At 43.2% G+C, this 57,671-nt stretch carries 55 protein-coding genes and 1 pseudogene (2 of these 56 cut by a window edge); 43 read left to right on the top strand and 13 right to left on the bottom strand.

Annotated elements, in window-relative coordinates; genetic code table 11:
• The 15 genes and pseudogenes from ACN9MT_RS13685 to ACN9MT_RS13615 all read left to right on the top strand — a co-directional run.
• A protein-coding gene (locus ACN9MT_RS13685) for a CpsD/CapB family tyrosine-protein kinase (RefSeq protein ID WP_290756503.1) crosses the window boundary here: on the top strand, positions 1-553 show its 3' portion. It extends 143 nt beyond the left edge of the window; only the last 553 of its 696 coding nucleotides appear in the window; its start codon lies off the left edge, out of view; the stop codon is at positions 551-553.
• Positions 554-564: 11 nt separating this feature from the next.
• On the top strand, positions 565-1,329 hold the full coding sequence (locus tag ACN9MT_RS13680) for a tyrosine-protein phosphatase (protein ID WP_426272416.1): 765 nt from the start codon (positions 565-567) through the stop codon (positions 1,327-1,329).
• 185 nt (positions 1,330-1,514) lie between these two features.
• Positions 1,515-2,405, top strand: coding sequence for a UTP--glucose-1-phosphate uridylyltransferase GalU (galU, locus tag ACN9MT_RS13675; protein WP_426272415.1), 891 nt, complete (start codon positions 1,515-1,517; stop codon positions 2,403-2,405).
• Positions 2,405-3,100, top strand: a complete 696-nt coding sequence (locus ACN9MT_RS13670) for a sugar transferase (RefSeq protein ID WP_426272414.1) — start codon at positions 2,405-2,407, stop codon at positions 3,098-3,100. Before galU ends, ACN9MT_RS13670 begins: the two co-directional genes overlap by 1 nt.
• A gap of 1 nt (position 3,101) precedes the next feature.
• Positions 3,102-4,184 carry a glycosyltransferase family 4 protein gene (locus tag ACN9MT_RS13665; protein WP_426272413.1) on the top strand — a complete coding sequence of 361 codons (1,083 nt, stop codon included), beginning with the start codon at positions 3,102-3,104 and terminating at the stop codon, positions 4,182-4,184.
• A gap of 9 nt (positions 4,185-4,193) precedes the next feature.
• Positions 4,194-4,988, top strand: a complete 795-nt coding sequence (locus tag ACN9MT_RS13660) for a glycosyltransferase family 2 protein (RefSeq protein WP_426272412.1) — start codon at positions 4,194-4,196, stop codon at positions 4,986-4,988.
• A 20-nt stretch (positions 4,989-5,008) separates the two neighbouring features.
• Positions 5,009-6,310, top strand: coding sequence for a lipopolysaccharide biosynthesis protein (locus tag ACN9MT_RS13655; protein ID WP_426272411.1), 1,302 nt, complete (start codon positions 5,009-5,011; stop codon positions 6,308-6,310).
• 49 nt (positions 6,311-6,359) lie between these two features.
• Positions 6,360-7,220 carry a LicD family protein gene (locus ACN9MT_RS13650; protein WP_426272410.1) on the top strand — a complete coding sequence of 287 codons (861 nt, stop codon included), beginning with the start codon at positions 6,360-6,362 and terminating at the stop codon, positions 7,218-7,220.
• Complete coding sequence (locus tag ACN9MT_RS13645; protein WP_426272409.1) at positions 7,221-8,303, top strand: EpsG family protein; 1,083 nt, start codon at positions 7,221-7,223, stop codon at positions 8,301-8,303. It begins immediately after the preceding gene.
• A 532-nt stretch (positions 8,304-8,835) separates the two neighbouring features.
• Entirely contained in the window at positions 8,836-9,843 is a 1,008-nt protein-coding gene (galE, locus tag ACN9MT_RS13640; RefSeq protein ID WP_426272408.1) for a UDP-glucose 4-epimerase GalE, read from the top strand.
• A 482-nt stretch (positions 9,844-10,325) separates the two neighbouring features.
• Positions 10,326-12,290: pseudogene (gene istA, locus ACN9MT_RS13635) on the top strand (IS21 family transposase).
• A 366-nt stretch (positions 12,291-12,656) separates the two neighbouring features.
• Positions 12,657-14,294, top strand: coding sequence for a hypothetical protein (locus ACN9MT_RS13630; protein ID WP_426272407.1), 1,638 nt, complete (start codon positions 12,657-12,659; stop codon positions 14,292-14,294).
• Between the two features lie 38 nt (positions 14,295-14,332).
• Entirely contained in the window at positions 14,333-14,905 is a 573-nt protein-coding gene (locus ACN9MT_RS13625; RefSeq protein ID WP_426272406.1) for a hypothetical protein, read from the top strand.
• 400 nt (positions 14,906-15,305) lie between these two features.
• Positions 15,306-16,328: an exodeoxyribonuclease VII large subunit gene (locus ACN9MT_RS13620; RefSeq protein ID WP_426272405.1), complete on the top strand. Its 1,023-nt coding sequence runs from the start codon at positions 15,306-15,308 to the stop codon at positions 16,326-16,328.
• Positions 16,329-16,738: 410 nt separating this feature from the next.
• Positions 16,739-17,560, top strand: a complete 822-nt coding sequence (locus ACN9MT_RS13615; protein ID WP_426272404.1) for a phospholipase D-like domain-containing protein — start codon at positions 16,739-16,741, stop codon at positions 17,558-17,560.
• Between the two features lie 421 nt (positions 17,561-17,981).
• On the opposite strand, the gene ACN9MT_RS13610 is transcribed toward ACN9MT_RS13615, so the two are convergent.
• Positions 17,982-18,425 carry a hypothetical protein gene (locus ACN9MT_RS13610; protein WP_426272403.1) on the bottom strand — a complete coding sequence of 148 codons (444 nt, stop codon included), beginning with the start codon at positions 18,423-18,425 and terminating at the stop codon, positions 17,982-17,984.
• A 229-nt stretch (positions 18,426-18,654) separates the two neighbouring features.
• Here ACN9MT_RS13610 and ACN9MT_RS13605 point away from each other — a divergent pair, with 229 nt between their 5' ends.
• Positions 18,655-19,473 carry a tyrosine-type recombinase/integrase gene (locus ACN9MT_RS13605; RefSeq protein ID WP_426272402.1) on the top strand — a complete coding sequence of 273 codons (819 nt, stop codon included), beginning with the start codon at positions 18,655-18,657 and terminating at the stop codon, positions 19,471-19,473.
• On the opposite strand, the gene ACN9MT_RS13600 is transcribed toward ACN9MT_RS13605, so the two are convergent.
• Both ACN9MT_RS13600 and ACN9MT_RS13595 read right to left on the bottom strand, forming a co-directional pair.
• On the bottom strand, positions 19,454-20,284 hold the full coding sequence (locus ACN9MT_RS13600; protein WP_426272401.1) for a tyrosine-type recombinase/integrase: 831 nt from the start codon (positions 20,282-20,284) through the stop codon (positions 19,454-19,456). The genes ACN9MT_RS13605 and ACN9MT_RS13600 overlap by 20 nt on opposite strands.
• Positions 20,284-20,718: a sigma factor gene (locus ACN9MT_RS13595; RefSeq protein ID WP_426272400.1), complete on the bottom strand. Its 435-nt coding sequence runs from the start codon at positions 20,716-20,718 to the stop codon at positions 20,284-20,286. The genes ACN9MT_RS13600 and ACN9MT_RS13595 overlap by 1 nt, the downstream gene beginning before the upstream one ends.
• Before the next feature lie 662 nt (positions 20,719-21,380).
• Here ACN9MT_RS13595 and ACN9MT_RS13590 point away from each other — a divergent pair.
• From ACN9MT_RS13590 to ACN9MT_RS13580, 3 genes are read left to right on the top strand one after another with little or no spacing between them, the layout of a single operon-like run.
• Positions 21,381-22,772 carry a TcaA 3rd/4th domain-containing protein gene (locus ACN9MT_RS13590; RefSeq protein WP_426272399.1) on the top strand — a complete coding sequence of 464 codons (1,392 nt, stop codon included), beginning with the start codon at positions 21,381-21,383 and terminating at the stop codon, positions 22,770-22,772.
• A gap of 20 nt (positions 22,773-22,792) precedes the next feature.
• Positions 22,793-23,215 carry a zinc ribbon domain-containing protein gene (locus ACN9MT_RS13585; RefSeq protein ID WP_214807832.1) on the top strand — a complete coding sequence of 141 codons (423 nt, stop codon included), beginning with the start codon at positions 22,793-22,795 and terminating at the stop codon, positions 23,213-23,215.
• On the top strand, positions 23,212-24,942 hold the full coding sequence (locus tag ACN9MT_RS13580) for a zinc ribbon domain-containing protein (RefSeq protein ID WP_426272398.1): 1,731 nt from the start codon (positions 23,212-23,214) through the stop codon (positions 24,940-24,942). The genes ACN9MT_RS13585 and ACN9MT_RS13580 overlap by 4 nt, the downstream gene beginning before the upstream one ends.
• A 46-nt stretch (positions 24,943-24,988) precedes the next feature.
• Here ACN9MT_RS13580 and ACN9MT_RS13575 read toward each other — a convergent pair whose 3' ends face one another.
• Both ACN9MT_RS13575 and ACN9MT_RS13570 read right to left on the bottom strand, forming a co-directional pair.
• Complete coding sequence (locus ACN9MT_RS13575; RefSeq protein WP_426272397.1) at positions 24,989-25,672, bottom strand: hypothetical protein; 684 nt, start codon at positions 25,670-25,672, stop codon at positions 24,989-24,991.
• Positions 25,669-26,424 carry a hypothetical protein gene (locus tag ACN9MT_RS13570; RefSeq protein ID WP_426272396.1) on the bottom strand — a complete coding sequence of 252 codons (756 nt, stop codon included), beginning with the start codon at positions 26,422-26,424 and terminating at the stop codon, positions 25,669-25,671. Before ACN9MT_RS13570 ends, ACN9MT_RS13575 begins: the two co-directional genes overlap by 4 nt.
• Positions 26,425-26,511: 87 nt before the next feature.
• Between ACN9MT_RS13570 and ACN9MT_RS13565 the strand changes: the two genes are divergently transcribed.
• Both ACN9MT_RS13565 and ACN9MT_RS13560 read left to right on the top strand, forming a co-directional pair.
• Positions 26,512-27,735 carry a hypothetical protein gene (locus ACN9MT_RS13565; RefSeq protein ID WP_426272395.1) on the top strand — a complete coding sequence of 408 codons (1,224 nt, stop codon included), beginning with the start codon at positions 26,512-26,514 and terminating at the stop codon, positions 27,733-27,735.
• A gap of 20 nt (positions 27,736-27,755) precedes the next feature.
• On the top strand, positions 27,756-28,661 hold the full coding sequence (locus tag ACN9MT_RS13560; RefSeq protein WP_426272394.1) for a hypothetical protein: 906 nt from the start codon (positions 27,756-27,758) through the stop codon (positions 28,659-28,661).
• Between the two features lie 150 nt (positions 28,662-28,811).
• Here ACN9MT_RS13560 and ACN9MT_RS13555 read toward each other — a convergent pair whose 3' ends face one another.
• Positions 28,812-29,258 carry a hypothetical protein gene (locus ACN9MT_RS13555; protein WP_426272393.1) on the bottom strand — a complete coding sequence of 149 codons (447 nt, stop codon included), beginning with the start codon at positions 29,256-29,258 and terminating at the stop codon, positions 28,812-28,814.
• A gap of 201 nt (positions 29,259-29,459) precedes the next feature.
• On the opposite strand from ACN9MT_RS13555, the gene ACN9MT_RS13550 reads away from it, so the two are divergent.
• The 3 genes from ACN9MT_RS13550 (at position 29,460) to ACN9MT_RS13540 (ending at position 32,909) form a co-directional block, all read left to right on the top strand.
• Positions 29,460-30,986 (top strand): FAD-dependent oxidoreductase, encoded by a 1,527-nt coding sequence (locus ACN9MT_RS13550; RefSeq protein WP_426272392.1) that lies wholly within the window; start codon positions 29,460-29,462, stop codon positions 30,984-30,986.
• A gap of 235 nt (positions 30,987-31,221) precedes the next feature.
• Complete coding sequence (locus tag ACN9MT_RS13545) at positions 31,222-32,241, top strand: fatty acid desaturase (RefSeq protein ID WP_426272391.1); 1,020 nt, start codon at positions 31,222-31,224, stop codon at positions 32,239-32,241.
• Positions 32,242-32,396: 155 nt separating this feature from the next.
• Positions 32,397-32,909: a VanZ family protein gene (locus ACN9MT_RS13540; RefSeq protein ID WP_426272390.1), complete on the top strand. Its 513-nt coding sequence runs from the start codon at positions 32,397-32,399 to the stop codon at positions 32,907-32,909.
• A 52-nt stretch (positions 32,910-32,961) separates the two neighbouring features.
• Here ACN9MT_RS13540 and ACN9MT_RS13535 read toward each other — a convergent pair whose 3' ends face one another.
• Positions 32,962-33,156 (bottom strand): hypothetical protein, encoded by a 195-nt coding sequence (locus ACN9MT_RS13535; RefSeq protein WP_197026233.1) that lies wholly within the window; start codon positions 33,154-33,156, stop codon positions 32,962-32,964.
• Positions 33,157-33,542: 386 nt separating this feature from the next.
• On the opposite strand from ACN9MT_RS13535, the gene ACN9MT_RS13530 reads away from it, so the two are divergent.
• Positions 33,543-34,976, top strand: coding sequence for an ankyrin repeat domain-containing protein (locus ACN9MT_RS13530; protein WP_426272389.1), 1,434 nt, complete (start codon positions 33,543-33,545; stop codon positions 34,974-34,976).
• Between the two features lie 62 nt (positions 34,977-35,038).
• Here ACN9MT_RS13530 and ACN9MT_RS13525 read toward each other — a convergent pair whose 3' ends face one another.
• Complete coding sequence (locus ACN9MT_RS13525; RefSeq protein ID WP_426272388.1) at positions 35,039-37,135, bottom strand: 5'-nucleotidase C-terminal domain-containing protein; 2,097 nt, start codon at positions 37,133-37,135, stop codon at positions 35,039-35,041.
• Positions 37,136-37,506: 371 nt separating this feature from the next.
• Here ACN9MT_RS13525 and ACN9MT_RS13520 point away from each other — a divergent pair, with 371 nt between their 5' ends.
• The 3 genes from ACN9MT_RS13520 to ACN9MT_RS13510 all read left to right on the top strand — a co-directional run bounded on the left by ACN9MT_RS13520 (position 37,507) and on the right by ACN9MT_RS13510 (position 39,731).
• Complete coding sequence (locus ACN9MT_RS13520) at positions 37,507-37,629, top strand: hypothetical protein (protein WP_426272387.1); 123 nt, start codon at positions 37,507-37,509, stop codon at positions 37,627-37,629.
• Positions 37,630-37,952: 323 nt separating this feature from the next.
• Positions 37,953-38,762 (top strand): ABC transporter permease, encoded by an 810-nt coding sequence (locus tag ACN9MT_RS13515; protein WP_035410437.1) that lies wholly within the window; start codon positions 37,953-37,955, stop codon positions 38,760-38,762.
• A 15-nt stretch (positions 38,763-38,777) separates the two neighbouring features.
• On the top strand, positions 38,778-39,731 hold the full coding sequence (locus ACN9MT_RS13510) for an ABC transporter ATP-binding protein (protein WP_035410435.1): 954 nt from the start codon (positions 38,778-38,780) through the stop codon (positions 39,729-39,731).
• 153 nt (positions 39,732-39,884) lie between these two features.
• On the opposite strand, the gene ACN9MT_RS13505 is transcribed toward ACN9MT_RS13510, so the two are convergent.
• Positions 39,885-40,466, bottom strand: a complete 582-nt coding sequence (locus tag ACN9MT_RS13505; RefSeq protein WP_426272386.1) for a TIGR00730 family Rossman fold protein — start codon at positions 40,464-40,466, stop codon at positions 39,885-39,887.
• 78 nt (positions 40,467-40,544) lie between these two features.
• Here ACN9MT_RS13505 and ACN9MT_RS13500 point away from each other — a divergent pair, with 78 nt between their 5' ends.
• Both ACN9MT_RS13500 and ACN9MT_RS13495 read left to right on the top strand, forming a co-directional pair.
• Positions 40,545-40,718, top strand: coding sequence for a hypothetical protein (locus tag ACN9MT_RS13500; protein ID WP_200934380.1), 174 nt, complete (start codon positions 40,545-40,547; stop codon positions 40,716-40,718).
• Positions 40,719-41,010: 292 nt separating this feature from the next.
• On the top strand, positions 41,011-41,286 hold the full coding sequence (locus ACN9MT_RS13495; protein ID WP_426272385.1) for a hypothetical protein: 276 nt from the start codon (positions 41,011-41,013) through the stop codon (positions 41,284-41,286).
• Here ACN9MT_RS13495 and ACN9MT_RS13490 read toward each other — a convergent pair whose 3' ends face one another.
• Positions 41,287-42,159: a helix-turn-helix domain-containing protein gene (locus tag ACN9MT_RS13490; RefSeq protein ID WP_290785799.1), complete on the bottom strand. Its 873-nt coding sequence runs from the start codon at positions 42,157-42,159 to the stop codon at positions 41,287-41,289. It lies immediately after the preceding gene.
• 147 nt (positions 42,160-42,306) lie between these two features.
• Here ACN9MT_RS13490 and ACN9MT_RS13485 point away from each other — a divergent pair, with 147 nt between their 5' ends.
• The 4 genes from ACN9MT_RS13485 to ACN9MT_RS13470 all read left to right on the top strand — a co-directional run bounded on the left by ACN9MT_RS13485 (position 42,307) and on the right by ACN9MT_RS13470 (position 44,918).
• Entirely contained in the window at positions 42,307-42,453 is a 147-nt protein-coding gene (locus tag ACN9MT_RS13485) for a hypothetical protein (protein WP_214858338.1), read from the top strand.
• A 76-nt stretch (positions 42,454-42,529) separates the two neighbouring features.
• Complete coding sequence (locus ACN9MT_RS13480; RefSeq protein WP_426272384.1) at positions 42,530-43,735, top strand: hypothetical protein; 1,206 nt, start codon at positions 42,530-42,532, stop codon at positions 43,733-43,735.
• On the top strand, positions 43,728-44,465 hold the full coding sequence (locus tag ACN9MT_RS13475; protein ID WP_426272383.1) for a hypothetical protein: 738 nt from the start codon (positions 43,728-43,730) through the stop codon (positions 44,463-44,465). The genes ACN9MT_RS13480 and ACN9MT_RS13475 overlap by 8 nt, the downstream gene beginning before the upstream one ends.
• Positions 44,466-44,606: 141 nt before the next feature.
• Positions 44,607-44,918 (top strand): hypothetical protein, encoded by a 312-nt coding sequence (locus tag ACN9MT_RS13470; RefSeq protein ID WP_426272382.1) that lies wholly within the window; start codon positions 44,607-44,609, stop codon positions 44,916-44,918.
• Positions 44,919-44,955: 37 nt separating this feature from the next.
• On the opposite strand, the gene ACN9MT_RS13465 is transcribed toward ACN9MT_RS13470, so the two are convergent.
• Positions 44,956-45,375 (bottom strand): helix-turn-helix domain-containing protein, encoded by a 420-nt coding sequence (locus tag ACN9MT_RS13465; RefSeq protein ID WP_426272381.1) that lies wholly within the window; start codon positions 45,373-45,375, stop codon positions 44,956-44,958.
• 207 nt (positions 45,376-45,582) lie between these two features.
• On the opposite strand from ACN9MT_RS13465, the gene ACN9MT_RS13460 reads away from it, so the two are divergent.
• Entirely contained in the window at positions 45,583-46,107 is a 525-nt protein-coding gene (locus ACN9MT_RS13460) for a VanZ family protein (RefSeq protein WP_312193231.1), read from the top strand.
• A gap of 16 nt (positions 46,108-46,123) precedes the next feature.
• Positions 46,124-47,119: an ATP-grasp domain-containing protein gene (locus ACN9MT_RS13455; protein ID WP_426272380.1), complete on the top strand. Its 996-nt coding sequence runs from the start codon at positions 46,124-46,126 to the stop codon at positions 47,117-47,119.
• 66 nt (positions 47,120-47,185) lie between these two features.
• Here ACN9MT_RS13455 and ACN9MT_RS13450 read toward each other — a convergent pair whose 3' ends face one another.
• Together ACN9MT_RS13450 and ACN9MT_RS13445 are read right to left on the bottom strand one after the other, a co-directional pair.
• Positions 47,186-47,944: a homing endonuclease associated repeat-containing protein gene (locus tag ACN9MT_RS13450; RefSeq protein WP_290774633.1), complete on the bottom strand. Its 759-nt coding sequence runs from the start codon at positions 47,942-47,944 to the stop codon at positions 47,186-47,188.
• A gap of 29 nt (positions 47,945-47,973) precedes the next feature.
• Positions 47,974-49,242 (bottom strand): O-antigen ligase family protein, encoded by a 1,269-nt coding sequence (locus ACN9MT_RS13445; RefSeq protein WP_426272379.1) that lies wholly within the window; start codon positions 49,240-49,242, stop codon positions 47,974-47,976.
• Positions 49,243-49,580: 338 nt separating this feature from the next.
• Between ACN9MT_RS13445 and ACN9MT_RS13440 the strand changes: the two genes are divergently transcribed.
• The 7 genes in view from ACN9MT_RS13440 to ACN9MT_RS13410 are tightly spaced (at most 21 nt apart) and all read left to right on the top strand, a layout consistent with a single transcriptional unit that may run on beyond the window.
• Positions 49,581-50,216, top strand: a complete 636-nt coding sequence (locus tag ACN9MT_RS13440; RefSeq protein ID WP_426272378.1) for a YveK family protein — start codon at positions 49,581-49,583, stop codon at positions 50,214-50,216.
• A gap of 21 nt (positions 50,217-50,237) precedes the next feature.
• Positions 50,238-52,103 carry a polysaccharide biosynthesis protein gene (locus tag ACN9MT_RS13435; RefSeq protein ID WP_426272377.1) on the top strand — a complete coding sequence of 622 codons (1,866 nt, stop codon included), beginning with the start codon at positions 50,238-50,240 and terminating at the stop codon, positions 52,101-52,103.
• Between the two features lie 15 nt (positions 52,104-52,118).
• On the top strand, positions 52,119-53,378 hold the full coding sequence (locus ACN9MT_RS13430; protein WP_056063271.1) for an oligosaccharide flippase family protein: 1,260 nt from the start codon (positions 52,119-52,121) through the stop codon (positions 53,376-53,378).
• Between the two features lie 12 nt (positions 53,379-53,390).
• Positions 53,391-54,677 carry a hypothetical protein gene (locus ACN9MT_RS13425; RefSeq protein ID WP_426272376.1) on the top strand — a complete coding sequence of 429 codons (1,287 nt, stop codon included), beginning with the start codon at positions 53,391-53,393 and terminating at the stop codon, positions 54,675-54,677.
• Positions 54,667-55,701, top strand: a complete 1,035-nt coding sequence (locus tag ACN9MT_RS13420) for an NAD-dependent epimerase (protein ID WP_426272375.1) — start codon at positions 54,667-54,669, stop codon at positions 55,699-55,701. Before ACN9MT_RS13425 ends, ACN9MT_RS13420 begins: the two co-directional genes overlap by 11 nt.
• Positions 55,691-57,040 carry a phenylacetate--CoA ligase family protein gene (locus ACN9MT_RS13415; protein WP_426272374.1) on the top strand — a complete coding sequence of 450 codons (1,350 nt, stop codon included), beginning with the start codon at positions 55,691-55,693 and terminating at the stop codon, positions 57,038-57,040. The genes ACN9MT_RS13420 and ACN9MT_RS13415 overlap by 11 nt, the downstream gene beginning before the upstream one ends.
• 12 nt (positions 57,041-57,052) lie before the next feature.
• Positions 57,053-57,671, top strand: partial view of a nucleotide sugar dehydrogenase gene (locus ACN9MT_RS13410; protein ID WP_426272373.1) — the beginning only. The gene runs 725 nt beyond the window's last position; 619 of the gene's 1,344 nt are visible here — the first part of the coding sequence; the start codon lies at positions 57,053-57,055; the stop codon falls past the right edge of the window.

Raw genomic sequence — 57,671 nt, 5'->3', positions numbered from 1 at the left:
TGTCACGTCAGCAACACAAGGTGAAGGAAAATCAACGACGTCATCGAACTTAGCTGTCGCCTACGCGCAACAAGGTAAAAAAGTCTTGATCATCGATACGGATATGCGCCGTCCGACGGTCCATTATACGTTCCGTGTTGCGAATGGTCTTGGGCTTTCAAGTCTTTTAACTCGCCAAGCGGAAAAAGAGAAGGCAATCTTACCAACGAAAGTCGATAATTTATCAATTTTGACAGCGGGTCCGATTCCACCGAACCCAGCGGAGCTCTTGTCGTCACGTGCGATGGAGCATCTCGTTTCGCAATTACGCGAAGAGTTTGATGTTATTATTTTTGACGCACCACCACTACTACAAGTTGCCGATAGTCGGATTACTTCGAAACTAACAGATGGTGTCGTTCTTGTCGTAGGTTGTACGACATCTGATCGTCAACGTGTTTTAAAAGCAAAAGAACAGCTTGAACTAGCCGAGGCAAAGATCCTCGGTGTCGTCTTGAACCGTCGTGAACTGACAGATGATTCAGCGTATCAATACTACTATTCCTATGAGTGAGGGACATTTATATGGTTGATATCCATTGTCATATCTTGCCGCTCGTCGATGACGGTCCGGCTAGTGTCGAACATGCCCTACAGTTAGCCGAACAAGCCGTCGCCGAAGGGGTGTCACGGATCATCGCGACACCACACCTCTATCATCCACAATTTGAAACAGAAGATGTCGATGTCCAGTTGACCGTCGATGAGTTCAATGTCTTGTTGAAACAACGCAATATCCCACTTATCGTTTATCCGGGCCATGAGGTTCGATTGATTGGTGAGTTGATGGAATCGCTAGAGGCGGGAAAAGCACTGACACTTAATGAGTCACGCTACATTTTGATTGAGTTTCCGTCAAGTGGTATTCCATCTTACGCACGCCAGGTCTTCGCCGAATTGATTTCCGATGGCTATATTCCAATCGTTGCCCACCCAGAAAAGAATAAGGCAATTATCCAAAATCCATCTTTGCTCTTTGAATTGATTTCAAATGGTGCGATTAGTCAGGTGACGTGTGCCAGTTTAATCGGTAAATACGGTAAGGATATACAACGTTTTGCAACTGCATTACTCGAGAATGGTCTAGCCCATCTTATTGCGAGTGATGCGCATCACTTAGAGAAACGCCCTTTTTATTGGAAACAATGTGAACGAATGCTTAAAAAGAAATTAGAAGATTGGTTGATTGATGAAATTTATGAAAATAATGAAGCAGTTTTATTGAATCAACTAATTACGATTAATCCTCCAAACTCTATTAAAAAGAGTTGGAAAGGACAATGGGGATAACATTTTTTGGTTAAAGTAAGGAAAAGAGAGTGAGATTTTGCTCTCTTTTTTTCTATGTTAACGCTTACATTATGAAAATATGGAAAACAATATAGAAAAAACCATCTTTTGTGTGTTATCTTATTTTACATAAAGATTGGAATTACTATAAAAATATAAAATTTAAATATGAATGGAGAATATTTATGAAAAAAGTAAAAAAAGCGGTTATTCCAGCAGCGGGCTTAGGAACTCGTTTTTTACCAGCGACTAAAGCGATGCCGAAAGAAATGTTACCAATCGTTGATAAACCAACGATTCAATACATCATTGAAGAGGCAATTGAATCAGGAATCGAAGATATCTTGATTATAACTGGTAAAGGGAAACGAGCAATTGAAGATCATTTTGATTCCGTACCAGAGCTTGAAGCAAACTTGATTTCAAAGAATAAGTCAGAATTACTGTACTTAGTTGAAGAGACGACAAAAATCAACATTCATTTCATTCGTCAATCGAAACCAAAGGGTCTTGGTGACGCTATTCTCCAAGCGAAAGCTTTCGTTGGCAATGAACCATTCGTCGTCATGCTAGGCGATGATATCGTTCAGGCAGACGTGCCGTGTACACGACAGTTAATCGAACAATATGAAATTACGAATAGCTCGATTATTGGTGTACAACCAGTTCCAGATAAAGATACGCATCGTTACGGCATCGTTGATCCAAGCACGAGCATCTCAGAGCAATTACATAAGGTGAAGTCATTTGTTGAAAAACCAGCACCGGGAACAGCGCCATCGAATTTAGCAATTTTAGGTCGTTATTTATTAACGCCGGAAATCTTTAAGTATCTCGAAACGCAACAAGTCGGATCAGGCGGCGAAATTCAATTAACCGATGCAATTACACGACTCAATGAAATGCAGAGGGTATTTGCATATGAATTTGATGGTAAACGATACGATGTTGGAGAAAAACTTGGTTTTATTCAAACGATACTTGAGTTTGCACTACAACGCTCGGATCTTAAGGAAGATATATTAAAAATTATGAATGAACTAATCGCTGTTAATGAGGGAGTGAAAATTAAATAATGCAAACCACTCAACAAAAATTAGAAACACAAGAAGATAAAAGAGACATCAAAATCGATAATGTTATTTCAATAAACGAAATTACAGTATTAGAACAAAAGAGAAAAGTTAATATAAATTATAGCGATTTAGCTGAAAATATTATTAATGTATTTTTTGCATTGATTTTATTAACAATCACCTTACCTATACTACTTTTTTCTGGAATAATGATAAAAGTAAGTTCTAAAGGTCCGATTTTTTATTCTCAAGTAAGAATTGGAATAAATAATAAAAAATTCAAAATTTATAAACTTAGAACAATGAGAATCGATGCAGAAAAGAATGGTGCGAAATGGGCAACAGTAAATGACCCTAGAATAACTAAAGTAGGAAAATTTTTAAGAAAAACTAGAATTGATGAACTACCACAGTTGATCAACATTATAAAAAGAGATATGAATTTTATTGGACCTAGACCTGAAAGAGAAGTCTTTGCAAATGAATTTATAAAAATTAATAACGATTTTTCATTGAGAACTAAAGTAAGACCGGGGTTAACTGGATTAGCGCAAATTGAAGGTGGTTACGACTTAAATTTCGAAGAAAAATTGCATTATGACTTGAAATATATTGAAAGTAAAAACATTAAAATGGATTTTCATATTGTTATTAGAACTATCAGAGTAATTTTAACTGGAGAAGGTGCAAGGTAAAATGAGGAAAATTTGTTACATAATTACACGATCAGACTGGGGAGGAGCCCAAGTTCACATCAATTCTTTAATAAATGAATTTAAAGAAAATAATGAAATTATATTAATTGTAGGAGAAAAAGGTATACTAACAGAAAAATTATCTGGTCTAAATATTAAGATTTATCACGTAAAAGAATTAAAAAGAAACATTAGTCTGAAAGATTTGATTGCAGTAAAAAAAATAAAAAATATTATAGATTCAGAAACACCTGACTTAGTACATTTACACTCGTCCAAAGCCGGTTTAATCGGAAGAATCTCCACTAAATTGTCAAATAAAAAAATACCGGTTATTTTTACTGTACATGGATGGGCATTTACTCCTGGAGCAAAAAAATTAAATAGAGCAATTGGGTATATTACTGAAAAAATATTAGGGAAATACGTGGATAAATATATTTGTGTATCGAGATATGATGAAGAAATTGCTTTAAAAGCTGGAATTAATTCTAGAAAATTAGCTACTGTATACAATGGTGTGAAAAAGAGAGAAAATATAAAAAGAGTAAATAAAAATGATTCCATAATCAATTTAACAATGATAGCAAGATTTAATGAGCAAAAAAATCAAAAAATGTTAATTGATGCAATTTCTCATTTAGATGACGATAGAATATATTTAAATTTTATTGGAGATGGACCTAATTTAATTGAATGTATTAATTACACCAAATCAAAAAAATTAGAAAAAAAAGTTAAATTTCTCGGTTTTAAAATAGATGCTGTAAACGAATTAAAAGAATCTGATGTATTTGTATTGACTTCTTTTTATGAGGGCTTACCAATAAGTATAATTGAAGCTATGAGTTTAGGATTACCAATAATAGCATCAGATGTTGGTGGTAATAAAGAGTTAGTAATAGAGGGACAAAACGGATATTTGGTTAATAGTGTATCTGATTTAGTAAAATCATTAAAATTAGTTTCAAATAATGTCTTAAGAGAAGCTATGGGTGAAAAAAGTAAGTTATTATATAATGAAAAATTCACTGAAGAAAAGTGTATAAATGCAACAAATAAAATTTACAAAGCATTTATTTAAGGAGAAAATATGATCAGTATCATTATGGGTGTTTATAACGTAGAAAATTATATAGAAGAGTGCATAAATTCTATAATCAATCAGTCATTTTCGGACTGGGAATTAATTATATGTGATGATGGATCTACAGATAATACAATGTCGATAATAAATTTGTTTTCAAAGCATGATAGTAGAATAAAAGTATTTAAAAATAATAAAAATGTTGGATTAGCTAAAACACTAAACAATTGTTTAGAAAAATCTACGAAGAAATACATTGTTAGACATGACGGTGATGATATCATGACAAAAGATCGATTAAAAATTCAGTTGACTTTTATGGAAAAAAATAATGTTGACATTTCTGGCGCAGGTGCTTACTTAATTAATGACGAAGGAAAAGTATGGGGAGAGAGATTCTCAAATAGTAAACCTATGGAACAAGAATGTATGCTAACCTCTTATCCATTTATTCATCCTACAGTAATTATGAAAAGAGAAATTCTAATTAAAGTGAATGGGTATAGTGTAAATAACCAGACTTTTATGAGGTTAGAGGATTATGATTTATGGAGAAAACTTTATAAAATAAATGTGAAAATGGCTAATCTCAATGAAAAATTAATTTATTATAGAGAAGATGAGGATGCTTACAAAAAAAAGAAAAAAAAATATCGTTTACAAGAGTTTAAGGCTAGATTACAAGCTGCCAAAGATCTTAATTTACCTGTGTATAAAAGAGTTTTATGTATCAAACCATTAATAATGATGATTATTCCTAATTTCATTGTTAAAGAAATAAAAAAAATACTTAAAAAATAGGTTAGGAACTAAGTTAAAAAATGCGAAAAAAATTTATCGTTTACTTTATTGGGAATTTCGGTTCAAAATTTTTGAATTTACTCATGATTCCTATATTTACAATTTTTATAAATCCTAAAGAATTTGGATCATTTGATTATTGGTTGACTATTTCAAATCTATTAGTAGTAATTTTAGGACTCAATTTTCATGTAGCGACTTATCTTGATATAATAAAAAGAGAAGACAATGATATAAATTACAAAATACAAAAAATGTTGAAATTTGTTTTGTGGCAAAGCATCTTTATTTCTTTGATGTTCACGATTCATTTTCTAATATTTGGGTTCTCATTATATATATTTTTGATTTATTTAATTATTATATTTAACAATATATATGAATTTTTAAGCCAGGGTATCTTAAGAGGACTAGAAAAAAATAAAAATATGGCTGTTGCAAGTTTTCTTTTTGCTTTTTCTGTTTCTACGATTACATTAATTTTTATATTAAGTCATGAAAAATTGAATCTACAAGTAAATTATTCTTATTTATTATTATTAGCTCAGTTGTTAGGTTTTTTTATCACAAATATATATATTTTTATCTCTTTAAGACTTCAAAAAGTAATAATACGACCAAAATCAAGAGTATATTTAAGTTACAGTGAAATAAAAAAATGGATGACTTTTTCAATACCAATGGTATTAAACGCTTTGTCTTGGTGGGTTATTTATTTATCAGGAAGAGTAATACTAGTAAACTATTTAGGTGTTGAAGAAAATGGAATATATTCAATTGCAAGTAGATTTCCTAGTATAATTTATATGCTTAATATTATTTTTTCTATGGTTTGGCAGGATAGAGCTATTGAATTAAGAAAACAAAGTAATAAATCAGAATTATACACAGCTCAACTAAAGAATTATATCAATATTCAGTTTATAAGTTTAATTTTATTAACGATTATTTTGAGATTTGTTCTACCATTTATACTTAAAAATGAATATATTCAAGGAATGCCCTATATTCCACTTTTAACATATGCAACGGTGTTAGCTGGAGTTGGATCGTTTTATGCTGCATTTTATTACTCAACTGAGAATTCTTCAGGAGCAATTTATAGTTCTTTGATAGGAACAACTATGTTTATACTGATTGCTTTTCTTACTATCGAATACTTTAAAGTATATGCAATTGCTTTATCAATGATGATTGGATATTTTTCAATTATGTTATATAGAGTTATTGAATTCAGAAAAAAAATCAATATATATTTCCCCGTGAAAACGTTTATTATGTATTCGTTAATATTTGTTATTGTTTATAGTTTGTTTTATTAAAAATAGTTTAAGCTGATTCATAAAATATAATCAATGGGGAGATGTTTCTGTGGAAAAGATAGATTCTTCTAATGAAGATTCATTAAAGTTAATTCAAAGTATACAATTAGACATGTTAATAAAATTTCATTTATTTTGTGAGTCCAACAATTTGTCTTATTATTTAACGGGGGGGACGTTGCTAGGTAGTATACGTCACGAAGGGTTTATTCCTTGGGATGATGATATTGATATAGGTATGCCTCGCAAAGATTATGATAAAATGACTCAATTATTAAGTAGTAGTCCATTTGAAGATATGTTTCTTCAAAATTTAGATTCAGATATTTATTTTGGATTACCTATTTCTAAATTGAGAAAAAAAGATACTTTTTTTCCTGAAGAAGTGAACAAAGGAATTCAGGCTCACCAAGGAATATTCATTGATATTTTCCCTTGGGACTTTGTACCTCAAAATAAATTAAAAATGATAGTTCAAAAATTATCTTTAAAGCCACTTAAAAGACTTTTATTAGTTAAGATGAAATACAAAGTCAAAAAATCACATAATCCACTTAAAATTTTTCCGAATTTGTTACTGAGAATATTATCATTAACAATTAATAGGAATGCTATAATATACGCTTTAAATACTATTATTACAGTAGGTAATAAAAATCCATCTGAATATATGATATGTACTGGAGGAGTTTATACTTATGATCAAGAAAAAATAAAGTGCGAATGGATCCATAATGAGAAAAAATCAAAATTTGAAGAACATTTTTTTCCTATAATAGGTAACAGTTCGGAGTACCTTACGCAAATTTATGGTGAATATATGAAGATTCCAAAAAAGCATCAAAGAAAAAGACATATTAGTCAAGAAGAAAATTTGATAGTAAGTCAAGATAATCAGGAGTTACGTTAAATGTTTTATTATTTGATTGTCATAGTATTTTGTATATTATTTTATTATTTTGGGATTTTTAAAAATAAATATAAAATAGATAATAATTACACAATGATTTTTTTTATTATATTTCTTTTCTTTTCTCTCTTCTTATTTTATATGTCTGTGTATAGATCTTTGTCCGTTGGAACAGATACTCAATCATACTATAACTATTTCTGGAACAAATCTTATTTAATATTATTTGAGACTGCGATAATTTCAATATATAAAATTATTGAACATTCGAATGACTTTACTTATTTTTTTATTATTTGTTTTGTTATAGTATATGGTTTCTCATTATTTGCATTAAAAAAAAATATGTACAATTTTTGGATTAGCTATTCTCTATTTATTTTAAGTTTTTTATTCTTTTTAAGTTACAATGCAGTAAGGCAAAGTATGGCAATCAGTATTATTTTTTTTGCAATGCAATTTATTATTGGTAATAAAACATCCAACCAATCATATATAAAATACATCTGCCTAGTTTATATCGCTACATTATTTCATGTAAGCGCATGGATAGCATTAGTGTTTGTATTATTAAACAAAATTAAGATAAATAAAAAAGTTTACTTATATTCTATTTTGTTTATAACTTTCGGTTATTTTACTGAATATCTAAAAGAATTAATTTATCCGATTATTTCTAGTATTGAATTTTATAATGAGAAGTATTCTTACAATCCTGATTTCTTTTTTGAAGTTAATAAAGAAAAAGGATTTATTCAATTTATACCAATACTAATACAATATCTTTTTCTCATTTTGTTTGTTCTAAAAAATTTTGCGGAGAAGCTATCTAAAAAAGAACTTTTTGTGACAAACTATTATTTTATATTTTTATTTCTCTACTCTTTTTCTGGTATCGAATCTATTGATCGTATTCAATTATATTTTATACCTTCGATTATATTTTTCTACGATATGTTGTTGTTCAAACAAAAAAATAATAGTTTATTAGGGATATCAATTATTGTATTCTGGGTCGTTTACTTTACCATAAGAATTTTGCAAGGAACTAACGGAATTTATCCATTTGAATTAAGAGTTTAAATAATTAAAAACTTATAAAAGGGGAATTATTGTTTAGACATTGGGAAAATTTCAATTTATTATGACAGATTGTAGTAAGAGGTTCGATTTTTGTTTAAGAACATGGGACTTTTCTTAAAATTTCGTTTTATTTTGCAGATCTATGTTCTTCTTAGTTAGCTCTTACCAAAAGAAACTAGCTTTAAAATGATTAACTTAACAGCATAGAATCATGTACTTTCTTGACAAAAAAATCATATATCCATATTTTTAGATTAAAAATATGGATATATGATTTTCTCTGAAGCAGTTTTGTGTTTAATCTGACAAATGATCTTGTGTTCCCTTAGGAAGTAATAAAAATTAATTATTCATGTAAGCATAGCAATTACATCTTCAGTTTTAAGAAATTTAAATTAGTTAGTTTTTTTTGAATGTTCTCAATTATTATAACTAGATATATTGTAAAATATAAATTTTTTTAACAAAAAGTATGCTGGTTATTTTTTTGAAAATATCATACTCATAATTGTAACAAAAAAGGAGAATTAAGATGGAAATATTAGTAACTGGTGGTGCCGGGTATATTGGTAGCCATACCTGCTTAGAATTATTACGAGAAGGTTATGATGTTGTTGTAATAGATAACCTTAGTAATAGTCACAAAATTGCATTGGATCGTGTAGAAAAGCTTGCAGAAAAAACAATTACATTTTATGAAGCTGATGTCATGGATAAAGCAGCACTTGAAAATATTTTTACTAACCATCATATTCAAGCTGTTATTCATTTTGCGGGATTAAAAGCAGTGGGAGAATCTGTTGAGAAACCATTGTCTTATTACAAGAATAATTTGATTAGTTCTCTCGTTTTATTTGAAGTCATGCAACAATACGCTGTAAAAAAACTTGTATTTAGTTCATCTGCTACAGTTTATGGCGTTCCAGAAAATACACCAATTACAGAAGAAGCACCACGTGCGACAACAAATCCCTATGGCGCGACGAAATTAATAATTGAACAAATGCTTGAAGATATTGCTGCATCGGATTCATCTTGGCAAATTTCACTTTTACGTTACTTCAATCCAATTGGAGCCGACATTAGTGGTCTCATCGGTGAAGACCCAAACGGTATTCCAAATAATTTAATGCCGTATATTACTCAAGTAGCTGCTGGACGTCTTGAAGAAGTAAATGTATATGGACAAGATTATGAAACGCATGATGGCACTGGAATACGTGACTATATTCACGTAGTAGACTTAGCTAAAGGGCATCTTAAAGCTCTTCAATATTCGTACTATGGAGTTGAGGCATTTAACTTAGGTACAGGTATTGGATCGAGCGTTCTTGATGTAATATCAACTTTTGAAAAAGCTACTGGAACACAAATTAAGCATAAAATTGTTAATAGAAGACCGGGTGACGTTGCAAAATGTTATGCAGACTCTTCTAAAGCGCAAAAATTACTTGGGTGGACTGCTGAAAAAACATTATATAATATGTGCAAAGATTCATGGGAATGGCAGTCAAGAAACCCAAATGGATATTTAAAATAAACTAAATTAGTTCAAACAATTATAAAAAATAACGAAAAAAATTTGAATTTTGAATACTTTTAAAAGCCTTAAGTAATCAAGTTCCAGATTGTAGAAAACCCCTCATTTCGTGATCGAAATGAGGGGTTTTCTACAATCTGGAATGGTCTGCCCCCTTATTTTATAAAGAATTAGATTATTTTCTAAATGATTATTGAAAATATAGTGATATCAGACAACTTTAAAGAAGACTATTAATTTTCTAGATTATCAATCAAATTTCTTTTTCGAAGCGAAGGAACAGCAATTAAAAAAATTATAGAGCTAAAGAAAAATACGATACCATGTACAAGTAACCTTAAGGCGCAATTGTGAACGCTAGAATAAAATTGACAGTTTTTGCTCGTTACGATTTTACACTATTGCCGAAGAATCAGAACAGAACTCCGATAGAGTAGTTGAAGCTATTTTATCTGGAGGGAATGGATTTGGAGGAAAAGTTAGTGTTACACATCAACATTCATCAAATGTATCAGCAAAACATCAAAGTGGCTCAAATCGCCACCGCACTGAAGGTATCAAGACCGACGGTATATAAGTATTTGAAGATGACGTATGAAGACGCCTTACATGAATTTGACGGGAAAGCCTGTTCACGAAAGAAGAAGCTTGATGCTTACCGAGATTGGATTATTGCATGGTTGGAGGAGTATCCGCATTTGAGTAGCGCACAAGTCCATGACTGGTTACTTGAAAGATATCCCGACCTCTCGGTCGGATCCAGCACGGTGAGGACATACGTAAAGGAAATCCGGGAAGTCTATCAGATTTAAAAGAAAAGAATCGTCCGCCATTACGAGGCGATCCCTGAACAACCGATGGGCAAGCAGATACAGGTGGACTGGGGTGAGGCCAGACAACGGACCAAAGACGGGAAAACGATAAAGCTCTATTTCATCGCGTTCGTACTTGCGAACTCTCGGATGAAGTATGTCGAGTGGAGAGACCGACCGTTCAACACCAAGGACACCATTCATTGTCACGAAAATGCGTTCCGCTTCTATGGTGGGCGTCCTTCTGAAATCGTCTACGACCAGGATCACCTCATCGCAATCAACGAGAACGCAGGTGACATCCTCTTGACCAACGAGTTTCAAGCCTACGTGAACGAACGAAAGTTTAGGATCTACTTATGCCGTCGGGCCGATCCGGAGTCGAAAGGTATGATCGAGAACGTCGTGAAGTACATCAAACGGAATTTTGCGGACAGCCGAGCGTACCGGCATATCGAGGATTGGAACGACCGTTCCATGAGTTGGCTGGAGAGGACAGGAAACTATAATGTCCACCAGACAACGAAAAAAAGACCAATTGAAGTGTTCTCCGTCGAAAAACAACACTTACAACCAGTCTCCTCGCTACTTTCTTTCGAAAGCATCCTTATGGAAAGTATAGCAAGGAACGTCGGCAAGGACAATACAGTCCGTTATCGCTCAAACCGTTATACCGTCCCGATCGGGACCTACTCATCGGTCAAGAAAAAGGTGGTATTCGTCGAAGTGACCGATCAGGAGCGATTATTGATCCGTGAGTCTCCCGAGGGAGAAGTGATCGCAGACCACCGGATCAGCAAAGAGAGTGGAAAACTGATTCAAAACCGTGAACACCTTCGGGATCGTTCCAAGGGAATCGAAGAACTGAAGCAACAGGTCCTCGCCTACTTCGAGGACAGAGAGGCTGCGTCCGATTATCTGGATGAGTTCTCAAGGCGTTACCCAAGGTACCGACGTGACCAGTTCAACATCATCAGGAACGTCGCAACCATGTATCCCAGTCACTTGACGACCGCACTGGAAAAGTGTTCGGAAGAGAGTCTGTTCAGCGCCAACGATTTCCGAGACGTGGTCCACTATCTCGCGGAGACGGCCGACGCCCTCCCACAGATTTTGAGAGAGGCCGAAATGGCCTCCTGGACGTATATCGAATTTCTAAGTGCTATCACGAACCATGAACGTGCCAAACGCGACGCGAAGAGTTTGGAGAGGCGGATGAAGTGGGCCCGATTCCCATTCGTCAAATCCCTCTCGGAGTTCAACTTAGAGGAACAGACCGCACTGACCGCCCGACAGCTGAAGCAGTTGAAACAACTCAACTGGCTCGAACAACAGTACAACCTGATTCTCCTGGGCCCTCCGGGCGTCGGAAAGACGTTTTTGGCGGTGGGGCTGGGAATCGAGGCGATCAGCCACGGGTTCAAGGTATACTTCGTCACGATGGGTGAACTCGTCCAACTGTTAAAAAGTGAAGAGTTCTCAAGCAAGTCGAAGATCCAGTTGAAAAGATTGCGAGATTCGGACCTGGTCATCATCGATGACCTGATGTATATGGCCATGGACCAACGAGAAGCCAATCTCTTCTTCCATCTCGTCAATCACCTTTATGAGCGCAGCTCGATCATCCTGACCTAGAACAAAAGCCCCGATCAATGGGGCGGATTGATCGGGGACCAGGGCATCACGACTGCGATATTCTCCACGCTTTTCCATTAAAATCTCTTTGAACGTTGGAACTCTCTTAGATTGTTTCATGTGACGCCTCCTTGTTTACGTACGATTTCAAATAGCGTACCATGATGCGTTGTAATCTGTTTGTCTTACTTATAGGTTATACAATTAAAGGATTTATTTCAATTTATTCCTAAATTTATTTTGATTTAAGTTAGTAAGATATCTGGAATGAAAATTTTATTTCCTTATATTTCAAAATAAATCGTCATTTTCTTCGGTTTTTCTATAGTATGTAGGAGAGCCATTGAAGAATAAGGGGATGAAAAAATGAAAAAAACGATAGTAGGCGCTTTAATGATTTCGATGCTTTACCCTGGATTGTCAGCATCAGCAAGTGTGAGTCTACCAACTGTTGCTCAAATCAATGATGATGATGTGACTAGTAGTAACACCATCATTCGAGGCAATACGATGTATCACTCTGATAACGAGGGAACCAAGCTCTTTGATTTAAAAACAGGTATATTGTTACGGAAAAATCCTACGGGTGACTCATTGCTAGATGTCAGTAAGGATGAGTCGAAATTCGTCGCTAAAGCATTTTGGCACACGTACTTTACGATTTACGATGCATTCGGAGATGAAATCCGTAAGATTGAGAGTCTTGAATACAATGGAGAGACCTATCGATTTTCTAGTGGGATTAAAGTGAATTTTTTGCCGAATTCCTCGAGACTCGTCATCGCATCAAACGATCATATTTTCTTATATGACCTCAATAGCGAAAAAGTCTTAGCAGCTCGCGGGATCGATACATATGGTGCGTTAAAAGTGTCGAATGATTACATCATGATTGGTGATGACTCTTCAATTCGTGTCATGAATCATAACTTAGATATGATAACGGAAATTTTGCCGTCAGAAAGAATCATCTCATACGATCTGACACGATCAAATACACTGATTTTTAATACGTATAGTTCGCGTATCTATCAAGCTAAGAGTCCATACAATAAGTCCGTTCTCTCTTCACTGAAAACCTATGATGAGATCGATTTAGACGAAAGTGGTGTATTCCTCGGTACTTCCAAAGGGATTTTATATGATATGCAGACAGCGAAGCGAATTTATACAAATCTAGATGAGTCACGGATTGCCTTTAACGAAAACTCGTCTAGAATCGTAACGATGGATTATCCAGTTCGTGTCTACGATACGAACAACTTAAAGAAAAGAACTGTGAGTGCAAAGATTAGTACAGACTTTAATTCATTGATTGTTCGAAATGATATGACGCCGACGTTTGTTGCGATAGCGAAAGACGGTACGAAAACGAAATTGACGAATCAAGTCGCGTGGCGCTCGGATAATTCACAAATCGCTTATTTCTCAAATGGGAAGTTAATTGGAAAATCGCCTGGTAAAGTAACGATTAAAGGGACTTATGAAGGGTACACGGCCACACTTTCATTAACCGTCAGAAAAGCATCAAACACAACGAATGTGAAATGGTTAACGTCTCAGAAGAATATGTTGAATCAAACCGGGACGTTCGTAAAAGCTGCGCATAAGTTGTATGATTCTTACTCTAAAGTAAAAGGAACGAATGGAAAGTTCTACTACCAAGGAAAAGTCTATACGAGTGGTATTTTTAAAGGAAATGCCTTGTACGGGACATATCGCAACAAGAAGACTGTGGACGAAATACTTTTACCGATGAGTACCGAAAAACGGAACGATATTAGTGAAAAGCAAATAGTGGATGTCTTCGGAAAACCAAAGAAGTCCTACCGATTCGACCCAGCGTTGTCTTCGAAAGTGATGCGAGGGAACAGCACGCTCGATCAACATCAAATCAAAAAGATCAGTCTCTATACAGTCAAAAAGAAGAATGCTTTAGAAGTAGTCTACGATGAAAAAGGATATGTCCGATATTTGCATCTGTTTGAGTCAGCTCCTGAATAATGAATTGTATCTTTAATGAGGATGAGGAGGACAGGAAGATGGCGACATGTTCGAGTTGCCAAACGAGTATTCAAAAACAATATGAGTATTGTCCGAAATGCGGAAATAAGGTTCAATATGAAGAATTCAAAAAATCGAACGAAGAAAAGTTGGGTAATTTTTATGAGGAGCAAAACATCGTGACCAGAACATCAGATGGTCCGTTGATTAGATTGATGATGTGGGGAAGTCTGATCATGTACTTGATTAGCTTGTGGATCTATTCTGCATACTTTAAAGAGCAGCACAATCGAGGATTCTTCTTCCAAAGCGAAGAGAACGTGATGTCGGTATTCGTGCCGATTCTTCTTATTGTAGTGATACAGTTTGTTTTCCTTTCGACATCGATTAAAACGAATCGGAAAAAAGTATGGATTATCCCGTTTAGCATTACATTGTTATCTGCACTCGTCTTTTTCAATATGTATCGAGAATTAGATCAATTGCAGCTAGCGTATGGTATTTCAGGAATTATTGTCGTTGAGGCGATGCAGGCTTTGACTATTATATACGTAGCGTTAGGCGCTCTTTTTCTAACCATTCCAGTGATGATTTCATTAAAGAAAAGATAAGAAGCATATCCATGGATGCTGTAGACATCATAACGAGCCGATTTAGTCTTGTTATGATGTCTTTTTATTGTTCATCAAAAAGTGAAATGCTGTGTGTCGAGTAAGGTTCATTCGTATGCAGCGATCATTCATCTTCTTCTACTGAAATCATTGCCAAGGAAATAATACTAGTGATACCGAAGACACCTTCCGCTAGAGAGGCTTACTTAATAAAAAAGATGTGGATAGGTCTTAAACTAAAAAACATCTGCAGAATGAACTTTTGAAAATTATTGTACTGAAAAAATAGACATTGACCACTTGTATAGAAAATAAATATGAGGATTTGGATGGTTGTGTAAAATTAGAAATATAATACAAAAATAAATATTAGCTAGAGATTCTTAAGGAGTGAATTTAGATGAAACAATCAAAAGGAACGTTCATCGTAGTGACTGCATGCATACTGATATTACTCGTCGGAGGAGCGATCTATAAGTTAAATCTGTTTGATTCGAGTTCAAATAACGCAACAAAGCCCGTCCCGTCTGTAAAAGCGGATGAAGTGAAGGAAGCGGGTCAAACGACGACGATTACAACGCTCGATTCCTCGATGAAAGGGCAACAACAAACCATTACTGGAACGATTCTAGAGCGGTCCATGAGTAAAGGGCATGTCTTTCTGAAAGTCAAAGATGCGAGTGGAACGATCAGTGTGCCCATTTTTAAAGACAAAGCGATTGATGCGACAGAATTGAGTGTCGGTCAGAAGATTGCTGTTACAGGAGAAGTGGATGTATACCAAGGAAAGATTGAAATCATTCCCCAAACACAAAAAGATCTCGTCGTGATGGAGACAAAAGAAAGCGAACGTCTCACAAATGATGACATCGGACAAACGAAGACGATTTCCGTCAAAATTGTTTCGAAATATGTTCATCCGAAGGGACATATTTTCTTGACGGTCGAGAGTGAAACTGGACAGTCACTGAAAGTCCCGTTGTTTTCGACATTACAACCAGATGCTACAACATATCCTGTTCATGCTACAGCGACGATCACCGGAAAAGTAACCGAATATAAAGGAGAATTAGAACTCGTACCGGAGACGTTAGGAGATGTCGAGGTCACGAATAAAAAAGCAGAGTCGGTGCAAACACGTCAGATTTCGTCCATCAAATCGTCAGACCGTGGATCACAAGTCGTCGTCGAAGGAATGGTCGAGCAAGTGACGGAGAAGAAGGGACATCTCTTCTTGCAGTTGACACAAGACGATTCACAGATCAAAGCGGTCTTATTCAAAGCCGACAATGATGAAATCAAGGGAAGAAAAGAGCGCATTGAAAATGCGATGACTTCCCGTTTTCCGATTCGTGTCGTAGCGACAGTCGATGTCTATCAAGATGAACTCGAACTCATCATTGATAAAGTTTTAGTAGATTGAAGGGGATGCTTATGACACAACGACAATTGCTCATCGTCAATTTATTGGTGTCTTTTTTACCCTGGGTATTTCCTGCGAGAATCAGTTTAGTGATGTTACTGGTTCTCGGTGTAATTAGTGTCTACGCCTGGTACATACAGCACGACTATGATCAGCGAACTGCCTATATGACACTTGCCGTGATGACATTCTTGACTACGTTCCATTTCTTTTTATTTGATCAATTGCTGTCGGCACTCTATGTCGTCCTTTTATGTATGAGCTTTATCGTAATCAATCTTTTGTCAAAGCAAATACAGGTTGCTCCTGAGACTACAGAAATAGTTACTTATAGATCAACACCTACCATGGACGTGGCACGTCAAGAACACGAATTGACACGATCACTGATGATAAAGATGGATCATTACATGGAGCAGGTGTTACGAACGATGGAGAACGTCATGCAAAGAACGGAATCGTCCTCCAATCAAAAAATGGCTGAACTGCACGCCATGATGGAAAACCATTCGCTGCACATGAGGAAAGACCTTGAAGGATTGCATGGGAAGATTGATCGAAATGCAGACTTGACAGCTGAACAGTCGGAAGCCATGATGGCTGATTTACAGACGGCTCTTCGTCTTCATGAAAGCAAAGATGAGACGTTACAAGAAGTCATGGAACTGTTGAAAGAAAAGTCTTCTGACGGATTAGACGTCGAGACGATGCGGCAAATCATTCAGGATTTACAACTGAAGGATGTGAAAGAAACGCATCGACGTTACGTTGAAAATCAAGAAATGAAGGATTTATTCTATCGTGCTTTTGATGAAGCACACTCTGACATCTGTATTGTCAGTCCTTGGTTAGGGAATTGGCTACTGAGAGACAAAAACCTGAAGAATAAAATAGAGGCGGCACTCAAACGTGGAGTGGATATCAAAATCGTCTATGGTATCGGGATGGGTAAAGGAATGCGAGACGATCGAGCAGTCACGTCTGAAAAGGTCGCGAAAGACTTAAAGAATAGGTGGCTGAAAAAAGGCTACCCGGGGAAAGTAAAGTTACATGTTTCGAATACCCATTTCAAACTCTTGATGTGTGATGAGACTTATTTAGTCATCGGTAGCTATAATTTCTTATCGAATCAAGGGAAGTTTGGAGAGTCAGGATCTTGGCATGAGGCAGGCGAGTATGCTGAAGATACAGAACGGATTCGTCAACTGAAAGAGATTCATTTTTCGTTTTGAGAGCGATGTTTACACGAATGTGATTGATGAAACCATATGAAATTGCGGTTACTAAACGTATGATGACGAATAGTAGTTACTCTCTAATTATTCGATGCATAGTATTAAACGCTCTAAGAATAGATGGTGATAAACCGGTAGCTTTACGAATTAGAACGCAAACAACTTCACCCGGTACTTATTTTTATCACATCAGATGACAATCGATATTTCATGAGGATATTCAACGACCCGCTCACACGGAAACGATTCATGTGTTAGTCAAGTAAATCAGTTTTAGATGAAAACGAAGAATGATGCTTGAAAGGCGACACACTAGCGATTAATCGGTGTGTCGCCTTTATTTTAAGTTGATTTTTTGTGAGGAGGCAAACACCTAATCGTATTTTAAATTTCAAATAAAAGATGTGTTGAGAGTGAGCTAAAGGTGGAGACCGACGAGGATTTTATGATCGAGTAGTTTCGTATACTGGAGTGTATGGAAGAATTCATTGCCGAAGTCACACGGTAAAAGTTGAATATGAATCATGTGGTAGCTGTAAGACACATTCGGATGCGCCTTTAGTATGTTCAGGATTGTTTCCTCTTGTGAAGCTGGACTTATGTCGTAGATGTGAAACGAAATGATGTTATGACGGATGCGAAACGGGGCAATCGTGAGGGTGAACGGTTTATGATGAGCAAATCGATATTCCGTTGAAACAGTCGAACCAGTGATGACGAGCTCATGTGGAGTGATACGTAGTTTCGGGTGCCAGAAGTCTTTAAATTCAAGCGCGATGACGTCACGTAAATCTTCCTCCAAGACATGCGTGGTGACGAGAATATCCGAGGGGTTACCAAGATAGTCGTTATCCGTATTCATATGTAAGCTCCTTTGTTTGTTGGGAATGGAATCAACGCGCTGTCGATCAGGGTAAAGAAAGGTATGTTTTCTCTCCTTCTCTACAGAAAGTCGATTCAATACGATTGTAACTTTTTTCCTTGTTTTTGGTTTTCGTTCATTGATCGTTTAGGGGAAGCGTTTCTTGATATTCCATAGAAAATCACTCGTGTGCTCCATCACCTGTCACCATCCAAAGGAGGAACTACCTATGACTCATTTTGACTATCTCGATCACTATTTATTGACGGATTCTGCACGGACAGCCCATACGATCAAGGCGTATCGCAGTGATTTGCGACAAATGCGTTTGCATCACGTCGACTGGTCAGTCGCGTCCTTACAACGTTACTTTCACTGGATGAAAGCCCATTATAAGCCGTCGACGATCCTGCGTCGGTATCACGTCTTACATAGACTGGGGAATGTCCTCGTCGAACGGCGACGCCTTAAAAAGAATCCGATGGGAGAGATCCGTCCGATCGTCCATCAACGTCTCCAAGATGAGACGTATCATGATAGTGAAGAATTAATTCCGTTAATTCGACAGATTCAAGATCCAACCTATCGCCTCTTCTTTGAGGTGCTCAGCCAAACGGGCCTCCGCTTCATGGAGGCCCGTTTGTTGACGGTGCAAGATCTCGATGTGGTGAAAAGTGAACTGTACGTCCGTTACGGAAAAGGGGGACGAACACGGACGATTCCGATCGGGGAGGCACTCCGTGATAAGATCGTTGCCTTTCTCGCAGATCGGATGACGGGCTACTTGTTTCAGTCCGTCACGGGACGAATGATTAATGAACATGCGGCAAGGAAGGCTCTTCGCGAGGTCGGATTTACGTCCTTAAAGCGTCACGTCCGTCCGCATATGTTACGGATCGCCTATGCGACCTATCTCTATCAGCAGGCAGGGTTGAAGTTGCTCGATATAAAGCGTCTGCTTGGTCACGCCAGCATCTCAACGACGGAAGGATACATCCGCAGCCAAACGAATCACGTCCGGGACGTTCTTAATCGTCTGTCCGCTTGAGTCGATTGACTGACGTATGGGCAATGTCGTGCGATGGTAAAACGTAGTGTTGGGTCGTCCGGACGTCGCTGTGTCCGAGCAACCGCATGATTGTCAGAATGTCCGTCTGATGCACGTGATAGAGCGTCGTCGCAAACGTGACCCGGATGTCATGCGGTCGCAGGATACGTCCGAGACAGTGCTCACTTGCCTCCTTCAAGAAACGGCGGAACTTTGCCGGATTGACGGGTCGACCGCTGTCCTCGCAAAACAGTGGAAGGGCATCAGGGCGAATTGTTTCGATGTAACGCGTCAAGACCCGACTTAACGCATGGTGTAGCGGAACTTGACGTGATTGATCGCCTTTACCACTCCGAACAAGTAACTGATCGCGCGCAAAGTCAACGTCTGCGAGTTGCAAGTCACGGGCTTCCGAAAACCGCAGACCCGTGTGTAAGAGAAGAAAGCTAAAGGCGTAGACGGTCTCATCACGAATCGTCTCAAGGACACGATGGACGTCATCATACGTGAAAGCAAGTCGCCGGTAAGGCGAGGGAACCGGTTTTTTGACGCGTGCTAGGGGGTTTGTCTGGAGTGAACGTTCGGCGACGAGGTGATCGAACAAAATCGAGAGGGCGTGTAGACGGCGAGCGGCAGTCGCTGGCGCGTAAGTGTCGCGCAAAAACTTACCGTAACGTTGCAAGGACGGAAGATCAAGTCGTTTGACGTGGCGACAGAGATGCCGTACGTCCGAGCGATAGGCTTTTTTCGTCAAGGGACGATAGTCCGCCTGTTCGATGATCGCGAGTAAACGTTCTTGGTAATAGGTCATCATCCGAGGAGGAACTGGACTTTCTGCCGGAGTTCCGACTTCAATGAGCGGAGTCGCGCCGGTGAGTAACCGAGCGTCTCTTCCGTTCCGTGCATCAAGGCTTCGAGAAACGTGTACTCTTTATTCGACAGATCCTGTTTGAGTTCGCTGAGGAGATAACTAAAGGAGACGTTCGGGGTGCGAGGGAGTTCTGGCATCGTCTCGACTGCGACTTCCGTTGAAAGCGTCCGGTTACGGGTTGCGAGGTAGTCAAGCATCGCCCCTTTTGCTCGGATCCGGGCGAAGGTGACGGTCATGACCTTTCCTTCTTCGATTGATTTCCAAAGTCGGAGCAGGGCGGCTTGCCGGCATTCATCATGTTCGTTCGGATGGATCGAGAGGCGGGACAGGAGGGAGTTGACGAGGGGAATCCAGTTGCGTAGTAAGTCGTTCATGAGTGTCCGTTTCTTCAGATATGCATATCTGTTATGTATTCCGCGGTAGTTTTAGTATAAGTAGAGTTATCCTGAAAGCGATCGCGCTAGAATGCGGGTTTATCTGAAGCGAACGGATGGAATGACGTTGAATTGCGTCACTTACGCTACTTAAAAGTTAAAGAAACCGTTGGCATGATTGAAGAAATGGAGCGTTGCGCCCAGCGGATAACTCTACTTATCCGCTGGGGTGTTCGGGATAGATTCTGATATAGAGAATCATAAGAAGTATGATTACCCAAAACCACCATTTCTTATAGAATTTACGTTTTGGTTTAGTAGATGCTTGCATTATTTTATCCCCTTACACCTTTTATACGTAAAAAAATATCTTATATAACTATAAAATGGAATTTTATTTTATAAAAAAGGTAATTAATTATTATTATAAGATATTAATCACATCTGATTTCTTTTTGATTCAGACGTAAAAGGACCAATATAACACCATGAATCACCATCTTTATAGATAAAATAAATTTATGAAATAATTTTTGGTCAATAAACATTCAGAAAACATAATTATTTTTACAAAAATAGTAAATAATAGGTTTTTGTGCTATTATTTCTTATGGCTATTTTTACCTTAAATGAAATTAAAAAACAGAAGGGAATTAGGATATATGGCATGTGTGAATTGTTCGGATGCTGCGAAGCGTGGATTGAAATTTTGCCAGAGTTGCGGTGATGCCTTAAAGCAGGATATTGAATACCGGGAACCTGTAGAAAAAGAACACGATAGTAGACCCGTCCAATCTAAAAAAACGAGTAAATCTGCAAAAGTGATTCTGTTGACGGTTGGATTATTGTTAGTAGCTGGTGGTGCCTACTATGGCCTCGCGACACAATGGTTTACGGTTGAGGCGACGACGAATCAGGTCCGCGATGCGATTCGCACTGGTGACGCTACATTACTCGCTGAGCATACAGAGTTCAACGGAAAACCGATTGATCAGAAGATGGCGCAACGCTTTTTAGATGCCTTGAAAGAGACACCGGAGCAAAAGAAATCATTCATGGATTATTTATTGATGGCGGGTGCATCGATTCAAGCAGAAAACGATAGTGATGTTCCTGGTCAAATCGTAGCCAGTGGTCGTCAACTCGGAATCTTCAAGGATTACCGTTTACGCCTCGATAGTGTCAAAACGGAAGTCATCAGTAACTTTAAAGGAACGAAGGTCACACTCGTGAATCCGGTCGGAACGGAAAGTAGTAAAGCGTCAGCGGAAGGGATCATGATGGACGGTGTCTATCCGGGATTAACGGATGCTAAGATTGCGTACGATGGCGAATACGGTAAAGAATCGAGCGACGTCACGATCAACCCGTTGACGCTTGACGCAGCAGACCGAAAATTCGAAATCACGTTAAAAGGAAATGCGATCGAGCTCGATCAGACGTATCCGGATGCCTTTTTGATCGTTGACGGAAAATCGACATCGAAACAAGTATCCGATTTGAAGAACTACGGACCAATTCCGAAGAACGGCATCAAACTGTCGATTGAGAATTCATTCCCATGGGGAGAGGAAACGTCGGAAGAGATCGTCGTCAAACCAGATACGAAAAAAGCGACATTCACGTTTGAACCGTCTGAAGCCGTTTTGAATCAACTTCAAGGAGTCGTTGAACAGCATGCTGCTCAGTGGGTAGAAGCCGCAAAATTCCAAGATACTTCTAACTTCTATTTGATTGATGATGCTTCATATATTGCGAAGCAACAAAAAAACTATGACGAGTGGTATAGGAAAGACATGGCTTGGGATGGAGAGTTCATGAATGCGTCGATTGATCGTTCTTCAGCGAAATTCGTCGAGTATGAGGATACGATCGGTATTGAAGTCATGGCGACGACCTATATTCGTGGAGAACTCTACACCTATGGAAGTGAGTATCCAGGTAAAACAACCTCCAAATCACTTTTCCGTTATCTCTTCACATATGGTAGTACACCAGATTCTGATAGCTACGAGGAAAGTTTCCGGATCCAACAGGCAACGAGTATTAAATAAGAACAAGGGAGGCTACACGGATGATGGATTGGCAATCAGTCAAATCACGTTTTCAAGGGATGACAGCAAAAGAATTACAGGAGCAGGCGGAGCAAGCACGACGTGAAAAAGGACGCTTGCTGTACGAAATCGGAGAGCGTCATTACATGAAGCTGCGGAGCGAAGGGCGTCGTCAAGAAATCGAGGACATTCTTGCACAAGAAGTACTCGTATTCGGTGCCTTGTCACGGATTGATGAGATGGAAGTCGAAGCTGCACAAAAACAATGTAAGTCATGCCGGACGCCACTTGAGCCAGGCGCGAAGTTCTGTGGGAAATGTGGCACGTCCGTTCCACGCGAGAACGAACAAGCAAAAGTCGCCTGTACGACATGCCATACGCCACAACGTAATGATCAGCATTTTTGTACATGCTGTGGATCAGAAATGGGGCAACGCGTATGAAGTATTGTTCGACCTGTGGTCAAGCACATGCTCCGCACGCCCAGTATTGCGAAGTAGACGGGACGTCACTCGATAAGCAAGCCCGTCCGATCCGCTTCGAACAAGCTGCGCATTTTTGTGTCGGGTGTGGTACACAGATGGATGGTCGTGCGTCGTACTGTCCGAATTGTGGACATTCGCGCCTCGTCGCTGCGACGTCGGAAGGCTCACTTGTGGACCGTCTTCCGGGTATGGACGACATTCGTAAGAAGTGGAAATCGCAGGATTGGAATGTGAACCTTCCATGGAAAGAGCGTGGACGCGCATTCTTCTCGCGATTCGATTTCTCGCTTGGGAATCCGAGTCTTGCGATCGGTAGTATCGCCGCCGTCATCTGTTTTGCTGCGATCGTCGTCATCTTGTTCATCATGCTCGGTCTGCTCAGTGATAACCCGGCATTAGATGGAATCAAGACTGTTCAACAAAACGTAGGGAATGACTTTAGTACGTTCGGTATGTTCTTCTTCCTTGCTTTCGTCGCCCTTGCAGGTCTACAGCTGACTTCCAGTGAAGACTTGAAATCACGCTTCCTGACCGAAGTGATAGGCAGCGATGCGGATCAGTTCTCTGATATTCAAAAAGCGATCAATCAACTTGATTTTCATATTTTTTCAGGGCATTTCTTACTGTCCTTGCCGGGATTGATCCTATTAATCGGGAGCGCATGGTTGCTCGAACGAGGTGGTGTCATCGGAATCAAGGCGACATCGTGGAATGAACGGATCGAACGTGCGGTCGTCTTTGCCCTGACATTATCGTTGATCACATTGGTCGTCGGATTGTTTGCGACGGATTTCGGCGTTTTCGATCTACATTTGATCACAGGAATGATTCGGATTTTCCTTTTGGCGCTCGCTGGTGTTCTATTGTTCCAATTCATCGGTCAAACGGATCTGCGCGGTTCTTGGCAAGTCGGACGGATTGCCGCGACGACATTGATGAGCGTCTATTTGTTCGGTGTCCTGCTGACGTCATTCGGACAACTATATTACCTAAACGAGCTCGATGAACTGGACGAAGTCGAATTTGGTGAATCGGCCAGTCTCGTTCTCTTGAGCGGTGCATCTCCGCTTTACGCGATGTCTCAAGCTGGGCAAGTCGATTTCAAGATGACGGTTTTAACAGAAGACTTCCATCTAGGTGCGGCCTTATATGGTGAAGATCGTTTGAATGACTTAAAACAAGGAATCGATGAAGCGGATGATGCTTCAAATCTGGATCGAATCCAAGGAATCATCGGGAATCAGATTCAAAATGGAGAAGATCCAACGCTTGATCCGAAAGTGACACGCTTTGATGAGACGGTGGATGTGGGACTTCTGACACGATTCGCACAAATCGCGAATGCGTCCACTCCGTTTGAAGAAGAACAATTGCTCAATTCAAGTGTTGCTCCGTATGGCTTGATTGTGCTTGTTCTGATGTTCGTCATCCATATCGGAATCGGATTCCGCTGGATTCGGACGTTACCGAATGTTGCGATTTATGCCGGGGTCTTTATGGTCGGTGGACTCATTTTAGCGTACTTCACACAAACGCGGTTTGAACTGCAATGGGATAACGATATCCTAGCCGGTGTCGTTGTTTCCACTTTGACATGGTGGAATGCATTCATGCTTTTCCTCTTCCCATTCCTCGGTGGATTAGTGGGATATGGATTGAATCGCTTTAAAGATACAAAAGGATGATTCCAAACAAAAACGCTTGTCTCCGTTTTCGAAGACAAGCGTTTTATCATAAGGATTGTTTGGTCGTCTGTTCAAAATCAATCGTCGAGTCTTTTTCAATCCCGGAATCGCGGAAGGTCAGACCGCCGTCGTCATCAAACTCGATTTCTAAAGAAGACTCATAGAAATATAGCATCAGGCTATTATCGGAATTAAAACGTCCGCTATACGTAAAGTCATCAAGTGGTTGTCCTTCATAATCTCGAGCATCATGGATTGTCAGTGTCGCCTCACGATTCGGATGCGTCACGACATCAATCGTCGCATCGCTATAATCTTGCTCGTTTTCGCCCTGATCACTCGTCGAGTACGTGTAGGTACCTGCCACGTCACGAAATGCTTTTTCGACCTTACCAAGAGTGCGGTGATAACTAGCTGCTTCATCCGCGAGTGCTTTGTCACCGAACGTCTGATTCATGACTCGTTCCGCGTGACGAAGGGCGTCCGTCGTCTGATTCATGAACAAGGCGGCTTTCAAATCGTGAAACGCCTCTTGTTGTTGTGCTAGGGCGATCAGGCGTTTGTCTGTCGCACCTTCCGTCCGGGCTTTTTCGCGCCATTGTTGTTCTTCGAACAGGTCTCCGGTGAGCGTGCTTTGAGCACTTTGCTTCAAGTGGAGATCCGCTGAGTCGTTACTACAGCCACCTAGTATGAGAGCTGTCAAAAGAAAAGGCAGTATGCGTGGCATCATGATGTCGTCTCCTTCTTGAAGGTTCGTTTCACAGAAGTGATGCTGTATCGGTCGTCATCGAACGTAACTTCATATTCGACGATGGCGCGATGGGATCGTTTCTCTTCTTCATCATTACTGAAATGAACAAGAGCGTATGTCTCGGTCGTTTCGACTCTGAATTCATTTTCGCTGATGGCTTCCATCCGATCGAAGGTCATGTCCTTTAATGTGAGGTAACTATACGGATCTTCTTCAGACACCTTCAGTCGATCGCCGAAACGGTCTCGCTCATCTTCTGTTAAATCGTCTTCACCGTAGAATAGATCAGCATAAGAACTGTAGTCCTCGATGGTAGGATCATAATAATCCCAACCGCCGTTTTCTCCATTATTGAGCAAAGGAAGACGCTGGGCATAACTGTTTAGAAATTCGTACATGGAATCGGGTGAGGCGGTATCGAAAATGAGGTAATCCTCAAGGTCTTCATCAGCCAGTTGATTACGTTGTATCGCTGAGGCACCTTCCGGCAAGACTTGATCGATATCAGCCGCTGTATGCGTTAGTTCACTCGTCTTAAACAGCGGTTGAGCAGCTTGATGTTTGAGATAACCAAACGTACCTCCACCGATGCAAAACAATACGATCACCAATCCAATGAGCCATGTTTTTTTGGCGGAACGGGATCGCGATGGACGATTTTTTTGACCGCAGACCGGACAATAGATCATCTGATCATTCATCGGGGTTCGACAATTCGAACAATGTGACATTAAAAAGCACTCCTTTCTTAACTTCGCTATTATAATGTAAAATAAAGATAAAAAATAACAAATTTTTGAACAAAAGGAGAGGGAATCATGGATCCATATGAACGATTGGGGATATCGCGGACTTCATCGATGAAAGAGCTCGAACGAGCGTATGCTGAGAAGCTAGAAGCACATCCGGAGGAATCCGAGGAACGCACAGAAATCGAACGAGCATACGTCGTTATCAAGTACGAAAAGAAACAAAAGAACAAACGCAATAAGCGAACGATCGGGATTAGCGCACTGCTCCTCTTACTCGCCGCTGGCGGTGGGACGTATTTCTTTTTGAACCAGGAAGAGACGCCTCAAGCGGTCGAACAAAAGAAGCAGGATGCTTCATTCGTCATTGGTGAAGAAGAGAAGACGAGTCAGGACAAATCGGAATCGAAACCAACGGAAGCGACGAAAAAGTCAGATTCGAAGGAAGTGTCCGATCAGGATTATAAAAATATCCAGGATATTTCAACGCTCTTTTTCCGAGAACTCGAAGATGCTCTGACGGAGCGGAGCGTCAAAGGGCTGTCTGTCAGTACAAACACTTATAATCAAAACTTCCAAAGCAGTTTGAACGATCTTGTCACAGGGGGGTACATCTTTGACGGTGAGCTGACGGTCAACGATATTCCTCAAAATGATATTACGATTAAAGGAGATAAGGCGACGGTCAAAGTAAAGGTCGACTACTCATCACGGTCTTATCAGCCGTATCTACACGAGCGTCCGGATGGCAGCACAATCGTCTGGGAACTAAATCTTGTGAAATCGGGACAAGACTGGCTCGTTGATCAACGGAAGTCGCTTTCGGATTCAGCGACAGGTAGAGGCATGGAAGTCCGAGAATCGGTCAAAGGGGACATCATCGATACCGTACATCAGCATGCGAAGGAGTGGGAACAGGCGTACATGGATAAAGACACGTCAGCCTTCACGTTGTTCACGTCGTCTGCGTACTTGAGTAAACAACAAAGTTATTACGCTAGTATGAATAAAAGGGGAGTCTACTGGGATGGATATTTGGATGAAGTCGAATATTCCCCAGCGTCAATTACTGTCAGCGAAGTCGCGACTGATTTGACCGCGACAGTTGAAGCACTTTGTTATTACGAAGGCGATTATTATAAAGAGGACGACGATTCACTCGAAGAGTCTAATCCGGGAAAAGACGTACCGTTCAAGTATTTCTTGAAATACAATCTAGAGGACGAACGCTGGTACATTACCGATTCGCAACCACTGAAAAGTTTCAGTCATAACGATACGACGACATATTAAAATTTAAGGAGGTAATTTAGATGAAAAAAGTAGTCATAGCAACAGCGCTTGGTCTCATCATCAGTACTCTACCAGTAGCGAAGGATTCGGTAGCAGCACTCAGTAAGGCAGAAAAATCGGTCGTTGATCGTCAAATCGCGGCGTTAAAGAAAAGTAAATTATCTGGTGGCTATAAACCGATCGATGTCCGGTCCGTCTATCTACTTGGTGGAAATTATCCTGAGACGTTTACGCTGTATGAACGTTTCAACTCGAAGACGTATATGAATGATGTCATCGGTAAAGCGCAGAAGTATGATGCGAAGAAGAAAAAATGGACGACGATCTACACGTATACGGATCGAGATACAGCTTATTATGATGTGTGGGCTAAAGGAAAATTAGTCGATACGAAAAAAGAACAACTCGTCATCGGACCAGTCGAGGGGAGCGGTAGCTTTTTAACACCAATTTTAATTGGATCAACGGATGGTAAGGCAATCAAAAAGGTGTTCGAAGCAAAAGAAGCGTATCCGTTTGGTCGCGCGTTGATTAAAGACAAAAAACTCTATCTAGGTTCGATGACGATCGTCCATGATGTCTATTCCTATAATGGGAAGACGTTGAAGCATCGTGTCGGTACGGGAGCAGATGATCGGACGGTTGCTGGGAAAGTATCGAAATACATGACACTCGATTATTATGGTGGTAGTACGCATCTGACGAGTAGTAAATCGATGACGCTCAAAAAAGGACAACGTTTCGGAATCGTTCGTAAATCAACGAAGGATAAGAATCCATATGTTTACCGCGCACTCTCATCGGGAGAAAGTAAACTGAACTTTGATGGCTATGGCTTTAAAGCAATCAAGACAGGTGTCGAGAAATGGCATTTCGAGCCAGAAGCATATGGTAATCCTGTTACGATGAAATTCACTATTAAATAAGTGTGAGACATTTCCTGACTATTTTAGGAACTGTTTTTTGGAATAGTCATAGGATGAATTTTTATTAAATCGGCTCTATTAAGAGTCCTTCGCATAACTGATGTTCACAACATACAAGCACCCTCGCCTAATGTAGGAAAGGGTGCTTTTTTAATGAGATAAATAGGCAAGCAAAAGCCCTTCTTCAAGTTTAACGTGACGAATCGAACGGTAACGGACATGACGGAAAGGAAAATAGAAGGAAAGATCAACGGTCAGGAGTCGGTTTGCGTAATGCAGGTAAGGTGGGCGAATGAGGTAGGTTTCATTAAAGGATTCGGTATCATGAGGACAGACATCAAAGACTTCGAACGTAATGGTACGTTTATCGACTGATCGCATTTGGAGCGTCAATTCGACTGGTAAGTCGCGTTCTAGACCATAGCGGGTCAACGGTACAGCGGCTTGAAGATGAAGATGTGTCGGTCGAATCGTGACGCAGATATCTGTCAGTTCTGGAATTTCTTTTGCTAGTACGCTTGCTAAGTCATACTCATCAATACTCGCTGCAAAGGTAAAACGTCGAAAAGTTTCGATGATATGGCGGCTCAGTTTCATAACATGGACTCCTCTCGTAGGATTCTTAGTCTTAGTATAAAGGATTTTAAACCTAATTATTCCATTTTATTTATTATTAAAGTAAATTAATCCCTCTCAGTTAGGCTTCTTTTTAAAACTATACGATTCGCGCATGTTTTCGCATCGTTCAGGGAACTTTTAACATGTCGACCTATCGTGTTTTCCGAAAGGAGTTTTATGATGTCTTACTTATCCGGATTTCCGTCATCTTATTGGAAGCAAAGTACACCTGCAACTTCTTATCCCACTTTGGATCAAGATGCGAAGCATGATGTCGTCATCATCGGGGCTGGTATTGCTGGGCTCGTCACGGCCATGCAACTGACTGAACGAGGATATGATATCGCCGTGATCGAAGCGGGTGACGTCACTGCTGGCACAACGGGTTATACGACGGCGAAAGTTTCCTCGCAGCACGGTTTGATCTACGATACGTTAATCAAAACGGTCGGTGAAGAATCGGCGCGACTATATTATGAAGCAAATGAAGAAGCCATCACGTTTTTACGTCATCAGGTGGAACGACTCGACATAGCTTGTGAACTTGAAACGCAGGACGCGTATCTCTACGCTGCGACATCAAAAGAGCAAGCGATGGAACGAGAAGTAAAAGCCTATGAACGATTGGGATTGAACGGTGGAGAAGCGACGCAAGAAGTTCGGGATAAGTTGCCGTATGATGTCAAACGAGCTGTCGTCTTGCGCGATCAAGCGCAGTTTCATCCAGTCAAATATCTTCAAGGACTCGCCCAACAAATCGTCCACCAAGGAGGTGCCTTATACGAACGGACACGTGCCGTATCGCTCGAATCGAACCGGACGCCGACAGTCATCTTAGAGAACGGTCACCGGATTGAGGCGAAGAAGGTCGTCATCGCGACTCATTTTCCGTTCCATGATTTCAAAGGCTTGTACTTCTCAAAACTTGAAGTCCATCGCTCGTATATCGTATCGGGTCAGGTCGATGAGACGTTTCCGGACGGAATGTTCATGAGTGCTGATCAACCGAGTCGTTCTCTGCGTCACACGCGGACAGAAGACGGTCGTCTGCTTGGACTGTTCGGCGGCGAGAATCATCTATCTGGTCACGAGACAGAGACGATGCAGCGGTATCAACATCTTGCGGATTTCGCAAAGCATGAATTCCGCGTCGAATCGTTCGGACAGTTCTGGTCAGCACAAGACTTGATCACGCTCGACAAGATCCCCTACATCGGACAGATGACACCAAATGATCCGAACGTGTTTGTCGCGACCGGTTTTGCGAAATGGGGGATGACGAATGGTATCGCGGCCGGACTGTTACTCAGCGACTTATTGACGGGAACACCAAATCGTTTTCGGCATCTGTTCGATCCGAATCGTTCGAAGCTAAAAACGAAGGATGCGACGCAGTTCGTCAAGAACAATGCGGACGTTGCGATCGAACTGGTCAAAGGAAAGCTGACGAAAGCACGTCGCAGTGCCGACGAGTTACAACCGGACGAAGGTGGACTCGTCAACCATCACGGAAAGACGGTCGGTGGTTACCGGGATCCGGAAGGAACGCTTCATCTCGTCTCGACGACCTGTACCCACATGGGGTGCGATACGAAATGGAATGAGGCGGAACGGTCGTGGGATTGTCCGTGTCATGGTTCACGATTTGGTCCGACAGGAGAGGTGCTAGAAGGACCAGCCGTCAACCCACTCAAATCGATCGAGTAAGCAGAGACGCCTGTCTCTGCTTTTTTAATTTTAAAAATAAAACCGTGGACGATTTATGATATGTGATATAATTACCTGGTAACAAAAATATTTTAGCGCTAAACAATTAGAGTGCCGCTTTTGAATCGTGTTGTAGAGGCACCGTCACGACCACCGCTCACTGGTTTCATATTTTAGTTTCACTATTTTACTTAGCGTCGTGAACGCTGAAACAACCCGAGGAGGAAGCACCACTATGAGTAAAGAAAAGATTGCCCAGCTGCGCAAACATGTATCGCCGTTTGAGAAAGCGGACATCAAAGCCAGCGTCCGGCAGATGATCAACACGATCCTGCCATTTCTCGTCCTATGGTTTCTGGCATATGAGGCCCTGAAGCTATCTGTGTTTCTCGCGATCCCTTTGGCGATCCTTGCTGCAGGATTCGTCGTCCGGATGTTCATCATCTTCCATGATTGTACCCATGGTTCATTCTTCAAAAATAAGAAGGCGAACGCCATCGTCGGAACGATCACTGGGGTTTTGACGTTATTCCCGTATGAGAAATGGAAACGAGAGCACTCGATCCACCACGCATCGAGTGGGAATCTCGATAAACGCGGTGTCGGCGACATCTGGGTCATGACGATTGAGGAATATATCGAAGCATCACGCTTCACACGTCTCAAGTATCGTCTGTACCGGAATCCACTCGTCATGTTTGGTCTTGGACCACTGTTGTTGATTCTTGTCTCGAGCCGCTTCAACCGGAAAGATGCTCGGAAAAAAGAACGCATCAACACACATGTCATCAATGCGTCGCTCGTCGTCTTGTACGGTATCCTGATCTACTTCATCGGCTGGCAAGCCTTCCTGATCATCCAAGGCACGACGATGTTTACAGCAGGTGTCCTCGGAATCTGGTTATTCTACGTCCAGCATACGTTCGAAGACTCGTACTTTGAAGATGAGAGCGAATGGGATTACGTCAAGGCAGCAATCGAAGGTAGTTCGTATTACGAATTACCGAAGGTCTTACAATGGGTGACCGGAAACATTGGATTCCATCATGTTCACCATCTCAGTCCACGTGTCCCAAATTATCATCTCGAAAAAGCACATGTCTCGACGCCACCGCTTCAGAAGGCGACGAAGATCGGTCTCTTCTCAAGTTTGAAATCGCTTCGGTATAAGCTATACGATGCGAAGAACAAAACGTTCGTGACATTCCAAGATATCAAACATCTCTTGCGCGATCCGAAACCGTCATCGCTGTAAGCTTTTCACCTCATCCATATGGATGGGGTGTTTTTGTTGTACGAGTTGTAAAAGAGGGAAAGCACATTAAATGAGAGCTGTGTATGTCCGTCTTTTGGCGTATGTTCACGATAAGCATCCATGGTAGGATGTACAAAGAGAAAGGAGCGTGCATGATGCGCCGTATACCCATTGCTGCTTATGTAGGAGGAGCCATCTTACTTTTCTTATTCGTTTTCAGTTCGATGACCTATCAGCAACAATCCCTGATTCCATTTTTGACGCAACATATGCCGCTCGACTGGGTCTATGCGTTTTCTTTCGTGTCGTTCCATTACGAAGTCCCGATCAGCGTCGCGTCACTCGGACCTGCTGCCTTCCTTGAATTCTTCATTCGGAAGGGCATGCATGCTGGTCTGTTCTTCATCCTCGGGATCAGTCTTGTTCATTTTTTGCGCGGTCGAGGATACGCAGCATTCCCAGCTGCCTTCTTTTCCTTCACGACGGCGATGACGATCGGTGTGTTGGATGAGTTCCATCAATTGTTGACGGGTGGACGTACACCACTCGTTGGAGACGTACTAATCGATGGTAGTGGTGCACTCGTCGGCATCGTCTTATACACTGTCATCCGTCTCTATTTGAAAGCCGATCGGATCGTTCGCGAACAAGAACAACAGCACGCATGAAAATAACCCATCGTCCCAATCCTAGGATTGAGGCGATGGGTTATTTTAGCGATTAGAACCGTTGTACCCACTCGATTTTGTACTGAGTGCGTCCGTATTCTCTTCTTAACATGTTGTCGGCTTTTTTTCGTGCTGTCTTATGATCGCCTGCTCGAACATTCAATCGATCCGTGTCGATGATCTCATCTCCGCGTAATACGTGATACTGGACGGTATAGTCCTTTTTCATGAAATTAAATAATCCCAAGTTCTTCACTCCCATATTCTTCTTCCTGTTAGTTATTATATGGGATTCCAAATTTTTCTGCAATATAAAAGAGTGACTATTGTACCACCTATCCATAAATAGTTAGTGGTTCGAATGACAGGTTGCTTTATTGTATGAATTGCGTATAAATGCTGAAAAATCAACAAACATCACTCTAAAATAGAATTTTAGAAATTTTATTACATAAATAATGAATATTCAGGAAAAAAATTATGTTATCAAGATGTGTTTGAAAATATAAGTTGTCTGAATATTCTTTTGGTATGTCAGGAAAGGATTCCCTTGGAACTTTGATGGAATAACCGTTAAGATAAGAAGGGATAAAAAAATACAATGAACCAAACGATAAATGAAGGAGATGACGTATGGAGCAGGAGACGAATGAACGAATCGATCCCGCACAACGGATCAGGAAAGCAGTGACACGAAAAGAGACCGCTTATTTCAGTTTGTTATTAGGCGTCGCTATTTTGACAGTGGGTGGCATCATCGGCTTAGTATTTGAAACAGGCGAGAGCGGTATTTATGCTATGTTCGCGCTCGTGATCCTGCTGTTATTACTCTGGTTACGTCAATGGCGACGAGTATCGCGGATTCGAAGTGAAGGGGTTCGCTTGAGTGCGAAGCAGTTCCCGGAGTTATTCGAGCAAATCGGCATGCATACAGAACAATTGCAGCTGTGGCGGATTCCAGAAATCTATTTCCAGAACGATGTGAAACGACCATATGTCATCGGATTATTTCAAAAATATTTGATTGTCCTTCCGACGTCATATTTGGAATTGACAGAGGTACGACGGTTCCAGTTACTGCTTGAACTTGCACGCATTAAACGAAATCATCAAGAAAAGCAGGTGTTGCTTTGGATCGGAAGCTGGGTTCCATTTTTACGTCCGGCTTACACGCGGGCATGCGAACGGACTCGTTATCAGATGGTTCTACCGCTTGTATCCAACCAGTGTGCCCGGCAAGCGATCTTTGAGGATATTCTCGGTCCAACACTTCTTGCGACGACGGATATCGTTTCCTATACAGCGGAGAAGCGTCAGCAACGGACGTTTTCTGACTTATTGTATGAGAAGCTACAGACCAATCTATCCATGCTGGAACGGCTTCGCTTGACGGGTGAACCGCTCGATCAACCCCGTCCTTTCCTACGTTATAGTCAAGGAATCATCATCACGCTTAGTGTTCTGACGGTCATGTTCTTCGTTAGTGCAGGGGCAGGGATCTTGCTGAACGAAGCGGGAACGCAAACGGTAGCCAGTAACGACGCGTCGACGGCAAAAACAAACGATCAGGATTTAAATGAGACGGAATTGATGGCAGCGATTCAAAAAGGAAAGCTCGAAGATGTCCATCGCTTGATCCCGGAAAGTGATATGAAAGCAGTCGATGCAGATGGGGATACGGCATTGCATTATCTCGGTTACCGGAAGTCGAGCAAGGGGCTTGAATCGATCTTCAAGGAACTGCTAGAAGCAGGGAGTGATGTCGATGCCGTCAATGACTTTGGCGAGCGACCATTCATTACAGCTGTCTTCAGCAATAACGATGAACTCGTCGATCTGTATTTGAAACGAGGCGAGAAAATCAACCAACAAGATGACGATCAGTTCACGCCGCTTCATCATGCTGTCGAGGGCGAGGGGAAACAGACAGTCAAGCTATTGCTCGAGCGCGGTGCCGACCCGTCGATCAAAAATGCGGATGGCTTCACACCACTGATGATGGCACAGGAGTATGAACTCGATGAAATCATTGATCTGTTGAAACAACACTCAGCGCAAACGTTATAAAACAACAACCGCAGGCTCTCTCGAATGGATCGAGAAGGCCTGCGGTTGTTTGTTGTATTGAATTAGTTTGGTAATTTTGATGTGTCGACGATACGACCTTCGATGTTGTAATTGACTTCACCGAGTGATTTTGTGAAATCACGTAGGTTTTCCCAGTCAGAGAGACCGAGATCCGTGACACGGCCTTCTTCATAAGCCGTCGCGAATGGTGTGAGACCATCGCCGCCTTTAGCCGTGAAGGCATTCGTTGCGAGAACATAAGTCTTCGCTGGATCAATAAGATCGTACGTGTCACCATTTTTGACTTCCATCTTCGTGACGCGCTCACCTGCAGCTTTTGTGCTGTCGTACTCGAACTTCATACCAGAGACGTGGAGGAAACCACCGTTTTCTTTTGGCGCAACCCCAACACTGATTTCAAGAAGATTCTTGATTTCTTCACCGGTCATTTTCGCTGTCGCAAGTGTGTTACCGAATGGAAGCGTCGTTAAGACTTCACCGACAGTGAGTGGTCCAGCATCAATGGCAGCACGGATCCCTCCACCGTTTTGCATCGCGATGACTGTGTCTTTATTGTATTCTTTTGCTTTTTTGAGCATACCATCCGTGATCAAGTTTCCGAGAGCCGTTTCGCTGTTGCGGACACTGATTTCGCCGCGTGGGTTTGGAAGGGCATTAACGATATTCGCACCGACTTCTTCGTTTTTCAACTCAGCGATTTGATCCGCATATGGCTTAAGGATTTCAGCCGCACGCACATCTTCTTTTGCTGTAGAAACATCAATCAATGAACCGTTATACTCAGTCAATTTTCCTTTGTAGTCGAACGTCAAATCAAGATTTCCGAGGAAATCACCGTATTGGTAGGCTTGAGCGATGATTGTCGGTTCTGCTTTGCCTGGAACGACCGTCTCATCAACGACGACCGGTTTTTCAAGTTTCGTGTGCGAGTGACCGCCGACGATAACATCAATCCCGTCGACATTACGTGCAAGCAATTGATCGTTATCGATTGCTTCGTTGTCATCAAAACCGATGTGTGTCAACGCTACGATTTTATTGACGCCACGATCTTCAAGCTTTTTGACAGCAGCTTTAGCGCTATCAATATAGTTTGCAAACGCAACCGTACCTGGGCTTGCGATATCTTTCGTCTCTTCTGTCGTCAGACCGAAGAAACCGATTTTTTGACCTTTGTATTCCTTGATGATGCCTTGATAAATCTTGCCGCGCTCCGGTCCTGCAGTGATTGTTTTCTTTTGTAGACCATTGAACGACTTATTTTTGCTGAAATCGACGTTCGCTGTGATGAACGGGAATTTTGCAGCCGTGACGAAGTTTTTCAAGGCGATGTTATTGTCAGTATCCCCAAGATCGAACTCGTGGTTACCGAATGTCATCATGTCGTATTTCATGTAGTTCATCAGTTCAAGATCTGCTTGACCGAGGAACTTGTTGAAGTAGAGTGTTCCAGAGAAGACGTCACCTGCATCTAAGAGAAGCGATGGTTTACCTTCTGCACGGTAAGCTGCGCGAAGTTCTTTGATGACTGTCGCACGTTTTGGTGTCTTATCGAGGTTCGCGTGCGTATCGTTCGTGTGCATCAAACCGATCGAGAAGTCATCCGTGTTGACGTCGAGAACTGTGATTTTTGCTTTTAATGTAATTGTCTTTCCGAGGCGTGTATAACTTGCGACCGCGTATTTCACACCTGCTTCGCTCGTATCGACCTTCGACCAACGGACTGGTTTGTCATAGATACGACCTGTCGCGTAGAGAACAGCCAATGTTTTTGGCAATTCTGGCTTTTGATCAACGTAAATCGTTTGATCCGCGACTTTCTCGACGAACTTCACTGCATAGTTCTGGATGTAAATCTTGACTTCGATTGGATTCTTTTTCTTACCGTATGTGCCTTTGACCGTTTGGTAACGGTTGAACGCATGGCGATCGTAAGATTTCCATGTGATTTTCTCACCTTTATATGTAGCAGGGAGTTTGACCGGAGCACCTTTCGTGAAGACGAGTGACTTGAGTTTGACCGTTTTGACTTTGACATGCGTTGCAGCCGAAACTGTCGTTTGGGCAACCGGCACGATTGCCGATGTCGTCAGGGCGACAGCCACAGCTGCCGCGTAAAGCGGTTTTGATTTGTACATACGTAAAAATCCTCCTTCAAGAGTGGGGTATGAATGCAAGGTCGAGCTGCGATCGTTGACCTCTTCTTCTACTATAAAGGGTTCGGAAAGCTTCGTGGGATGAACCTTTTGTAAATAACGTAAATTCTTAGGTCCGACAACATGACAACCTACGGGAGTCGTTCGTTTGATAGGATTCAAATCCGAACGTTCGCTTTCTTGATTAAATGATAACGCTTTCATTATATCTTGTCTCGAATAAAAATGAAACGAAAGAATATGAACAATCGTTAAACATTCCCATTAAATGTCGATTTTTTAGTAGTCGGAAATTGCTAAATATTGTATGATGTCAGTATACAAGTAGTTCGGATGAAAAGGGGCAACGCTGGATGAATGATAAGGTTCGAGGAGGCGTCCTCGTCGGCATTATTTGTGTGATTACGGTCCTCCTCGTGTGGGGGCTTGCTTCGCCACCGACGACGATTGAGTTTCCACATTTTAATCACGCATAAAGGAAACAAACTAGGAGATGACCGGTGGTATACCCGCCGGTTTTTTCGTGCCTGAAAAACTACAGTTTGGTGTCGGTTCGTCCAATACATTGACACGCTTTTTCCCGATGGCTAGAATTGATTAAGTGTATATAGGAAGTATTGCTTCTATCATGCACGAGTAAACGAAGAAGGAGGCGAGTCAGAATCGACCGGGCAAGGTCCCGTTCACGCGGAGGGAGCGTTCGTTTGAGCAATCGCGGACGGCATCCGTCTTTTTTGAGTGGAATCAACGAATATGAAAATAAAATACATGTATCATGAATCGGAAGGAACTTACACTTATGCTGAAAGAAATGAGAAGTATCATCCGGGAACAGGTCGATAATTTCCCCCTGATTCGCCGGTTGGCGCGATATGAAATCAAATCAGCGCATGCAGAGCAACGCCTTGGCCTTTTATGGGAGCTCCTCAATCCGGGTCTCCAAATCTTCATCTACTGGTTCGTCTTCGGGGTCGGTCTTCGCGGAAATAAGGACGTCGATGGAAACATTCCGTTCATCGTCTGGCTCCTTTGCGGGATCGTCGTCTGGTTCTTCATCAACGATGCGTTGCTTCGGGGGTCGAATTCGATCAACAGCCGTCTCGCAATGGTAACAAAGATGCGTTTCCCGATGAGTGCGATTCCATCGTATGTCATCTTGTCACGGATGTATCAACATTTTGCGATGCTTGCGATCGTCATCGTCGTCATCATTGCAAACGGCATTCCGATCACATGGAAACTGCTTCAATTGCCGTATTATATGATCGCCACATACATTTTCGTCTATGCATTCTCGCTTTGCTTTTCGACACTCGTCACACTCGTCAAGGACATCCAGCTCTTCTTGCAATCGATGATGCGGATGCTCTTTTATATGACACCGATCCTGTGGAACATCGAGCGGTTCCCGGACGTCTTACATGGGGTCCTCCGCTTGAATCCGGTCTACTATCTCGTCGAGGGATACCGGGCGAGCTTGCTTGGCGGACATTGGGTCTGGCAAGAATGGCCAACGGGTCTGTACTTCTGGAGTATCACGCTCCTCTTATTCTCAGCCGGAACGTTCTTGCACATCAAGTTCCGTAAATCATTCACTGAGCTCGTTTAAGGGAAGGAAATCGCCATGTCTATGATTAAACTCGACCATGTCACGAAACGCTTCGACATGGTCACGACTACGAAAGAAAAATTCAAGCTCTTGTTCAAAAATCAAAGCAAGAGCGTTAAAACCTTTACAGCTTTACGCGATATCTCACTTGAGATTGGAAAAGGAGAAGTCGTCGGTCTCGTCGGAATCAACGGTTCGGGTAAATCGACGCTCTCGAATCTGATTTCAGGGATCATCTACGCGAACGAAGGAAACGTCGCGATCAACGGAGAAGTCGCGATCATCGCCGTGTCCCAAGGATTGAAGAACGTGCTGACAGGACGCGAGAACATTCGCTTGAAATGTCTCCTGCTTGGGATGGACGACGCGGAAATCGAACGTCGGATGCCTGGAATCATCGATTTCGCCGATATCGGTGACTTCATTGATCAGCCAATCAAGAAATACTCGAGTGGGATGAAGTCACGACTTGGCTTCGCAATCGCTGTCAATGTCGATGCCGACATCTTGATCGTCGATGAAGCATTATCGGTCGGTGACCAAACCTTCTATAACCGTTGTATCGATAAGATGAACGAATTCAAGGACGAAGGCAAGACGATCATCTTCGTCAGTCACTCGCTCTCGCAAATCAAGAGTTTCTGTGAGCGTGTCGTCTGGCTCGAATACGGTCAAGTTCGACTCGACGGGACGACGAAGGATGTCTTACCAGAATATAAGAAGTTCCTCGCAGAATATAAGAAATGGTCAAAAGAGGAACAACACCAGTACCGTCGCGATCGCTTGAAGGAACAAGCAGCGAATGCGCGGTCCGGAAAAGAAAACGTCGATGCTGACGTCAACGTAAAACATCCTGGCTGGATTTTATCGGGTCTCGGATTACTCGCGATCGCGGCAGGTAGTTTGATGGTCATTGACGAGACACCGTCTTTGACGAATCTTAGTGACGCAATCATGAAGTTCTTCTAACGTTTTACCAGATGCCTCTGCGCATCTGGTTTTTTTTGTGCCCAAAGAGTAGGAATCCTGAAACGGAGTGGAGAAAACTAGTAAGTGAGAGAAGAAATATCGGAAGAGTAGGCGAATGCATCAAAAAAAACGGAGTCGAGGACTCCGTTTTCATCAGGTTTGTGAGCGATCCATATACGTTTTAACGTGTGGCGCTTCATATGTGGCGAAGCGTTCTAAGAGACGATCCGGATCCGACTCGACGATCAGCATCGCTCGGTGTTCGGGAATCAAGAATCCTTGACGTTCCATCGTGTCGAACAGGGCAATCAAGGGGTCATAGTACCCGTCAATGTTGAGTACACCGCACGGTTTTTCATGCAGACCAAGTTGGGCCCATGTGAAGACTTCGAAAAACTCTTCCATCGTTCCGGGTCCGCCAGGAAGAATAATGAAGCCATCGGCAAGCTCTGACATCTTTGCTTTCCGCTCGTGCATCGAGTGGACGAGATGCAATTCAGTCAGTTCCGGGTGTGCTAATTCCTTCTCTTGTAGAAAGTGGGGGAGGACACCTATCGCTTGACCTTGAGCGGCAAGCGTAGCGTCCGCAACAGCTCCCATCGTTCCAACGCGAGAACCGCCGTATACGAGTCCGATGTCGCGTGCGGCGAGCGCTTGACCAAGTGTGCCCGCTGCTTCGCGAAAGACAGGATGCGCACCATCTTTAGAACCACAAAATACTGCAAGTCTATTCATGAACAGAACCTCCTTTGTTATTGTCACCATAGCATATTCGGTGAGCGGACGGCAGAGGAGACCAGGAAGGAGATCGGTATGCGACCACGTACGATCGTTTGGCTCGTCCTAATTATCGCAGCAATCAATTTGGGACTTGGGATATGGATGCCGGATACGTCGACTCGGACAACAATTAGTTCGATACTACTAGGTGTGATTCTCATACTCGGTATATTTTATGTCATCGCGTTACGACAATCATCAAAATAAAGAGAGCTGGTTCGACTCGTATGAGTTGGACTAGCTCTCTTTTTGTCTGTTACGAAATTTTATAATAGTTAAATATTCAGAAAAATCTATTTTCATACACAAATTCTACATATTGATGGATGATTTGTAAGAAAAACTCATTTTTAGGGACATATGACCCGAGCCAAAAGTAATAGAAAATGAAAAAAATGTGTAAAATACCATAATTATTCGTATTCGAATATTCAGAGGGGGTCTAAGGTTATATGATGTTGTTACGAAGCCATACGAAAAATAATAGGAGGTTATTTAAATGAACTTGAAAAACAAAGTTGCTTTAGGATTAGGAGCACTCCTGTTTAGTATGGGAGTTGCAAATTTAAATCAAGCGGATCATTTTCAGCAGGTAGCAAAAACAGAACTGCCTTATGAGTATGCAGTGAAGCAAGTGGCAAAAACAGAACTGCCTTATGAGTATGCAGTGAAGCAAGTGGCAAAAACAGAACTGCCTTATGAGTATGCAGTGAAGCAAGTGGCAAAAACAGAATTACCGTATGAGTATGTTGTTATAAATAAGGCACAAGTTTAATTAGATAATGTATTTTGATTTATAGGTTAATATGATTTGCTGATATTCTTTCATTTTTAATAATTCAAAGAATACAAAAGCTCGTTCATAAGATTTTTTGATTAAATCATAGTCTTCGTTTAAATTTTCAAGACAAGAACCTTTTTGGTAATATAGCTGACCAAGCATAGACATATCTTTATATTTTAAACTTTGCTCGATTGCTTCATTAGTTATGTTGAGCGCATACTGCATGTCTTTCAACTGAAAAAGAGTTTTTGAGAAATTATATAGAATGCGAATACGATCTAATACAAGTTCTTCGCTCTCAAAGTCTAGGTTAATAATTTCTTCGTAAACTTTTCTACTATGTGAATAATTTTTATTTTCAGAGTACAGATTTGCAATCGCTGACTTTATTCGAATAATCATGCTAGGAGAATAAAAAGTGGAGGAATACTTTTCCGATAGCTGGCGTAAGACTACAATGCAAGTTCTATAATCAATTTTATTTAATTTGTGAGCAGCAATATTATTGTAATAGTTAAGTAGCAAGCTAACTTCCTCATCAACATTTGATTGTTCTAGTCTTGATTTTGTTTCATGGTAAACGTCATCAAATTCGTTATTTCGAAATTTTTTCAGTAGTTCTTCGTCTAGATGATAGAAAGCTTCACGATAATTGGCATGATCAAAGAATGAAGAAAAAGGAACTTGTAGTTTTTTAGACAGAGCGAAGAGAAGCTCGACCGTCGGCGAATGCGTACCACTCTCGATCTTACTAATCTCTGCTTGACTGCAGATTCCGTTTGCTAAATCTTTTTGTGTCAGATTATGTTTCTTCCGCAAGCGGCGTAATGCTAAGCCGATTTGCGGTGACATGAATTGATCCATCGGCTCCTCGTCCTTTCGTGGAGATTGAACTGGTATAGGGTATCAACTTCTATTATAGAAGCGAACAAGACGAGATACTACTGATTTACTTGATTTCGTATCAATGTTTCAACGACCATCACACTTGATTCAGAAAGGGGTACAACCATGACACTCATCTTAAAAGAAACGCGACGTAACATGACTTCATGCGCTTGGTGTCTCAATCCTGCTACCGTCTCCGTCGCCCCCCTCGCTCATCGGGAAATGGACCGGACTGCTACGAAACCAAAAGAAAACGTCAAATCGGCTTAATCCACACAAAAGGACTTCATTCGGCTATTAGAATGAAGCCCTTTTTTCAATCATTTGATGAGAAAGGAGAGAGGACATGATCGGATTATCGCTTTTATCGGAACAAGACGGCTGGCTGCAACGTTCTCTACCATCGCTCGAACTGCAGACGTTTTGTGAGACGCACCGTATTTCGCTCGACGCGTTTGATTACGACGCGCATACGTTCCATGATTTACTCGATTATATGGATTTTCAGGAGTATGAGCATTACGTCTTCGTCCTCCAAGGGGAAGGAGAACGGACGTTACGACTCGTCGCGTATTTGCAACACGAGATGTTGCATGTCCAGTTCCACTTGATTCGTCCAAATGGAGAAGTCCTGTTCGGACAACCGGATTTCCTGAATGGTCTCTTCTTACCGCCGGAAGAAATGCCTGCTTCTGCATCCGTTCCAGCTGTCCATCATGCGCTTCTCTCGTTGATGACGGGTGTGTATCCAGCGTCGGTGCCGCACCATCCGCAACCGTTACGTCATGTCTACATCGAAGACAGCTCGTTACTAGAGCGGATTCCAGCTAGTAGCTTTCATGCGATGACGATCAACAGCGTCATCTATTTTGATCACCCGATGCGTCACGATCTACCGATCATCGAACTGATGAGCCGGACACCGATTCTGTTGACGTTTTCCGATCGCCTCTCTCCCTCACTTGATTCGCAACTAACGATCTTGTCACGTGATGCTCTTGCGGAGCGACTAGCGGACTGGCAACAAACGGGACGGATTCAAAACGATCAGTCGATGGGAATCCTCGACTATGCGACGTTAAGTGGATTACGTGTTTCGCATCGACTATTCTTTTTTGCGGACGGGATTTACGCCGATCGACAGAAGACGATTCAGTTGAGTGCAGATATCTCCGTTGATATCGAGTCATTCCGAGAACAGCAACCTCAACCTGACGCGCTTGCATCACAAACTGAACTGGAGCTGTTTCCTCTACTGTATCAACTGGCAGGAACGTTTCAGGGAACGAGCCGTTTCATCACACCGTACTCTGATCTCGAATTGCCTCGGACGTCCGGGCGAATCGGACCATTGACGTTAATCGGTATTCAAAACGAGGAAGGCTGTTTTGCTTTTGACCGGACGACGTTACGTTTATTTGAGACGAACGAAGCATTTCTCTGGATTCTGGAAGCGGATCAAAAGGAACAGTTCGACGTATTACCGGAGCGACTCGGCGCAGATTATGAAGAAGCGATTCAGCACTACAAGGAGTTGATGTATCATGGGTGATGTCTTATTTGGTCCATTCTTGCGTAAAGGGAGCTACTCGCGCGTCCAGGTACTGAATCATGTTCAGGCAGATGAACGATTCGGTCAACTGTATCAGGAAGCGCAACAGTTAAATGAAGTCGATGAGCTGATGCTGTATCGGCGTTATTTACGAAAAGGCGAGCGAATCCTGTTTCATGGAACGTTTGATCCAGCGCTCTTTAATCTTTTGTCGGATGAAGGATACGATCTTTATCTGATCGAACCGGAAGCTGCACGGACGAAACAGATTACGGAGAAGTATCAACATAAGGTTTATGGATGGAGTCATGACGTGACGGACGTCGTCGGACCTGAATATTTTGATCGAATCATCTTACCGGGAACGACGATTTTACGTTATACGCGCGGAGAATTACTGTTGTTCTTCCGAAACATCCGTCAGTTGCTACGACAGGGAGGACGCTTGCTCGTGTCCTTGTATCGCGTCGATCATCTAAAATCGATCGCTCATCCGATCGCGACGCGACGTTTTCAAAAAACTTTGCTGTTCTATGGCTATCAAGTCGACGGTGAACGTTTATTGTTCAACGCCTATCTCAAATCGGGGAATGAGGAAAAAATCAGTTATGCGGTCGAATATTTGTATGAACCGAACACGCTGTTTGAATTTGCGACGCTATCGCGCTATCGTGGACAATTTTTGTACGAAGGAAAGACGACACTCGTGCTGGAGTTCGAAAAACAATAAGTATAAAATATAATGTGATAATAAAAAGAAAAATATATGTAATATACTGGTTTGAATAGGTCTAAAGACTGGGTAATTGGATACAGTAGTTTCCTTTTCACGATTCGAAGTACATCATGAGAAAGAGGAGCCGGACGCATCATGGAAAATCAGAACGGAAGTACCTTTCAGCAAAGTTGTCTATCGTTCATTGAGACCTTGTTTCCAGACGAATCTTTTCACTTCTTAGAAGAATCGAAAGCAACGGACGCCTTTGGTCATCCCGGTCGACAATTGTTCTTCTCTTCATCTACCCGTACTCTGAAATTCAGTGTACTCGCGCAGGCGCACCAGCGCTACACACGTGTATTCGTATCCGAGAAAACAAGTGAAAATGCGTTTTTTCGTCAACTATTAGAAGCGACATATGAAGAGGGACAATTGTACATCGACCATATCGTCCAAACAGAATAAGAAAAAGGGATCAAAATCAGCTGATTTTGATCCCTTTTTACGCCTCGATGGAAGAAAGTCCGCGTTGTAACGCTTGATCAATCGACGTCGCCATCTCATCCCGCACGTCCGCTGAGACGAGGCGTCCATCGAAATAAATTTCCTTTGACAGACTGAGGTGAACGAGTAAGTCTTCGAGAATGAGTTTCAGATCAAGCGGTTGTGATGGTTCAAGCGCTTGTTGCATGAATTCATTCAACGAAGGATGCTGTACATACTTCGGATCGATGAGATCAATGACCGTCGTGTCTAAAGTAAGAGCTAAGCGTTCTAGAACTTGAGGAGAGGGCATGCGCTGACCACGTTCGTAAGCGGAGATGTCCGTTGCTGTTTCCCCACACCGTTCAGCTAAAAACTTTTGAGTATACTTGTGTTGTTTGCGCAATTGCATGATTTTTTTACCTAGTGCACGATTCATGGCACTCCACTCCTATTCTTCAGCTCATTCTTTATAGTACTAATTAACCACTTTTATTATAAAAGAAACCTGATAAATGTAAAATATCGTTTTTCAAGGAAACTAAAAAAATGAACTGGGTTAAAATAGAAATTAGTTTTTGGAGAAAATCGCCTATCGTTTCTGTCCATGCTATTCTAAAGTGACATCAAATAAGGGAGTGTCTTCATGAAAAAAATCACCTGGTCCGGCTATGTCGTCTTTGCCGTCCTATTGATCCTCTTTATTTCAAGTTCGATGCCTTATCAGGCACAATCGATCAAACCTGATCTATCTCGCTATATCCCATTAGGGTTCGTCGATCATCTGCGATTCATCTCCTTCTCGTATCATGGAGAAGTCAGTGTAGCGGCGCTCGGACGCAGTGGATTCATTGAATTTTTCATTCGTAAAGCAGCGCACGTCTCGACGTTTCTCGTATTAGGTATCGGCTTGATTGATTTGACGCGTCGTCGTTTGACACCGGGTCTTGCCGTCTTGTTCGCTTACTCATTAGCAATCACCATCGCTGTGTTTGATGAGTTTCATCAAATTTTAACGGGTGACCGGACTGGTCTCGTCCAAGATGTGCTACTCGATGGAACCGGAGCATTGATCGGAATCGGATGTTATCTGCTCGTTCGTAGGAAAAAAGTACAGCGCCAAGCAGGAAGTCTTTCTTTCTGGCACGAAAAGAAAAGGCATCACTTTTAACGAAGGAGATTGCCCTATGAAGACTGCTCATTTGTTGATGACAAGCGTCGGTCGCCGGACGAAACTGGTCGAGTACTTCGTCCGTGAGATGCCGGACGGTCACGTCAGTACTGCGGATTGTAATCCACTTGCACCGGGTCTTTATATGACGGAACGTCATTATCTTGTCCCGCGCATCGACGCACCGGGGTATATCGATCATCTACTAGAGTTGTGTCAGCGGGAAGGCATAACGGCGCTGTTGTCGTTGATAGATCCCGAACTGGAGTTGCTCGCAGCGGCATCAAAACGATTTGAAGCGATCGGTGTCACGGTTCTTGTCTCACCGGTGGATGCGTGCCAATTATGCTTTGATAAATACGCTATGTATACGTATTGTGTCACGGAAGGGATTGCCCATGCACGGACATACACGACGCTCGACACCTTTAAAAATGCGCTTGCGCAAGGGGAAGTCGCATTTCCAGTCTTCGTAAAACCACGTAACGGCAGTGCTAGTCTTCATGTCCAAACCGTCTCCTCCCTTCAGGTCGTCGAAGGATTGTTCGCTGTCCATCCGAATTTATTGATTCAGGAATACTTAAGAGGACAAGAGCTTGGTGTTGATGTTTATGTCGATTGGCTGACGCATGAAGTGACGGATATCTTCATTAAGGAGAAACTCGTCATGCGCGCAGGAGAAACGGATAAGAGTCGCTCCGTCAAACGCGACGACGTCTTTGAATTGATTGAACAGGTCTTAGCGGGAACTCGTCTCGTCGGTCCACTAGATTTTGATCTGTTTGATGTTGACGGAACGCTCTACTTATCAGAAATCAATCCACGATTTGGTGGGGGGTATCTTCATGCCTATGAGTGTGGTGTCAATTTTCCGAAAGCGATCCGAAACAATCTCGACGGGCAACGCAATCCTCGACGAATCGGGGCGTATACGGAAGACATCTATTTGTTGAAGCACGATACGGTGACACTATTGCCGGCATCTCTACTTGAGCAGATCGAAAAATCATGATACGCACGAAAAAGGAGTGATTCGGTAACGTACCGGGTCACTCCTTTTTTAGATGGAAGAGAAGGATTAGGAAAGAGAAACGCGTGCACGCTTGAGGCATTGCACGGCGGAGGTCCAGCTGCCGAAGAGGGCGTTGATCGTCGAGGTGCTCGGAACCGAGCGACCTTCTGCCCATTTTCGGTAATGGATGATGCTGAGAGAAGGTAATTCTTCTTGTGCCTGCCGCAGTGCTTCAAGGACGTCTTCTTCGACCCATTTCCGGCGAGGTGGAGCGATGTCAAGGCAAGCGAGAGCATCTGCCCACGAACCATATTTACGGGCAATCGTCGCGACTGTCGGATGTCCATTTTCCTGTGCCCAAATCGCATACGTCTGTGTTGTCAAACGCGGAAGGACATCGGAAGCTTCAAGTAAAGCAGTGATGATCCGTTCTTCCGTCATCGAGATGGAGCGTGTCATCTCGATCTGTGCTTCTTCAAGCGCACGTGACCAAGAACCGAAACGTAAGTTGATCAGCGTCAAGGATGGTCCGTGTTTGGCCTTTGCCCACTCCCGGTAGCTATTACTATGGAAGGGATGTAAACGTGTCGATGCTTCCTTGATGAAAGTAAGAATCTCTTCATCTGAAAAATACGGACGGATTGATGAGAGACCAGCAGCTTGGAGTGCTTCACGCCAAGAGCCGAATACATTGATGATCGTCGTGATCGATGGAATGTCTTTTCCGACCGACCAGCGCGCATATGTCTTTGCGTCGAGAGAGGGATATTCGATACTAGCTTCGATCAGGCTATCGATGACTTGTTGTTCTGTCCATTTCTTCATGATGTCATACCCCTTTCGTGTAGGTGCGTCTAGGTGTGGGTACTGTCGTGAGGTGGAAGTCGACGAAGCGACGCATAAGCAGGAAGGCTGAGCCAAATGAAATAAAATCCACTCGGTCTGACGAGAACACTTTCCGTGAATTGGAGTAACCCGAGCCAGCTGGCTAGCAAGAGCGCGAGGAAAGCGAGATCCGTCGTCTGAATGCGAAGCAGTCGATAAAACAGATACAGAAAGACTGCACCGTACAGCAGACAACCGATGAGACCAAATTCGTAGAGAAACGTGATTGGTGTGCTGTGAAATGTATAAAGAATCCGTTCACCGAGTTGTTCCTGCAGTCCACGCGGGGCACTTCCAATCCCGTGACCGAACCAGAGCGCGTCAGCGGAAGCGTGCCATCCTGCTTGCCAAAGCGTAAATCGTCCGTTAAGACTGAGCAAACGGGGAAGCAGACCTTGAAATGCGAAGACGGCAAATAAGATCAGGCTTCCTGTCACATAACAGGCAGCTACCTGCATCCGGCGTCTCGTTCCTGGAACCATTCGAATACTCGTCAAGAGTGCCAAGAGGGCGAAGGAGTAGATTCCTGTCTGCGAACCGCTCCTTAGCAAAGCAATGACGATCAGGAGTAAGAAAACAGCGTGCAGAAGACTTTGCCGACGTGGAAACTGTCGCAGTAGATAGAACCAAGCAAGCAGTCCTCCCGGAACGAGCCACGCTGCGAACGTATTCGGATTGTTCATCAGTCCAGCAAGGCGAAGGAATGAACCTTGCTCCCCGACATACAGCTGAGGAAATGACAAAGGACCGATTCGAAGCCATTGTAGGTTTTCGACCGGAACATACTCTGTGCCAAACGAGACGATGAGTGCGTAGGAAGCGAGAAAGACGGCTTGTCCGTAAAGGAAGTAATACAGAAGACGATGCCATTGGTCGATCGATGTACGTGAGAGCGAAGAGACGATGCCGACGAAAAGCCAAGTCGAAATGAGGTAAAGCGAAGCAAGAACACGATCCGTATTCGCGTTAAAAAAGAAAAATACAATATGAAATGTCAGATAAATCAGAAAAATAAATACGATTTGATGTCCAGTTGTACGATTGACGCGATAGAACGGTCGTAAGATGAACCAACAGACGCTGAACAGAACGATGTAGGCAGGAAGCAACCAAAGTGACCAGTGTTTCGGTAACACTTCGTCCGTAAAGGATAGGGGACGAATCCAAGCATCGAGCATGATCCAAACGACAAGGATGGATAAGGCAAACGATGTGGGTATATTGGCTGATTTTAACATGATTTCTAAAGACTATCCACCCTTCATATAGGACTTATTACCGATTCAAATACTTTTTAATCGTCAAATTTGTATTTACCCTCATCTTTTAAAAAATCATGCAGATCAATGAAAAAATATTAAGAAAAACGCAATCATTTTTTCGTGAATCGCGTTTTTTTTGTGACATGAATTCCTGCTGTGAACTCGCGTCACGCAAGCGAGATAGCTACCGAAAAAAATATAATCATTTTCACCAAGCTCTAATTGTTTTGGAATTCGATTGGAAATAAGGTGTAGACATAACCAATGTCCATCCATTCGCTCAAGCTAGAAAGAGGTGAACAACAGTGAGCTCGATGCATCAAAGAAAAACCTTCGGAGATCATCTGACGACACTCCGACGCGGCTGGTGGCTACTGGCACTCTTCATGATTCTCTTCGCAGGTGTCGGATATGCACTCAGCACGTATGTCATTCCGAAGACATATGAAGCGACGGCCTACATCCTCGTCGTTCCTCAAGCAAACGCAGAGGCGACATCGACGCCGACACTCGTCAGTACCTATCAAGATATCTTGCGAAGCCCAGAGGTCGTCGATCAGGTCGCCCAAAAGATGAACGTCACCGACAAGCGATTATTCGATTTGACGGATCGTCTGACGGTCTCGAGTAATCTCGATTCGCAAGTCATCGCCTTATCCATCACGGATCGTTCAGCGGAGCAGGCAGCCATCCAGGCAAATACGATGACGGAAGTCTTCCAGGATTATCTCCCGCAACTGATTAACACGAGTAAGACGGAAGTCTTCTCCAGTGCACGAATTCCAACGAAGCCCGTATCCCCGAACATTTTGATGAATACGGGAATCGGCGGTGTCCTTGGTTTAATGCTCGGACTCCTGATCGTCTATTCGCGCTCGTTAAGCAAAAAAGAAGTGACACGTGAAGCGACCGACAGTTATCCGAAAGCCATTCCCCGCACGCACTCATGAGAGAGGAGAGGAGACACCATCATGCAGCATTCCCCGCTTACCCCGTATCGTCGGCAGTTGAAGATTGGACTCCTTCGCCTGATCGACGCCGGAGTCATCGCACTCGCAACCGTAGTAACGTTCTACTTCTTTAATCCGCTCCATCTCACCGTCAATTTCGAGTTACAGGATGCGCTCGAAATCGCCCTCATCCAGTGGATTGCCCTCACCTTCGTCGCTCATTGGATGCGTTTCTATCAAATCATCTGGCGCTATGCGAGTTTACGCGATCTCGCCGTTCTCCTCGTCGTCGTCCTTGCCAGTAGTTTCGTTTTACTTGGTCTTGAATACGCGTTGTTCGACTTTGCGGTCGAACGGGCGATCTTTTTGCAGACAGGACTCGTCTTGAACGGTATCTTATTCGTCCGGTTGTTGATTCGTGGACGTAGTCTCAGACTCGTTCCGGAGCATAAGACGCTCGGCAAACGGACGCTAATCATCGGTGCCGGAGCTTCCGGACAGATGATCACGAAAGAACTGAAACAAAAGAAATCGCACATCTTAAACGTCGTTGGATTACTCGATGACTCGCTTGAACTACGCGGGATGCGAATTCACGGTGTTCCTGTCATCGGAGCGATCGAGCAACTTGAATGCATCATCGAGGAACAAAAGATTGAAGCGGTCGTCCTCGCGATCCCGTCCTTATCGTATCCGCGACGAATCGAACTGTTGAATCGAATTAAACAGACGCAAGTCGAGGCGCATACGTTACCGATGCTCGTCGAACTCGCTTCCGGTAAGGTCTCGATTCAACAAATCCGTGAAGTCTCAATTGCTGATTTACTCGGACGGGAACCAGTCGAGCTTGATATCACGGAAATCGAACGAAGCGTGCATGGAGCGACGGTCCTCGTCACCGGGGCTGGTGGATCAATCGGTTCCGAGATTTGCCGGCAACTGATTCGTTTTCGTCCTGAACGACTCGTCCTTCTTGGACACGGTGAAAACAGTATCTACCTGATTCGTCGGGAACTCGAGTGTCTCAGCCAGGACATCCAGTTTGAATCTGTCATCGCCGATGTACAGGACAGTGACCGGATGCTTGAAGTCATGCGACGCTTCGAACCGGACCTCGTCTATCATGCGGCAGCCCATAAGCACGTCCCATTGATGGAGGATAATCCGAGCGAAGCCGTCAAAAATAATATCTACGGAACACGTAACGTCGCCCGAGCAGCAGAAGCGGCTGGAGTCAAACGCTTCGTCATGATCTCGACCGATAAGGCGGTCAACCCGACGAGTGTGATGGGGGCGACAAAGCGAATCGCTGAGATGGTCATCCAACAGATGGCAAGAAATAGCGAAACGACGTTCGCCGTCGTCCGGTTCGGCAACGTCCTCGGGAGCCGCGGTTCCGTCATCCCACTTTTCAAGGAACAAATCGCGAAAGGTGGACCAATCACGATCACCGATCCCCGGATGACACGTTACTTCATGACGATTCCGGAAGCGAGTCGTCTCGTCATTCAAGCGAGTGTCCTCGCAAAAGGTGGCGAAGTGTTCGTCCTCGATATGGGTGAACCGGTTCACATCACGACACTTGCGAAAAACTTGATTCATTTGAGTGGATTTACGGAAGAACAGATCCCGATCGTCTACAGCGGGATTCGAAAAGGGGAGAAACTCTACGAGGAACTGCTCGCTCGTGATGAGGTGCATGACGAACTCGTCTTCGATAAGATCCTCGTCGGAAAGACACGCCCCTTCGGCTCCGTCGATCCGTACTTGCGTGAGATCGCCCAAGCGCTCGATCGGGAGGAGACACTTCGCCAGTATTTATTAGAAGCGACGAACGAGACCGATGCCGACCCAGTCGCGCCGACGATGCGGATCGCTCGTAAATAGAGAGGGGGGAGAACGATGAAAACGGTCCGGCTGTCTCGCTTCAATCTTATCTTCATTGCGGATACAGCATATTCATTGCATCAATGGATGATTTTGACGCTCCTGATCAAATGGAGTACACCGCTCAATATCGGCTACTTCAATTACGCCCTTGCCATCACCGCACCAATCGTCATGTTCTGTTGGCTGAATGCCAGTACGATCCTGACGGCAGAACGGGCTGGACTGACGAACTTCTGGCTCTTCATCAAGACTCGTTTTTCGCTCCTCTCGGCAGGTGTGTTCGTCCTCCTTGGTGTCTATTATTTCTTCGGTGAAGCGAACATCTTACTGCTGACGCTACTCGTCTATCTCAATAAATACATGGAGTCGTTCGCTGATCTCGGATACGGCTTCTTACAGGGACACACTGCCTTCAAGGAAGTCGCCATCTCGAAGATTTTTCGCAGTCTCCTGAATGTCTCAGGCGCAGCACTCGTTCTCTTTACGACCCATTCGATCCAGGGATTCGTCATCGCTTTGATCACTGGTAACTTGATCATGTTACTCGTCTACGATCTCCCGACGATTCGCCGGGTCGGTCGTGGTTTTGACAATCAAGCGCTCGACTTACGATATCGATCCGGTAAGGAGTTGTTCCTCAAAGCGATGCCACTCGGGTTCGTCGCTCTCCTGATCGCCTTGAACGCAAACATCCCACGGTTATTCGTTGGACATGCGATCGGAACGGAAGAGCTCGGATATTATGCAAGCATTGCCTATCTACTCGTACTCGGTAGTCTGTTCATTCACTCTTTGATTGCTGTCTTATTGCCGAACTTCTCGTCAGAGACTGGTGAACGCCAAAGTTTACCGGAACTGCGCAAGCTGACACGGTCGATGTTACTGATGACGAACGTCGTCGGGATCCTCCTGATTCTTGGAGCAATCTTCTTCGGAAAGTGGGGCTTGACGATTTTCTACAATGCGTCGTTCGTCAAATATCATCTGATTTTCGTCTTGATGATGGTCGCGTCGTTGTTCTTCTATAATTCGACCGTCATTCAGGCACTACTGACCGGCTTCCAGCAGTTTCGAATCCAGACACTCTCGATCTTCGGCAGTGTCGTCGTCAATCTCGTCGCTTGTAGCCTCTTGATTCCGTTGTACGGACTATACGGGGCGACGATTGCATACACACTTTGCGCAGTCACTCAGATCGTCTTACTGTTACCCGCGCTCTATCGCTCCTTGTATCCACGAAATGTCGCCCTCGTCGTCGAACAAAGCAGTTAAGGAGGGAAGAAGATGCGACCCATTCTCTTACTCATCGTCATCGAAGCACTCGTTTGTCAATTCGCCCGGTCGCTCTTCCCGGACACGTACGTGACCGCCTTGCTGCTCATCAACTCAGTGCTGTTTCTTTATTATCTACTCCGCCAAGCCGAGACGACACCGCTCTATCTAATCTTCATCACTGCTTTCTTCGTCCGATTGGTTTTGATGTTCATCGATCTCGAATTGTTCCGCTTACCACCGCACAGTGGGGACGATACGGAAGCCTTTCATCTCGAAGGTGTCCAAATCTTCACCGACCCGTCGACCTTCAATGATGTCGTCCGCGGCACCTATTCCAAGTTTCTCGGAATCTTCTATCTAATGTTCGGACCGGAACGAATCCTAGCTCAGTTCTTCAACGTCATCCTTGGCGTCGTCGCCGTCGTCATTCTAGCAAAGACGTTACAGCGATTACGTTTACCGGAACGATACGTCTTCGGTGCAACACTCATCTTCGCGTTCTTCCCGCAAGGATTGTTGCTCTCACCGATTCTCTTACGGGATCAGATCGTCGCCCTTGGAATCGTCTATACGCTTTACTACATGGTCCGCTGGACGGAAGAGAAGTCCAGCAGACGTATGGTTCTCGCGTATCTCGGCTACTTCGTCAGTACGATGTTCCACTCCGGTCTTGCCGTTGGAATCGTCGTCTTACTCGTCTACTTCTCGTTTTATAGCCATGAGACACGACGCATGGACTTTGAACCGACGAAGGTACAGCGACTGATTTTCCAAGTACTCGTCGTCGGCTTCATCGTCTACAGCTTCCAAGACGTCTTGTTCGCGAAGTTCACCCACGTCTCGGAAAACGGACAGTTGTTCAGCGGGATGAGCTATGACCGTGGCGGCTCTGCTTACTTGAATGGATTGACGGTGACAGGTCCAGGCGACATGATTCTCTACTCACCGATCCGGATGATCTACTTCTTGTTCTCACCATTCCCGTGGCAATGGTCGAGTGTCATGAACATCCTGATTTTCTTCCTTGACGCCATCTTCTACTTCATCGGTTGTTTTGCCATCATTCGGTCGTTCAAACTGATTCGTCAGCATCCGTTCGGCAGCGTCCTCTTCTTCTTTTTCCTTCTTTTTGCACTCAATGCGTTGATCTTCGGTCTTGGAACCGGCAACGTCGGAACGGCCATTCGACACCGGTATAAGTTGTTCCCGATGTTACTCATCGTCTATACATCCGTTCACTACATGCGCCTGCAAGCGCGCCACTACTTTGAGGAGGTCGAACACCGTGCCGAATAAAACAATCTTAATCACTGGTATCGCAGGCTTCATTGGATTTCATGCCGCACGTCGTTTCATCCGGGAGGGTTACCGAGTCATCGGACTCGATGAAGTGAACGACTATTACGACCCGACGTTAAAGGAAGCCCGGCTCGCTGAACTCGGCACGAACTATACATTTTACCGGGTCTCACTCGAAGAGACGGGAGCCGTCGCGCGAATCTTTGAACAGGAATCAATTGATCTCGTTCTCCACTTGGCAGCACAGGCAGGCGTACGCTACAGCATCGACCGACCAGACGTCTACATGACATCAAACATCGTCGGTTTTCTCTCGATTCTAGAAGCCTGTCGCCATCATCCCGTCGAGCAGTTGATCTACGCTTCATCGAGTTCCGTCTATGGATCGAATACAAAGATGCCATTCGCGACGACGGATGCCGTCGACCATCCGCTAAGTCTTTATGCCGCCTCGAAAAAAGCAAACGAATTAATGGCACACACCTACAGCAGTCTCTACGGCATGAAGACGACAGGACTTCGTTTCTTTAGCGTCTACGGTCCATGGGGGCGCCCGGATATGGCACTGTTCAAGTTCACGGAGGCAATTGCGAAGGGCGAACCGATCGATCTCTACAACTACGGCGAGATGGGACGGGACTTCACCTACGTCGACGATATCATCGAGAGCATCTATCGTCTGTTCCAGACTGAACCGGAAATCGATCAAGCATTCGATGCGTCCAATCCTTTACCGGACCGTAGTAACGTCCCGTATCGCGTCTACAACATCGGCAGTCATAGTCCGATTCGCTTAAATGAATTCGTCGCCTTGATTGAACGACGCCTCGGTAAGACGGCGATCAAGAATGGGATGCCGTTACAACCGGGTGACGTCCCGGAAAGTTTCGCGGACGTCTCCTCACTATTCGAGACGATCGGCTACCGACCACAGACGACGGTCGAAGCCGGCGTCCATGCATTCATCGACTGGTACGAGAACCATTACTTGATGAAGGAGGGAATCCAAGATGGCGCTTAAAGAGAATCTCTATTATCGCTCTCCAATCTTCATCCAAAATTGGCTGACCTCGTTATACGGTCGGAAGTTGATGCAAGAACGCTACGGTCGCTTCTATGAGCAAAAGATGAAGGAACTTCGGATGAAGGATCGGACGCAGGATTACCAAGCGGAACAGCTCGAACGTCTGAATGCCTTTCTCGCGTTTGTTATGACGCATACACCGTATTACACACAACTCTTTCACGAACATGATATCCAGTTACCGTTTACGTCACTTGAGCAGCTAAAGACGATTCCGATCCTTGAAAAAGAGACGCTTCGGCAAAACAATGACGCGTTCATGTCCCGTGTCGATGCGCCGGTTCGAGGACGGACAGGAGGAACGAGCGGAAAGTCACTCCAAGTCGCCTTCATGCGAGAGGATGTTCAGGAAAGGATGGCACATCTTGATTATTTCAAGGAACTTCACGGCTTTCACGCCGGGATGCGCCGGGCAAGCTTTACCGGGCGGACGCTGACAGCCGTCGATCAGACGAAACCCATCTTCTGGCGGATGAATCGACCACTCAATCAGTTATTACTCTCGATTTTTCATTTGAAAGAAGAGAACTTCCTGGCCTATCTCGAAGAACTGAATCGTTTTCAACCGCGAGCACTTGACGGAACACCGACGGCGATGGTCGAAATCGCTCACTACATGCTAAAACACCATATTCGACTAGATATTCCACTGATCGCTATTTTTCCGACATCCGAAACAGTGACGGAGGAGATGCGCTCCATTCTTGAGGAAGCGTTCGGTGTTCCGGTCTTCGATCAGTACGGTTCCTCAGAAGGAGCACCCATCATCTCGGAGTGCCGCCATCATAAACTGCATCTGCATCACGAAACCGGCATCATCGAACCGTATGGAGAGGACGGAGAAGTCATCGTCACCTGTTTTACGACACGCGGAACACCGCTGATTCGCTACCGGATTGGTGATCGGATGACACTTAGTGACGAGACATGCACTTGCGGCTTGAATGGTCCCGTCATCGCTTCGATCGACGGACGGGGAACGAGCTACATCGTCAGTGAGAAGCGCGGCAAAGTCTTCGAAGGAGATATCACGACCATCGCACGGGAACTGCCAAACTCAGTCTTACGGCTCCAAGTCGAGCAGCACGCGTTGAATCATGTGACGCTTCGCTATATTCCGGACGTCAAGCGATTCCAGCCAAGACACGAACAGATTCTCTTGAACGAGATGCGCAAGTTACTCGGCTCCGACATGAAAATCGTCCTTGAACCAGTCGAACACGTCAAACAAGAGCCAAACGGAAAAACGTTGATCGTCAAACAGTCGATGAAATAGGAGGAACCCAACATGAACAAGGCAGTCAAACACATCGTAGATACGACAGCAGCCCATACTGGTGCACTTCCCATTGCCAACCGTTCGATTGCCGTCGTCGGACTTGGCTACGTCGGACTTCCCGTTGCCGTCGCGTTCGGTGAAAAGACGGGCGTGATCGGCTTTGACATCAAGGAACAACGAATTCAAGAACTTCAAGAAGGCATCGACGCGACACTCGAACTGAGTCCCTTCACGTTGAAGAACGCAACCGTCGATTATGTCTCAGATCCATCGGCACTGCAGGCGAGCGACTTCATCATCATCGCCGTTCCGACCCCGATCAATGCACAGAACCAGCCGGACCTGACACCACTCTTACGAGCGTCGCACCTCGTGGGTCGCCAGCTCAATAAAGGCGACATCGTCGTCTACGAGTCGACCGTCTACCCAGGAGCTACGGAAGAAGATTGTATCCCGGTTCTTGAAGAAGCGTCCGGCTTATGCGCTGGTGTCGACTTCTTCGTCGGCTACTCACCTGAGCGAATCAACCCGGGTGACCATGAGCACACGTTCAAAACGATTAAAAAAATCGTCTCCGCCCAAGATGAACAAACACTGGATATCGTCGCGGAAGTTTATGAAGCCGTCG

The sequence above is a fragment of the Exiguobacterium sp. R-17 genome (assembly GCF_049913315.1).
Taxonomy (GTDB): domain Bacteria; phylum Bacillota; class Bacilli; order Exiguobacteriales; family Exiguobacteriaceae; genus Exiguobacterium_A.
This window is presented reverse-complemented; position numbering and strand designations above follow the sequence as displayed.

Bases quoted from the DNA above. Each gene is read 5' to 3' on its own strand.
- ACN9MT_RS13435 (WP_426272377.1), top strand. From the start codon at position 50,238: ATGCAGCATTCCCCGCTTACCCCGTATCGTCGGCAGTTGAAGATTGGA.
- ACN9MT_RS13485 (WP_214858338.1), top strand. From the start codon at position 42,307: ATGACACTCATCTTAAAAGAAACGCGACGTAACATGACTTCATGCGCT.
- galU (WP_426272415.1), top strand. From the start codon at position 1,515: ATGAAAAAAGTAAAAAAAGCGGTTATTCCAGCAGCGGGCTTAGGAACT.
- ACN9MT_RS13645 (WP_426272409.1), top strand. From the start codon at position 7,221: ATGTTTTATTATTTGATTGTCATAGTATTTTGTATATTATTTTATTAT.
- ACN9MT_RS13600 (WP_426272401.1), bottom strand. From the start codon at position 20,284: ATGACCTATTACCAAGAACGTTTACTCGCGATCATCGAACAGGCGGAC.
- ACN9MT_RS13655 (WP_426272411.1), top strand. From the start codon at position 5,009: ATGCGAAAAAAATTTATCGTTTACTTTATTGGGAATTTCGGTTCAAAA.
- ACN9MT_RS13545 (WP_426272391.1), top strand. From the start codon at position 31,222: ATGAGTAAAGAAAAGATTGCCCAGCTGCGCAAACATGTATCGCCGTTT.
- ACN9MT_RS13490 (WP_290785799.1), bottom strand. From the start codon at position 42,159: ATGGATCAATTCATGTCACCGCAAATCGGCTTAGCATTACGCCGCTTG.
- ACN9MT_RS13530 (WP_426272389.1), top strand. From the start codon at position 33,543: ATGGAGCAGGAGACGAATGAACGAATCGATCCCGCACAACGGATCAGG.
- ACN9MT_RS13515 (WP_035410437.1), top strand. From the start codon at position 37,953: ATGCTGAAAGAAATGAGAAGTATCATCCGGGAACAGGTCGATAATTTC.
- ACN9MT_RS13660 (WP_426272412.1), top strand. From the start codon at position 4,194: ATGATCAGTATCATTATGGGTGTTTATAACGTAGAAAATTATATAGAA.
- ACN9MT_RS13580 (WP_426272398.1), top strand. From the start codon at position 23,212: ATGAAGTATTGTTCGACCTGTGGTCAAGCACATGCTCCGCACGCCCAG.
- ACN9MT_RS13500 (WP_200934380.1), top strand. From the start codon at position 40,545: ATGCGACCACGTACGATCGTTTGGCTCGTCCTAATTATCGCAGCAATC.
- ACN9MT_RS13665 (WP_426272413.1), top strand. From the start codon at position 3,102: ATGAGGAAAATTTGTTACATAATTACACGATCAGACTGGGGAGGAGCC.
- galE (WP_426272408.1), top strand. From the start codon at position 8,836: ATGGAAATATTAGTAACTGGTGGTGCCGGGTATATTGGTAGCCATACC.
- ACN9MT_RS13470 (WP_426272382.1), top strand. From the start codon at position 44,607: ATGGAAAATCAGAACGGAAGTACCTTTCAGCAAAGTTGTCTATCGTTC.
- ACN9MT_RS13480 (WP_426272384.1), top strand. From the start codon at position 42,530: ATGATCGGATTATCGCTTTTATCGGAACAAGACGGCTGGCTGCAACGT.
- ACN9MT_RS13605 (WP_426272402.1), top strand. From the start codon at position 18,655: ATGACTCATTTTGACTATCTCGATCACTATTTATTGACGGATTCTGCA.
- ACN9MT_RS13560 (WP_426272394.1), top strand. From the start codon at position 27,756: ATGAAAAAAGTAGTCATAGCAACAGCGCTTGGTCTCATCATCAGTACT.
- ACN9MT_RS13620 (WP_426272405.1), top strand. From the start codon at position 15,306: ATGAAACAATCAAAAGGAACGTTCATCGTAGTGACTGCATGCATACTG.
- ACN9MT_RS13460 (WP_312193231.1), top strand. From the start codon at position 45,583: ATGAAAAAAATCACCTGGTCCGGCTATGTCGTCTTTGCCGTCCTATTG.
- ACN9MT_RS13610 (WP_426272403.1), bottom strand. From the start codon at position 18,425: ATGAATACGGATAACGACTATCTTGGTAACCCCTCGGATATTCTCGTC.
- ACN9MT_RS13475 (WP_426272383.1), top strand. From the start codon at position 43,728: ATGGGTGATGTCTTATTTGGTCCATTCTTGCGTAAAGGGAGCTACTCG.
- ACN9MT_RS13680 (WP_426272416.1), top strand. From the start codon at position 565: ATGGTTGATATCCATTGTCATATCTTGCCGCTCGTCGATGACGGTCCG.
- ACN9MT_RS13595 (WP_426272400.1), bottom strand. From the start codon at position 20,718: ATGAACGACTTACTACGCAACTGGATTCCCCTCGTCAACTCCCTCCTG.
- ACN9MT_RS13495 (WP_426272385.1), top strand. From the start codon at position 41,011: ATGAACTTGAAAAACAAAGTTGCTTTAGGATTAGGAGCACTCCTGTTT.
- ACN9MT_RS13425 (WP_426272376.1), top strand. From the start codon at position 53,391: ATGCGACCCATTCTCTTACTCATCGTCATCGAAGCACTCGTTTGTCAA.
- ACN9MT_RS13630 (WP_426272407.1), top strand. From the start codon at position 12,657: ATGAAAAAAACGATAGTAGGCGCTTTAATGATTTCGATGCTTTACCCT.
- ACN9MT_RS13520 (WP_426272387.1), top strand. From the start codon at position 37,507: ATGAATGATAAGGTTCGAGGAGGCGTCCTCGTCGGCATTATTTGTGTG.
- ACN9MT_RS13590 (WP_426272399.1), top strand. From the start codon at position 21,381: ATGGCATGTGTGAATTGTTCGGATGCTGCGAAGCGTGGATTGAAATTT.
- ACN9MT_RS13465 (WP_426272381.1), bottom strand. From the start codon at position 45,375: ATGAATCGTGCACTAGGTAAAAAAATCATGCAATTGCGCAAACAACAC.
- ACN9MT_RS13565 (WP_426272395.1), top strand. From the start codon at position 26,512: ATGGATCCATATGAACGATTGGGGATATCGCGGACTTCATCGATGAAA.
- ACN9MT_RS13555 (WP_426272393.1), bottom strand. From the start codon at position 29,258: ATGAAACTGAGCCGCCATATCATCGAAACTTTTCGACGTTTTACCTTT.
- ACN9MT_RS13575 (WP_426272397.1), bottom strand. From the start codon at position 25,672: ATGATGCCACGCATACTGCCTTTTCTTTTGACAGCTCTCATACTAGGT.
- ACN9MT_RS13450 (WP_290774633.1), bottom strand. From the start codon at position 47,944: ATGAAGAAATGGACAGAACAACAAGTCATCGATAGCCTGATCGAAGCT.
- ACN9MT_RS13445 (WP_426272379.1), bottom strand. From the start codon at position 49,242: ATGTTAAAATCAGCCAATATACCCACATCGTTTGCCTTATCCATCCTT.
- ACN9MT_RS13430 (WP_056063271.1), top strand. From the start codon at position 52,119: ATGAAAACGGTCCGGCTGTCTCGCTTCAATCTTATCTTCATTGCGGAT.
- ACN9MT_RS13540 (WP_426272390.1), top strand. From the start codon at position 32,397: ATGCGCCGTATACCCATTGCTGCTTATGTAGGAGGAGCCATCTTACTT.
- ACN9MT_RS13415 (WP_426272374.1), top strand. From the start codon at position 55,691: ATGGCGCTTAAAGAGAATCTCTATTATCGCTCTCCAATCTTCATCCAA.
- ACN9MT_RS13670 (WP_426272414.1), top strand. From the start codon at position 2,405: ATGCAAACCACTCAACAAAAATTAGAAACACAAGAAGATAAAAGAGAC.
- ACN9MT_RS13550 (WP_426272392.1), top strand. From the start codon at position 29,460: ATGTCTTACTTATCCGGATTTCCGTCATCTTATTGGAAGCAAAGTACA.
- ACN9MT_RS13570 (WP_426272396.1), bottom strand. From the start codon at position 26,424: ATGTCACATTGTTCGAATTGTCGAACCCCGATGAATGATCAGATGATC.
- ACN9MT_RS13510 (WP_035410435.1), top strand. From the start codon at position 38,778: ATGTCTATGATTAAACTCGACCATGTCACGAAACGCTTCGACATGGTC.
- ACN9MT_RS13625 (WP_426272406.1), top strand. From the start codon at position 14,333: ATGGCGACATGTTCGAGTTGCCAAACGAGTATTCAAAAACAATATGAG.
- ACN9MT_RS13525 (WP_426272388.1), bottom strand. From the start codon at position 37,135: ATGTACAAATCAAAACCGCTTTACGCGGCAGCTGTGGCTGTCGCCCTG.
- ACN9MT_RS13505 (WP_426272386.1), bottom strand. From the start codon at position 40,466: ATGAATAGACTTGCAGTATTTTGTGGTTCTAAAGATGGTGCGCATCCT.
- ACN9MT_RS13615 (WP_426272404.1), top strand. From the start codon at position 16,739: ATGGAGCAGGTGTTACGAACGATGGAGAACGTCATGCAAAGAACGGAA.
- ACN9MT_RS13440 (WP_426272378.1), top strand. From the start codon at position 49,581: ATGCATCAAAGAAAAACCTTCGGAGATCATCTGACGACACTCCGACGC.
- ACN9MT_RS13585 (WP_214807832.1), top strand. From the start codon at position 22,793: ATGATGGATTGGCAATCAGTCAAATCACGTTTTCAAGGGATGACAGCA.
- ACN9MT_RS13455 (WP_426272380.1), top strand. From the start codon at position 46,124: ATGAAGACTGCTCATTTGTTGATGACAAGCGTCGGTCGCCGGACGAAA.